Origin of the sequence: Desulfobulbus oralis (assembly GCF_002952055.1) — a bacterium.
GTDB classification, from domain to species: Bacteria; Desulfobacterota; Desulfobulbia; order Desulfobulbales; family Desulfobulbaceae; genus Desulfobulbus; species Desulfobulbus oralis.
Genome location: NZ_CP021255.1, coordinates 2240001 through 2297671 on the forward strand (window position 1 = coordinate 2240001; position 57671 = coordinate 2297671).

General features: G+C 58.5%; 45 protein-coding genes, 2 tRNA genes, 2 rRNA genes and 5 pseudogenes (2 of these 54 cut by a window edge). 22 read left to right on the forward strand and 32 right to left on the reverse strand.

The genetic code is table 11. From position 1 onward, the window contains the following. The 4 genes from CAY53_RS09950 to CAY53_RS09965 form a co-directional block, all read right to left on the reverse strand. Positions 1–428: ribosomal RNA gene (locus CAY53_RS09950) — 23S ribosomal RNA — on the reverse strand; it reaches 2509 nt to the left of the window's first position. A gap of 218 nt (positions 429–646) precedes the next feature. Beyond that, positions 647–722: transfer RNA gene (locus CAY53_RS09955), tRNA-Ala, on the reverse strand. 13 nt (positions 723–735) lie between these two features. Continuing rightward, positions 736–812, reverse strand: a tRNA-Ile gene (locus CAY53_RS09960). Positions 813–891: 79 nt separating this feature from the next. Continuing rightward, positions 892–2449: ribosomal RNA gene (locus tag CAY53_RS09965) — 16S ribosomal RNA — on the reverse strand. The 16S and 23S rRNA genes sit together here with 2 tRNA genes alongside, the layout of an rRNA operon. Before the next feature lie 509 nt (positions 2450–2958). Here CAY53_RS09965 and CAY53_RS09970 point away from each other — a divergent pair. The 3 genes from CAY53_RS09970 to CAY53_RS09980 are packed head-to-tail and all read left to right on the forward strand — an operon-like array spanning position 2959 to position 6508. Then, positions 2959–4575 (forward strand): glycerol-3-phosphate dehydrogenase/oxidase, encoded by a 1617-nt coding sequence (locus tag CAY53_RS09970; RefSeq protein WP_146106488.1) that lies wholly within the window; start codon positions 2959–2961, stop codon positions 4573–4575. 2 nt (positions 4576–4577) lie between these two features. Then, on the forward strand, positions 4578–5318 hold the full coding sequence (locus CAY53_RS09975) for a class I SAM-dependent methyltransferase (RefSeq protein WP_104936972.1): 741 nt from the start codon (positions 4578–4580) through the stop codon (positions 5316–5318). An 8-nt stretch (positions 5319–5326) separates the two neighbouring features. After that, positions 5327–6508 carry a glycosyltransferase family 4 protein gene (locus tag CAY53_RS09980; protein WP_104936973.1) on the forward strand — a complete coding sequence of 394 codons (1182 nt, stop codon included), beginning with the start codon at positions 5327–5329 and terminating at the stop codon, positions 6506–6508. 7 nt (positions 6509–6515) lie between these two features. On the opposite strand, the gene CAY53_RS09985 is transcribed toward CAY53_RS09980, so the two are convergent. The 7 genes from CAY53_RS09985 to CAY53_RS10015 form a co-directional block, all read right to left on the reverse strand. Continuing rightward, complete coding sequence (locus CAY53_RS09985; RefSeq protein ID WP_104936974.1) at positions 6516–7307, reverse strand: hypothetical protein; 792 nt, start codon at positions 7305–7307, stop codon at positions 6516–6518. Next, complete coding sequence (locus CAY53_RS09990; protein WP_104937539.1) at positions 7304–7597, reverse strand: hypothetical protein; 294 nt, start codon at positions 7595–7597, stop codon at positions 7304–7306. Before CAY53_RS09990 ends, CAY53_RS09985 begins: the two co-directional genes overlap by 4 nt. 9 nt (positions 7598–7606) lie before the next feature. Continuing rightward, the gene (locus tag CAY53_RS09995) at positions 7607–11125 is read right to left on the reverse strand and encodes a translocation/assembly module TamB domain-containing protein (RefSeq protein ID WP_104936975.1); all 3519 of its coding nucleotides are present in this window, start codon (positions 11123–11125) and stop codon (positions 7607–7609) included. Continuing rightward, positions 11122–13041, reverse strand: a complete 1920-nt coding sequence (locus tag CAY53_RS10000) for an autotransporter assembly complex protein TamA (RefSeq protein ID WP_146106489.1) — start codon at positions 13039–13041, stop codon at positions 11122–11124. The genes CAY53_RS09995 and CAY53_RS10000 overlap by 4 nt, the downstream gene beginning before the upstream one ends. A gap of 31 nt (positions 13042–13072) precedes the next feature. Beyond that, on the reverse strand, positions 13073–13567 hold the full coding sequence (locus tag CAY53_RS10005) for a peptidase associated/transthyretin-like domain-containing protein (protein ID WP_146106490.1): 495 nt from the start codon (positions 13565–13567) through the stop codon (positions 13073–13075). A gap of 75 nt (positions 13568–13642) precedes the next feature. Continuing rightward, positions 13643–14707: a hypothetical protein gene (locus tag CAY53_RS10010; RefSeq protein ID WP_104936977.1), complete on the reverse strand. Its 1065-nt coding sequence runs from the start codon at positions 14705–14707 to the stop codon at positions 13643–13645. A 301-nt stretch (positions 14708–15008) separates the two neighbouring features. Further along, positions 15009–16022, reverse strand: coding sequence for a bifunctional UDP-N-acetylglucosamine diphosphorylase/glucosamine-1-phosphate N-acetyltransferase GlmU (locus tag CAY53_RS10015; protein ID WP_104937540.1), 1014 nt, complete (start codon positions 16020–16022; stop codon positions 15009–15011). A gap of 121 nt (positions 16023–16143) precedes the next feature. On the opposite strand from CAY53_RS10015, the gene CAY53_RS10020 reads away from it, so the two are divergent. Together CAY53_RS10020 and CAY53_RS10025 are read left to right on the forward strand one after the other, a co-directional pair. Then, positions 16144–17067 carry a homocysteine S-methyltransferase family protein gene (locus tag CAY53_RS10020; protein ID WP_104937541.1) on the forward strand — a complete coding sequence of 308 codons (924 nt, stop codon included), beginning with the start codon at positions 16144–16146 and terminating at the stop codon, positions 17065–17067. After that, positions 17064–19469, forward strand: a complete 2406-nt coding sequence (locus CAY53_RS10025; protein ID WP_104936978.1) for a methionine synthase — start codon at positions 17064–17066, stop codon at positions 19467–19469. Before CAY53_RS10020 ends, CAY53_RS10025 begins: the two co-directional genes overlap by 4 nt. 1116 nt (positions 19470–20585) lie before the next feature. Here CAY53_RS10025 and CAY53_RS12760 read toward each other — a convergent pair. Continuing rightward, entirely contained in the window at positions 20586–20864 is a 279-nt protein-coding gene (locus CAY53_RS12760; protein WP_181040268.1) for a hypothetical protein, read from the reverse strand. Between CAY53_RS12760 and CAY53_RS12990 the strand changes: the two genes are divergently transcribed. Both CAY53_RS12990 and CAY53_RS10030 read left to right on the forward strand, forming a co-directional pair. Then, positions 20850–22523, forward strand: a complete 1674-nt coding sequence (locus CAY53_RS12990; RefSeq protein ID WP_181040269.1) for a spermidine synthase family protein — start codon at positions 20850–20852, stop codon at positions 22521–22523. The two genes, CAY53_RS12760 and CAY53_RS12990, sit on opposite strands and share 15 nt — an antisense overlap. Before the next feature lie 83 nt (positions 22524–22606). Further along, positions 22607–24364 carry a formylglycine-generating enzyme family protein gene (locus CAY53_RS10030; protein WP_181040270.1) on the forward strand — a complete coding sequence of 586 codons (1758 nt, stop codon included), beginning with the start codon at positions 22607–22609 and terminating at the stop codon, positions 24362–24364. Positions 24365–24384: 20 nt separating this feature from the next. On the opposite strand, the gene CAY53_RS10035 is transcribed toward CAY53_RS10030, so the two are convergent. Both CAY53_RS10035 and CAY53_RS10040 read right to left on the reverse strand, forming a co-directional pair. Then, entirely contained in the window at positions 24385–27660 is a 3276-nt protein-coding gene (locus tag CAY53_RS10035; RefSeq protein ID WP_104936980.1) for an AAA family ATPase, read from the reverse strand. Positions 27661–27669: 9 nt separating this feature from the next. Then, positions 27670–28899: an exonuclease SbcCD subunit D C-terminal domain-containing protein gene (locus tag CAY53_RS10040; RefSeq protein WP_104936981.1), complete on the reverse strand. Its 1230-nt coding sequence runs from the start codon at positions 28897–28899 to the stop codon at positions 27670–27672. A 93-nt stretch (positions 28900–28992) separates the two neighbouring features. Here CAY53_RS10040 and CAY53_RS10045 point away from each other — a divergent pair, with 93 nt between their 5' ends. Beyond that, on the forward strand, positions 28993–29100 hold the full coding sequence (locus tag CAY53_RS10045) for a helix-turn-helix domain-containing protein (protein WP_104936982.1): 108 nt from the start codon (positions 28993–28995) through the stop codon (positions 29098–29100). A 68-nt stretch (positions 29101–29168) separates the two neighbouring features. Here CAY53_RS10045 and CAY53_RS10050 read toward each other — a convergent pair whose 3' ends face one another. After that, positions 29169–29417: a hypothetical protein gene (locus CAY53_RS10050; RefSeq protein ID WP_104936983.1), complete on the reverse strand. Its 249-nt coding sequence runs from the start codon at positions 29415–29417 to the stop codon at positions 29169–29171. 443 nt (positions 29418–29860) lie between these two features. Between CAY53_RS10050 and CAY53_RS10055 the strand changes: the two genes are divergently transcribed. Further along, complete coding sequence (locus tag CAY53_RS10055) at positions 29861–31174, forward strand: hypothetical protein (protein ID WP_104936984.1); 1314 nt, start codon at positions 29861–29863, stop codon at positions 31172–31174. Here CAY53_RS10055 and CAY53_RS12995 read toward each other — a convergent pair. Continuing rightward, positions 31149–31292, reverse strand: coding sequence for an RHS repeat-associated core domain-containing protein (locus tag CAY53_RS12995; protein WP_181040271.1), 144 nt, complete (start codon positions 31290–31292; stop codon positions 31149–31151). The two genes, CAY53_RS10055 and CAY53_RS12995, sit on opposite strands and share 26 nt — an antisense overlap. Before the next feature lie 200 nt (positions 31293–31492). Here CAY53_RS12995 and CAY53_RS10060 point away from each other — a divergent pair, with 200 nt between their 5' ends. Further along, positions 31493–32749: an ISL3 family transposase gene (locus tag CAY53_RS10060; RefSeq protein ID WP_104935672.1), complete on the forward strand. Its 1257-nt coding sequence runs from the start codon at positions 31493–31495 to the stop codon at positions 32747–32749. 452 nt (positions 32750–33201) lie between these two features. Here CAY53_RS10060 and CAY53_RS10065 read toward each other — a convergent pair whose 3' ends face one another. The 4 genes and pseudogenes from CAY53_RS10065 to CAY53_RS12765 form a co-directional block, all read right to left on the reverse strand. After that, positions 33202–33591 carry a hypothetical protein gene (locus tag CAY53_RS10065; protein ID WP_245874802.1) on the reverse strand — a complete coding sequence of 130 codons (390 nt, stop codon included), beginning with the start codon at positions 33589–33591 and terminating at the stop codon, positions 33202–33204. Continuing rightward, positions 33589–33768 (reverse strand): annotated as a pseudogene (locus tag CAY53_RS13800) (RHS repeat-associated core domain-containing protein); the annotation flags it as partial. The gene CAY53_RS10065 and the pseudogene CAY53_RS13800, both read right to left, overlap by 3 nt. Beyond that, entirely contained in the window at positions 33743–33955 is a 213-nt protein-coding gene (locus CAY53_RS14145) for a helix-turn-helix domain-containing protein (protein ID WP_181040272.1), read from the reverse strand. The pseudogene CAY53_RS13800 and the gene CAY53_RS14145, both read right to left, overlap by 26 nt. A gap of 85 nt (positions 33956–34040) precedes the next feature. Then, the gene (locus CAY53_RS12765) at positions 34041–34400 is read right to left on the reverse strand and encodes a hypothetical protein (protein ID WP_146106494.1); all 360 of its coding nucleotides are present in this window, start codon (positions 34398–34400) and stop codon (positions 34041–34043) included. Positions 34401–34450: 50 nt separating this feature from the next. On the opposite strand from CAY53_RS12765, the gene CAY53_RS10075 reads away from it, so the two are divergent. Further along, a protein-coding gene (locus CAY53_RS10075; protein WP_245874803.1) for an IS5 family transposase occupies positions 34451–35217 on the forward strand; the annotation gives its coding sequence in 2 pieces (ribosomal slippage) (positions 34451–34784 and positions 34784–35217; 768 coding nt in all). A gap of 32 nt (positions 35218–35249) precedes the next feature. Here the strand turns inward: CAY53_RS10075 and CAY53_RS13585 are convergent. The 7 genes and pseudogenes from CAY53_RS13585 to tnpA form a co-directional block, all read right to left on the reverse strand. Then, positions 35250–35567, reverse strand: a complete 318-nt coding sequence (locus CAY53_RS13585; RefSeq protein WP_245874929.1) for a hypothetical protein — start codon at positions 35565–35567, stop codon at positions 35250–35252. 150 nt (positions 35568–35717) lie between these two features. After that, positions 35718–36486 (reverse strand): annotated as a pseudogene (locus CAY53_RS13805) (RHS repeat-associated core domain-containing protein); the annotation flags it as partial. 148 nt (positions 36487–36634) lie between these two features. Beyond that, positions 36635–37060, reverse strand: coding sequence for a DUF4288 domain-containing protein (locus CAY53_RS10085; RefSeq protein WP_104936988.1), 426 nt, complete (start codon positions 37058–37060; stop codon positions 36635–36637). Positions 37061–37072: 12 nt separating this feature from the next. Continuing rightward, positions 37073–38281 (reverse strand): RHS repeat domain-containing protein, encoded by a 1209-nt coding sequence (locus tag CAY53_RS10090; RefSeq protein ID WP_483863839.1) that lies wholly within the window; start codon positions 38279–38281, stop codon positions 37073–37075. A gap of 75 nt (positions 38282–38356) precedes the next feature. Next, a pseudogene (locus tag CAY53_RS14175) lies at positions 38357–38557 on the reverse strand (RHS repeat domain-containing protein); the annotation flags it as partial. 12 nt (positions 38558–38569) lie between these two features. Beyond that, complete coding sequence (locus CAY53_RS10095; protein WP_146106497.1) at positions 38570–39358, reverse strand: RHS repeat protein; 789 nt, start codon at positions 39356–39358, stop codon at positions 38570–38572. A 346-nt stretch (positions 39359–39704) separates the two neighbouring features. After that, positions 39705–40148, reverse strand: a complete 444-nt coding sequence (tnpA, locus tag CAY53_RS10100) for an IS200/IS605 family transposase (protein ID WP_104936991.1) — start codon at positions 40146–40148, stop codon at positions 39705–39707. A gap of 391 nt (positions 40149–40539) precedes the next feature. Between tnpA and CAY53_RS10105 the strand changes: the two genes are divergently transcribed. Then, positions 40540–41306, forward strand: a protein-coding gene (locus CAY53_RS10105) for an IS5 family transposase (RefSeq protein ID WP_245874804.1) whose coding sequence is annotated in 2 segments (ribosomal slippage) — positions 40540–40873 and positions 40873–41306 — 768 coding nt in all. Because the reading frame shifts where the segments join, the coding sequence is not laid out codon by codon here. Positions 41307–41335: 29 nt separating this feature from the next. Here the strand turns inward: CAY53_RS10105 and CAY53_RS12775 are convergent. The 5 genes and pseudogenes from CAY53_RS12775 to CAY53_RS10125 all read right to left on the reverse strand — a co-directional run bounded on the left by CAY53_RS12775 (position 41336) and on the right by CAY53_RS10125 (position 47022). Further along, complete coding sequence (locus CAY53_RS12775; RefSeq protein WP_146106498.1) at positions 41336–41590, reverse strand: hypothetical protein; 255 nt, start codon at positions 41588–41590, stop codon at positions 41336–41338. Positions 41591–42042: 452 nt separating this feature from the next. Further along, a pseudogene (locus CAY53_RS14150) lies at positions 42043–42226 on the reverse strand (RHS repeat-associated core domain-containing protein); the annotation flags it as partial. After that, positions 42207–42746, reverse strand: coding sequence for a hypothetical protein (locus CAY53_RS10115; RefSeq protein ID WP_146106499.1), 540 nt, complete (start codon positions 42744–42746; stop codon positions 42207–42209). The gene CAY53_RS10115 and the pseudogene CAY53_RS14150, both read right to left, overlap by 20 nt. 114 nt (positions 42747–42860) lie before the next feature. After that, on the reverse strand, positions 42861–45194 hold the full coding sequence (locus tag CAY53_RS10120) for an RHS repeat domain-containing protein (protein WP_104936994.1): 2334 nt from the start codon (positions 45192–45194) through the stop codon (positions 42861–42863). A 301-nt stretch (positions 45195–45495) separates the two neighbouring features. Continuing rightward, positions 45496–47022: an RHS repeat domain-containing protein gene (locus CAY53_RS10125; protein ID WP_146106500.1), complete on the reverse strand. Its 1527-nt coding sequence runs from the start codon at positions 47020–47022 to the stop codon at positions 45496–45498. 1077 nt (positions 47023–48099) lie between these two features. Between CAY53_RS10125 and CAY53_RS10130 the strand changes: the two are divergent. The 10 genes and pseudogenes from CAY53_RS10130 to pbpC all read left to right on the forward strand — a co-directional run. Continuing rightward, positions 48100–48357, forward strand: a pseudogene (locus CAY53_RS10130) (IS5/IS1182 family transposase); the annotation flags it as partial. Positions 48358–48456: 99 nt separating this feature from the next. Continuing rightward, complete coding sequence (tsaE, locus tag CAY53_RS10135) at positions 48457–48954, forward strand: tRNA (adenosine(37)-N6)-threonylcarbamoyltransferase complex ATPase subunit type 1 TsaE (protein WP_104936997.1); 498 nt, start codon at positions 48457–48459, stop codon at positions 48952–48954. A 4-nt stretch (positions 48955–48958) separates the two neighbouring features. Then, complete coding sequence (locus CAY53_RS10140; RefSeq protein ID WP_104936998.1) at positions 48959–50707, forward strand: YcaO-like family protein; 1749 nt, start codon at positions 48959–48961, stop codon at positions 50705–50707. 1 nt (position 50708) lies between these two features. Beyond that, positions 50709–51761, forward strand: coding sequence for a lipopolysaccharide heptosyltransferase II (waaF, locus tag CAY53_RS10145; RefSeq protein WP_104936999.1), 1053 nt, complete (start codon positions 50709–50711; stop codon positions 51759–51761). Positions 51762–51763: 2 nt separating this feature from the next. Further along, on the forward strand, positions 51764–52366 hold the full coding sequence (locus CAY53_RS10150) for a D-glycero-alpha-D-manno-heptose-1,7-bisphosphate 7-phosphatase (protein ID WP_104937000.1): 603 nt from the start codon (positions 51764–51766) through the stop codon (positions 52364–52366). Positions 52367–52377: 11 nt separating this feature from the next. Then, positions 52378–52959: a LemA family protein gene (locus CAY53_RS10155; RefSeq protein WP_104937001.1), complete on the forward strand. Its 582-nt coding sequence runs from the start codon at positions 52378–52380 to the stop codon at positions 52957–52959. A 107-nt stretch (positions 52960–53066) separates the two neighbouring features. After that, complete coding sequence (locus CAY53_RS10160; RefSeq protein ID WP_104937002.1) at positions 53067–53543, forward strand: hypothetical protein; 477 nt, start codon at positions 53067–53069, stop codon at positions 53541–53543. Beyond that, a complete protein-coding gene (locus CAY53_RS10165; protein ID WP_104937003.1) occupies positions 53540–54466 on the forward strand; it encodes a TPM domain-containing protein in 927 nt (308 codons plus the stop codon). Before CAY53_RS10160 ends, CAY53_RS10165 begins: the two co-directional genes overlap by 4 nt. Positions 54467–54638: 172 nt before the next feature. Continuing rightward, a complete protein-coding gene (locus CAY53_RS10175) occupies positions 54639–55460 on the forward strand; it encodes a glycerophosphodiester phosphodiesterase (protein WP_104937005.1) in 822 nt (273 codons plus the stop codon). A gap of 51 nt (positions 55461–55511) precedes the next feature. Beyond that, on the forward strand, positions 55512–57671 hold the 5' portion of the coding sequence (gene pbpC, locus CAY53_RS10180) for a penicillin-binding protein 1C (RefSeq protein ID WP_104937006.1). The gene runs 171 nt beyond the window's last position; 2160 of the gene's 2331 nt are visible here — the first part of the coding sequence; its start codon is at positions 55512–55514; the stop codon falls past the right edge of the window.

Sequence of the window (57671 nt, forward strand, 5' to 3'; positions counted from 1 at the left end):
TCACGTGCCTCGTGGTACTCGGGGACTCCCTAGGGGGCAAAGGTATTTCGAATACCGGGCTATCACCGTCTCTGGCCGGCCTTTCCATACCGTTCTTCTATACTTTTGCCATCCCATATCGGGGCCCCACAACCCCCATGAGCATGCCCATGGGTTTGGGCTCTTCCGCGTTCGCTCGCCGCTACTTGCGGAATCACATTTGTTTTCTTTTCCTGAGGGTACTGAGATGTTTCACTTCCCCTCGTTCGCCTTCTACAACCTATGTATTCAGTTGTGAATGACAGAGTTTGAACTCCGCCGGGTTCCCCCATTCGGACACCTCCGGATCACAGCCTGTTAGCGGCTCCCCGAAGCTTTTCGCAGCTTGCCACGTCCTTCTTCGCCTCCTGGTGCCAAGGCATCCGCCATCAGCCCTTAGTAGCTTAACCATAAGTCTTTTGTAAACTAAGCTAAACTCTAAACGCTTGTGTAGTACACCAATGCCGCATGCTGCAAAGTCATTCGACTCCACCATGCCGCACCGGTTCTACGATTTAGATACCCTGCTATTCAATTGTCAAAGAACAAAACTTTCTCTTACTGCCGTGAAAGCTTAAAGTTGCATGGCGTTCTCTTCCAATCGCCACGCAGCCTTACTCCTTCAACCTGGTGGAGGTGAACGGGTTCGAACCGATGACCTCCTGCGTGCAAGGCAGGCGCTCTCCCAGCTGAGCTACACCCCCAATCCGCTCCGCCTGGTGGGCCTAGGTGGACTTGAACCACCGACCTCACGCTTATCAGGCGTGCGCTCTAACCAGCTGAGCTATAGGCCCGCGTCCTTGATCTCTCAAAACCAAACAGGAAAAGCAGGGTTGATCCCACGCGGAAACTTGCGCTCCGCTGCTTCCTTAAAAAGGAGGTGATCCAGCCCCAGGTTCCCCTAGGGCTACCTTGTTACGACTTCACCCCAGTTACCAGCCGTACCTTGGCAGCCTGCCCCCTTGCGGTTAGCTCAACTGCTTCTGGTACAACCGACTCCCGTGGTGTGACGGGCGGTGTGTACAAGGCCCGGGAACGTATTCACCGTGGCATGCTGATCCACGATTACTAGCGATTCCAACTTCATGGAGTCGAGTTGCAGACTCCAATCCGGACTGAGACCGGCTTTCCGGGATTGGCTCCATTTCGCAATGTCGCTCCCCTTTGTACCGGCCATTGTAGTACGTGTGTAGCCCTGGTCATAAGGGCCATGAGGACTTGACGTCATCCCCGCCTTCCTCCGGTTTGACACCGGCAGTCCCTTCAGAGTGCCCGGCCGAACCGCTGGCAACTGAAGGCAAGGGTTGCGCTCGTTGCGGGACTTAACCCAACATCTCACGACACGAGCTGACGACAGCCATGCAGCACCTGTCTCCGGATTCCTTCAAAGAAGGCACCACCCACTTTCATGGGCGTCTCCGGGATGTCAAGACCAGGTAAGGTTCTTCGCGTTGCATCGAATTAAACCACATACTCCACCGCTTGTGCGGGCCCCCGTCAATTCCTTTGAGTTTTAATCTTGCGACCGTACTCCCCAGGCGGTGAACTTAATGCGTTAGCTGCGACACAGAGGGGATCAACACCCCCTGCATCTAGTTCACATCGTTTACGGCGTGGACTACCAGGGTATCTAATCCTGTTTGCTCCCCACGCTTTCGCGCCTCAGCGTCAGTATCCAGCCAGAATGTCGCCTTCGCCACCGGTATTCCTCCCGATATCTACGAATTTCACCTCTACACCGGGAATTCCACATTCCCCTCTGGTACTCAAGACTGCCAGTTTCAAATGCACGTCCACAGTTAAGCCGTGGGATTTCACATCTGACTTGACAGCCCGCCTGCGCGCCCTTTACGCCCAGTGATTCCGAACAACGCTCGCACCCTCCGTATTACCGCGGCTGCTGGCACGGAGTTAGCCGGTGCTTCCTTTAGAGGTACCGTCAAACAAAACAGTTATTCGCTGCCTTGCACTTCTTCCCTCTTGACAGAGCTTTACGATCCGAAGACCTTCCTCACTCACGCGGCGTCGCTGCGTCAGGGTTGCCCCCATTGCGCAATATTCCTCACTGCTGCCTCCCGTAGGAGTCTGGCCCGTATTCCAGTGCCAGTGTGGCGGATCATCCTCTCAGACCCGCTAACCATCGTCGCCTAGGTAGGCCATTACCCCACCTACTAGCTAATGGTACGCAGACCCCTCTTCATACAGTAGCTTGAATCAGAGGCCACCTTTCCTTGCCTTACCTGTGAAATGCAAGAATATCCGGTATTAGTACCCCTTTCGGCGTGTTATTCCGGATATGAAGACAGGTTATCTACGCGTTACTCACCCGTGCGCCACTCTACTAGGAACCGAAGTCCCGTTCGCGTTCGACTTGCATGTGTTAAGCACGCCGCCAGCGTTCGTTCTGAGCCAGGATCAAACTCTCCAGTTCAATGCCTAGCAAATCACTTCGACCAGACTCTCGTCCGATCACTCAAAACCAATTTCTTGGCCCGCTCTTCCTGTTCAGTTTTCAAAGATCAAGCGCCAGGATCATCTCCCAGCCAGAGCCCGCCTTTCTACCCTATCACGAAAGACTTGTCAAACCCTTTTCCACTGCCCCAGAAACTTTTTCCCAAGACCCGAGACCCTCGCCTCACACCCGGTCCAAGCCCCGCAGCAGCAGAGCCGCCCTTATACCCCATCCCTCAAACACTTGTCAAAAGATTTCTGGTCAAAAAATTACAGCCCCGCTCCATCCCCACAATCTTATTGCAAAAATCAAACAAGAGCCGACTAGGTGGCCAACTGGCCGGCGGCATTGACCACCCTCCCGCATCCTGCCGCCGCAAATGAAAGCTTTACATTTGAGGCCTGAAGAATAGAATCAGCGCACATTCCGTTTATCTCCATCAAGAAAACGGGCGCTGTTTGTGCCCCGAATTTCAGGTCCATACCACCATGCGTGATCTTTCCCCGTTTCAGGCCGGTCATTTTGATGTTTGTGTCATCGGCGCCGGCGTGTACGGCGCGGCGTGCGCCCATAGCCTTGCGGCAGCCGGTCTGAAGACCGCTGTCATCGACAAGGGCGACTTCTGCTCGGCCACCTCGGCCAACAGCCTCAAAATTCTGCACGGCGGCCTGCGCTACCTGCAACACGGCAACCTGGTGCGGATGCGTGAAACCATCCGTGCCCGCAGGGAGTTCATGCGTTTTGCGCCCCACCTGAGCAAAGCGCTTGCCTGCGCCATTCCCACCTTTGGCAGCGGCCTGCGTTCGCCGCTGGCTGCCCGATGCGCCACGTTGTTGAACAACGCCATCGGCTCCGACCGCAACCTTGGGATAGCCGGGGACCTGGCTCTGCCGCCCGGACGCACCATCTCCCGGGAAAGCTTTCTGCAGCAGTTTCCGGGCACCACTGTCCCGGGGCTCAGCGGGGGACTTGTCTGGTATGACACCCTGGCCGGCAACACCGAGCGCCTGGTTCTGGAATACCTGTGGGCGGCCCGGGACCTGGGCGCCCTGCCCTGCAACTACCTGCGCGCCGAGCGCATTCTCACCCAAAACGGCAGGGTCGAGGGCGTTCTCGTGACCGATGTGCCCAGCGGGCAACCCTTTGCGATCAACGCATCCTGGGTCGTCAATGCCGCAGGCCCCTGGTTTGACGAGCTGCTCGAAGCCTCCGGCATTCCACCGGTGCCAACGCGCTGGACCAAGGCAGTCAACATAGTGGTGCGCAGGGAGCTGAACCCCGACTGCGCCGTGGGCATCGAAAGCAATGAGGAGTACAGCGATCAGGACGCCGTACTCAAGCGCAACAAGCGCTTTTACTTCTTTGTCCCCTGGCGCGGCGGCACCCTCATCGGCACGAGCTACAAGGAGTGGCGGGGCAGCAGGGAAGATCTGCTGCCCACCCGTGCCGATACGGAGGAAATCGTCAGAGAGGTGCAGGCCATTCATCCCAGTTGGGGCCTCGAGCCCAAAGATGTTTCCTTTGCCCATGCCGGACTTCTGCCCATGAGCGGGATCGACGCCTCCGGCGCGGTTCAACTGGCCAAGCACTCGCTCATTGTCGACCACGGCAAGACGGGCGGGCCGCAGGGCCTGCTTTCCCTTCGTTCCATCAAATACACGACTGCGCCTGTTGAGGCGGACAAAGTCACGGCCATCATTCTGCGCGACACCGGCCGCCGCCCCGCCCGCCAACCGGCGCCCGCCCAGGGCCAGGGCCGAGTGCCGGCCGAACTGGCTCCGCTTCTGCACAGCCGATACGGCAGCCGCGCCCCGCGCGTGGCCGGCCATCTCGCCGCGGCCGACAGCGATACCTGGTGGCTGAGTCGGGAGCCGCCGCTGCTCAGGGCCGAACTGCGTTACTTCATTCAGGAAGAAATGGCGCTGCATCTGACGGATGTCCTGTTCCGCCGCACCGGCCTGGGCAGCCTGCGCTGTCCGCCGGCCGGGCTGCTGACCACGCTCGCCGAAGCCATGGCCGCCGAACTCGGCTGGGACGGGGCCCGGCAGCAACTGGAAATCGAGCAGGTTATGCGGCGCTTTGCCATGTTGCCCCAGGAAAACTGAAGATGACTGCGAGCTTCCCAGAGACGGCCGATATCGAAACCTCGTCCGCAGACTATGCCAGCCGCTTTGCCGGTGCTGCCGGGCGATTCTTTCTGGAAACCCAAACCGGGATGGTTCTCTCCTGTCTCGACCCCATCCCGGATAAAAGGGTGCTGGACGTGGGCGGCGGCCATTGCCAACTGGCTGCGCCCCTGACGGCACAAGGCTACCGGGTCACCATGACCGGCAGCGCCGACATCTGCGGAGAGCGGGCGGCCGCCAGGCTCCCGGCCGACTCCTTCACCTATCGGACCTGCGACTCCCTGGCCCTGCCCTTTGCCGACCGCTCCTTTCCGGTCGCCCTGTCCTTCCGCCTGCTGCCCCATGTGGAAAGCCCGGAACACCAGAACCGGCTCGTGGGCGAACTGTGCCGGGTGGCTGAGCGCATGGTGATCCTGGACTATCCCGATATCCGGAGCTTCAACATGCTCTACTCTCTGCTGTTCCGGCTCAAGAAGCGGGTGGAGGGCAACACCCGAAGCTATATCCTTTTCAACCGCCGGCAGATTGCAACAGCCTTCGCCGCCCATGGTTTTGGTCAGATCCGCTTTCTGCCCCAGTTTTTCTGGCCCATGGTACTGCACAGAAAATTGCAAAGCGCGGCGCTCTCCCGGCTCATTGAAAAGCCCTGTCGCCTGAGCGGCCTGACCGGCCTGTTCGGCTCGCCGGTCATTGTCTGCGCAACCAGAAATTCCGACATCTGAACCTGTATATGTCCACACCCGCACAAATCCCGCGTGACGTTCTGGTCCTCGCGCCACAGCCGTTTTTTCAGGAACGCGGCACGCCCATTGCCGTGCGTCTTCTGGTGGAAGAGCTGGCTGATGCCGGTTACACGGTGGATCTCCTCACCTTCCATGAGGGCGAGCCCTTTGCCTATCCGGGCGTCGAGCTGCTGCGCACACCGGCGCTGCCGGGACTGGTCGGGCTGAAGCCCGGCTTTTCCCTGAAAAAGCTCGTCTGCGACCTGCTGATGCTGTGCAGCGCGGTGCCGCTGTTGAAAAAACGGCGTTACTGCGTGGTGCACGCGGTGGAGGAAAGCGTGTTTATCGCCCAACTGCTTGCCTCGCTGTTCCGCGTCCCCTTCCTGTACGACATGGATTCCCTGCTCTCCCAGCAGTTGGGCAACAAATTTCCCGTGCTGCAACGGGGCATGGGCCTGCTCCGCTGGTTTGAAAAGCAGGCAATGCGTCAAAGCAGCGGGGTACTGGCGGTCTGCGCCAGTCTGCAGGAAAGGGCACGGCAGGAAGCGCCGGCGGTACCAGCGGCGGTGCTGGAAGACATCAATCTGGCCGACGTGCCGGCAACCGTGCCCACGGAGATCCGCGACCGTTGCGGCATACAGGGCTGCCTGCTCATGTACGTGGGCAATCTGGAGAGCTACCAGGGAATCGACCTGTTGCTGAGCGCCTTTGCCGGGCTGCCGCAGGACAACAGCGGGCTCGTCATCATTGGCGGCCGGAAGGAAGACATCGCCGCCTACAGCCAAAAGAGCCGGGCCCTCGGCATCGGGGAGCGCGTACATTTTCTAGGGCCCCGGCCGGTCGGCGAGCTGGGCCTCTGTCTGGCCCAGGCAGACATTCTGCTCTCACCCCGCATACAGGGCAGCAATACGCCCATGAAAATCTACTCCTATCTGGCCTCCGGCAAGCCGGTCATCGCCACCAGACTGCCCACGCACACGCAGGTGCTGGACAGCAGCATTGCCCTGCTCTGCGCGCCCGAACCAGAGGCCTTTGCCGCGGCCATGCAGGCGCTGATCCAGGATGCAGGGCGCCGGACGCAGCTTGGGCAGGCGGGCAGGGAACGGGCCGAGGCGCGCTATTCCCGCGCCGCCTACCGAAACAAACTCAGGAACTTTTATCTGAAGACCGTCGGCCCGCCACCGGGCTGAGGCGGTGTCAACCTTTCCGGCGCAGGGCCAACTGAGACTGAAAAAAAGGCAGGATGCGCTGGGGCTGGCCATAGGGTATGGGCAGCAGGCTGCCGCCAAGGACCTGTTCCCGAAAGGACTGGAAGGGGCGGTGTGCATCGAGCTCGGCCTGCGCCTGAAAACCGAAGGAGCCGACCCGCTCCGTCTGGCCGGGCAGGGCCAGCGGATCGGTGCCGGGCAGATTGCGGGCCTGCCCCAGGGCCGCAAACAGGCCCGGCAAGGGCCAAAAACACGGCCGGTTGCCGTTGTCACCCAGAAAAAGCCCCTGGCTGCCAAAACGGGCCACAAGTGTGCCGAGCAATCTGCCCCGCCGGCCCAGCCACTTGCCCACGCCCCAGGGCAGGACGACCACGACCGGCTGCCGCAACAGCTCTGCCAGCACCGTTTCCGCAGGCTGGCGCTCGGGGTACTGCTCCGTCAAACCCAGGGCCAGAATCTCCAGGCCCTCGGCCGACACAATTTGCCGGCCCGCGAACAGGAAAAGCGGCGCTTCTTCGGCCCCGAGACACAGCGTATGGGCTTCGGCCCCTGTCCGCAGCGCCAGACCGCAGAGGTCTTCGCCCGCAAGCGCCAGTTCCCGCAGGCGCGTAAAGCAGTCCTGCCCCGCCATTTCGGCCAGGAAAAGACAAAAATTCAGCCGGCCGGCAAGCTGTCCCCTTGCCGCCTGCGCCCGAAAATGCCTCCGGGCGGCCGCCGCCACAGCGGGCAGCTCCGCCGTGGCAAAAAGATGCACATGGGCATCTGCAAGCATCCAGGTCATAGGCCCTCTTCGCCGGTCCAGCGGCTGAGCACCGCCAGCAGCTTTTTCGCCTGGGCAGCGCTCGAGATATTGAATTTGGATTTGGGCAGGTACTGGCCTTCGCGTTTCTGGTAACGCCGCACGCTGTACTTGTCCGGGCCGTATTCGCCCCTGGCCCGGTCCAGTTCCCGATAGCGAAAAATGACCGTGGCCCAGGCACCGCTCGACAGCACTTCCTTGTCAATCTCCTGAACCAGCACCTGACCATCCTCTTCGTAGGCGATGGTCAAATCCTCCACCTTTTCAGCCATGCACATCTCCTAGTGTTCGAATTCGTATTTGATGTCTCCGGAACTCTGGGTCTCGCCGCTCTCCGTTTCCACCACAAAACCGCTGCCCAATGTGTAACGGGTTTTGAACAGCGAGCCGTCGCCGGAAAGGCTTTTGCCGTAACTCACATAAAAATCCGGGGTAATCCAACTGCCAAAGACCAAAGCCTGACTGTCCTTGTCAGTATCCAGCTTGATGTCGTCAATCATGGAAAAGCGCTTGATGTCCTTCAGATAGGGCACCAGTCCGCCCATGCCGAGCTTTTCCGCCGTGTCGCCGATCAGGCCGATATCCCCGCGGCCCTCGCCGGCAAAGGAGCCGGTGTCGCTGATCAGGTGCGAGACAATGTCGCCCTGCTCCATGAAGGGTCTGGAGTAAAGCTCGATCCGGGGTTTCTGCAAAAAGCCGCTCACCCGCACGCCGGCGGTGACGTTACGCTCCTTGTTTTCGCTCCTGATGTCCAGGCCGGGATTGGTGAGCGGGCCGCCGCTGAACAGCAGACGGCCGCGGTTGATTCGCACCCGTTCGCCGTAAATGGCAAAGGAGCCCTGCTCGATGTTCAACTGCCCGTTGCCCACCGGCTGCCGGCCCGGACGCTGCTGCACCTGCAGCCCCCCGGCGATGCGGGCACGCAGGCCAAAGGTGTTGAGCCGCACATCGTCGCCCAGGATCAGCCCGATATCGGCGTACAGGGGCAGCGCGCCGTGGCTTGCCGGCGCCGGGGTGGGATCGTCCACCACCACCACGTCCTGTGAAGGGGTCACTGCGCTGTCAAAGGTCACGCTTTCCACCAGGGCATGGGGCACCAGCACCCGGCCCTGCACCTCGATGCGCCCCTCCGTGAAATTCGCCTGGATATCCGGGCTGATGGTCACCCGCAGACCGGGCTGGTCGAGGATGCCAAAATTCTCGCCCTGCAGCCTCAGGGGCAGAATGGCCAGGCTGTTCCCGCCCAGATCGACCCCGCCTTCAAGTCGCATCCGCCCTTCCCGGGCCTGAGCCTCCACCTCGGCGCTCAGCCGGCCCTCGCTGCCGCGGATGAGCGCCTTGAGCGGCGCCAGATGCAGACCCAGAGCCGGCACCAGCACCTCGCCGCGCTCCAGCTCCAAATGCCCCTGAAATTGCGGCATATCCACGGTGCCGGCCAACTGCAGCTCGCCGTTCAGGGCCCCGCTCCACCGGCTCTGCTGCGCGGTCAGGGCGTCCAGAAAGTCGAGTTTTTTGATATTCAGCAGCACCTGACCCTCCAGAGGGGCCTGCCGGATGGCCACTGCATCAAGCGGCAGTTTGGGCGAGGCCAGCCTGAGCGTCATTGTGCTGCCCTCGTCCAGTTCATGCCGCCAGTCCAGTTGCAGCCCGCCGTCCGCATATGCAGCCTCGAGCAGATGCGCCTTCCAGACCAGATCCCCGGCCGCAGCCTTTCCCTGGAGAAAATGCAGCCGCTGGTCTGTCGCAGAGGCCTTCAGCCGGGCATGCTGCAGCGCGCTGCCCTGCCCGTCCGCGCTGGTCTCGGCGTCAAGACGGCCGGTGAGTTCCATATCCGGCGGCAGGAGAGGCTGAAACCGGGCCAACGGCAGCCCGGCGAGCCGCGCCCTGCCCTGCCAGCGCCCATCCCCGGCCTGCCAGCCGCCTTCCAGGCAGAACGAGGCCCCGTCCACCGGGCCCCTGCCGTGCAGACAGAACAAGGCCAGGTTGGCCGCCTCGGCCGAAACCTGCAGACCGGCCGCCTCGTCCTGCCGCCACAGGCCCAGTTGGGGCGACTGCAGAAAGGCCTGCCGCAATGTACCACGCCAGACGCTGTCCTGCACTCTGCCTGTCAACTCCAGCCCGGCCCGGCCATCCTTGGTGGCCAGACCATCGGCCTGGACGCTCAGGCTGTGGCCGGCGAGCCCGCCCTGCAAACGGATATCGGTGTGGTCGATATGCAGGTCGCCGGCCATGAACCCTCCTGCCCGTACCTGGGCCTGCACCGTGCCCGCAGCGCTCAGCTCGCCCCTGGCCGTGGCTTCCAGCCTCTCCAGCCGCCTGCCGCCAAAGTCCAGAGCGCCGCCCGCCAGTTCCAGCTCCAGGAGCGGACTGTCGGCAGGCCCGTGCAGCTTCAGCAGGGCCTCGAGACTGCCCGCCAGTTCGGGCAGGACAGCCCGCAGATCGGGGGCATGCAGCCGGGCCTCCAGGGCGCAGGTGCCGGCGCAGGAGCCGTGGGCCACCAGCTCGCTGCCGCCAAGCGCAGCCCTCAGATTCTGCAGGGCAAGGCGGCCCTCCCGATACGCGGCCTGCCCTTCCGCCTTCAGCGGATAGCCATGCAGCCGACCATGCAGATTGTCCAGCCGGAGCTCGGCCGTCACCTTGCCGTCCCTGTAGACGCCTTTGGCCGCCAGGCCGCCGCTCAGCCCGCCATCCAGCTGTTCCAGCACAATATCCGGATTCAGATCCGCAGCCGTAAAGGCCGCGTTCCAGGCCAGATGCGGGCTCCAATCCAGGGTGCCGCTCAACTGCAGGCGGCCTTTGGCGTCGGCAAGCTCGAGCCTCCGGACACTGAGCCCGTCCAGGCCGATCTCCAGGGTGCTGTGCAGGGCCAGGGGCCGCCGGAACATGGCCGAGACCACCTGGCCGCCCACCTTGAGTTCATAGCGCTCGAGACTGCCCTGGCCATGAATCTCTACCGCGCTGAAACGCTGTTCCGGCCAGTCCTCGCCGATTTTGTCCAGTGCCAGACCGGGGCTGCTTGCCAAGGCCTCCCAGTGCAGGTCGTGCAGCAGCTCCCGCAGCTCGCCCTTCAGGCTGAGCCGCTGCGGCTGCCGCAGCTCGGTTTGCACCGCCAGTCTGGCCAGATCGCCCCTGAATTCTCCCCGGCCCCGAATGGGGGCAAAGCCAGTGAAGGTGAAGGCGTAGTCGCAGTCCAGCCCAAGCGGCCAGTTGCCGCTCATCTCGACCTGGCCCCTGGCCTGCAGGTCCAGCCATGCATCCTTTGCGGAGAAGGCCGCAAAGCTCAGGCGCCTTTCCCGGCCCTGCAGGTCCTGCAAGCCGGCCGTCTTCAGAGCAAAAACTTCGTTTTGGCCTGAATAGATGTGCAGGTCCTCCACCAGCACCCGGTCGGCCAGCAGGGCAAAGGGCAGTCTGAACTCCGGCAACTGCACCGGGTCAGCCCCCTCTTCCCCGGCTCCGGCCGGATCCTCCGCCAGATGCAGCGTCAGGCCCCGCACCTCAAGGGAGCGGATCGGCAATTCCCAGCGCAACAGCGCACCCGGCTGCCAGGACAGCCGCAGCTCGCCCAGCTCGAGCTCTGTGCCCTCGGCCATAATGCGCAGCCTTTTCAGGGTAAAGTCCGAAGCGAGCCGGCCCTGTCCGCTTTCAAGCGCAAGCGTTCCGCCGCCCAGCTTCTGCGCCAGCCAGACCAAAGTCGCCAGCCCGGGCCCGGTCGCCGCGAAAAAGAGCAGCACAAGCGTCAGCCCCAGCAGCAGGCCGGCCGGGATGCCGGCAAAGAGCAGCATTTTCCGCTTTCTGGTCACAGATCGGTTCCCAGGGTAAAGTGCAGGCGCAGGCTGTGCGGCTCGATCGAATCCGTTGGCACGGCCAGATCCAGCCTGAGCTGGCCAAACGGCGCGTTCCAGTGCAGGCCGACACCCACGCCCGAATCCATGGCGTACTCGTCGAAGCTGTCCACGACCGCGGCCGAATCGTAAAAGGCGGCCAGAGCCAGGCCGCCGCTCAGACTCCGTTCCAGCTCCACACTGTAAAAGAACAGGTGCTTGCCGCCGATCAGCCCGCCCGCCGCATCCCGGGGCGAAATCTTCTTGTAGCCGTAGCCGCGCACGCTCTGATCACCGCCCGCAAAGAAGCGCAGCGACGGCGGCAGATCGTCCAGATCGTCCATCATGCTGACACCGACCTGGCCTTTGCCGATGAGTCGCCACTTGGGCAGAAAGGTCGTGATCGCCTTGCCGCCGGCCTTGAGCTGCAGAAAGGTGGTGGAAGACATGACGTTGCTGTCGCTGCCCTCCGCCGAGGCCCAGAGTTTGAGGCCGTTTGTGGTGTTGACGCGGTCATCGGCCAGAATCCAGGTGGCGCTCAGGCCGGGAATGAGCAGGCCGGCCCGGCCGCTGTGCAGCCCGGTATCGTAGTCTTCGTTCAGGTATTGCAGATACGCGGCGAGCTGCCACGGGCCCTCATTGTGTTCCCGGCTGATCTTGGACAGCCAGGTCGTGGTGTCGATGTTGGCAAAGGACTCGGTCTGGTAATTGGTGCCCAGACCGAGCTTGTCCTTCCTGGGCTCGCCCACCGGGATGCTGTACTGGGCTGCATAACTGCTGAGCTGTTCCGAAGGCCGGAGGCGGACGTCCAGTTGATGGCCCCGGCGGTTGCAATAGCGGTTGCTGTACTCCAGCGTGGCCCGGATGCCGGTGTCGGTGCCATAGCCGAGGCCGAGACCATAACGGTGGCGGGGCGCGGCCGTGGTCGCCACCGTAACCGGCACCTTGCCGTTCTCCGCCCGGTCCAGATCGTAGAGGATGTCCACGGTGTCGAAGTAGCCGGTATCATAGAGGCTTTGCCGGAGACCCGTCAGGGCGTGGGGCGAAAAGGGATCGCCCGCCTGCACCGAAGCGATCCGGGCCAGCAGGTCTTTGTCCAGAATATCGGAGACAAAGTCCAGATCGGAGACCGTATAGCGAATGCCGGTATCCAGGCGCAGAGCGATGTCGGCCCGGTTTGCCGAGCGCCTGACCTCGACCCGGCTGCTGGCATAATGGGCGTGCGGATAGCCGAGTTCGGTGGCGAGTTCCAGCAGGGCGTTCTTGTGCTGCTCGTAGACACTGTGGTTGAAGATCTGGCCCTTTGCCCGGGCGAATCGCTCCCTGGCCTCGAGCAGCGCCGCCTCCTGCGCACCCTCGCCGGCATATTCCAAATCAATGGAGCCGATGCGCGTGGCCGGGCCGGGCACGACCTGCAGGACCACATCCCAGCCGCCCTGCCGCCGTTTGTCTGAAACCCGGATATCGGCATTGTAATAGCCAAAGGGTTCGAGCGCCTGGGCCGCCTCCCTGTCGGCCCTGTCCAGATAGTAGGCGAACATGCCCTCGCTGGGCTCGGTCTCCGGGGCCAGTCTGCTGAGCGAGAGAAAATTTCTGACATTGCTGCGTTCGGCATCGCTCAGCCTGCCCTCTATCCTGACCATGACCGCCGGCCGGGCTGCCTGTTTGGGCGCTGCCTTTTTGTGGCCGCCAGCCCGGTCTTTCCCGGCCGCTTCCCGCTCTGCCCGTGCCTCTGCCGCAGCGCCCGAACCAGGGGCAGCCCTGTCGCCGGCCTCAGCGGCCTTTGCCGTCTGAGCAGGGGCCCCGGCCCTGCCGCCGCCGACCGTGCAGGCTGCAAAACAGAACGGCAGCAGCAGGAAAAAGCACATGCCGATATGGCGGGACAGCAGGATCACGCCCGGGCCGCGGCAACAAAAAGCGCGCAATTCAGTTCAATTTGACCAAGTTTGATCGTAAGGCCTCAGGGACGTCATCCAGTTTGATGATATGAACGCCTTCTTTTATCATATGAGATGACTGAGGCTCCAAATCCATATTCAAATCTGATAGAGTCCACATGGCGCCTGTAATGGGATCGACAATGAGCCAACCGATCAGACCTCCAAAAAGGAAATTGCCTCCGATGTACCAACCACTGATTTTCCGCTGAATCTGAGCTTCCTTGGGGGCATACCCTTCCTTCTTAAAAATAACCTTGTAATCTTCTCCTTTAAAATACCCGGCACCTGATTTTAAGGTAACGGTTGCTGGGGTTGTCCCCTTGTGTATTACCTCCCCTTTTTTATTTATAATGGATATTTCTGCTCCATCTGGATTACTATTAATTGCAATAGGGTTCTTAGACCCATTTATAATGGTGGCACAACCCGAAACAAAGAAAAAACAAACCATAGCAATACAAAAAGATCTTGTAATTTTCATACGAGTTGCCTCATTAGTTACTCAATTAATCATTTTATCCTATTAACATTCTTTAATTATAAACAGTATATTAGTTCATCTCGAACCTCCTTTTTTGTTTTCTGCGTTTGCTTCTTCAAACGGTCTGAAAACCGCACAGATTTCCTGTGACATATAAAAAAGATCCTCAGGAAACTCATCATCCCTTTTTACACGGTATATCGTTCCTCCTGCTCCACTTTTGAATACCAAAAATGCCTGTTGATTGTGCAAAAATAATTTTACTGCCGTACCTCGAAAAAGTGGTACTATTTTGTCAAGCCAATCTCTTTCTTCCGGACGGTACACAACTACATGATCACCTCGAGAAAGACGCGTCGAAAAGATACCGCTTTGTTTTTCACGTACTTCCTTCGCGCACTGAAGAATGTTTTCCATCTTTTCCCGTGGCAGAAATTGGAAATGGCCGAAAAGATAGTAGCATCTTGCAAACTCCAGGTATCTTTCTGTATTGTCAGCGGTCAAAGAATAAGCGAGGACTGTCTCCACCGGGTCATTCTGGGAAAAACGAACCTGCGCTCTGCGCAGACGAGGAACAAAGGCAAAACATTTCCCTTTCTCGGACTCTGCGACGCCAAATCCAAAGGCTTCATAGCAGCCGCTTTGCCAGTCCTGCTTATAGCGAACAATCCATTCTTCAAAAGGCAGCTTTGAACGGACTAGGTTGTCAGAAAGTATCTCTCGCTCAATGTTGTAGACCAGCTCCCAGTTGTCTTTGATCTTCAGCTCTTCCCATTCCGGCTCGCTGAACTGGGTCATACTCGGGTGAAATTTCAGCTCGCAACTGAACGAGGCATCGCTCTGCTGCAGTAAATCCAGGTTCTTCACCATGTCCCGGCATACGTTCCAGCCCCTATCGTGTATCAGTTTGTGTGCCACGCGCCGGGTGATTTTGGCCTGCTTCTCCCCGGCCTGCACCATGACCGGCAGAGCCAGAGCGCAACACAGCGCCAGCAGCAGCAAGGGGAAGACCAGACTCAGGACTCCCCGCGCAGGCGGCCTGAGCACCGGCAGATGCAGGGCAGGCGCTGTGCCCCGGCCATTCCGGAAAAAGGACGGAGAAAAAGGAAGGTACAAACCGGTAGAAACACAGAGCGACATGGCATCCCTCACAAAGCATGTCAGCAGCCCGTTGAAAAACTATATTTCAGGCTCCATGTTACAGGAATCTCACATTTCAGGGAACGCAGAATCAGTGCGTCACCCCTCTGCCTTACGAAGTTTTTGACTCGCAATGCGTATTGCTGCGAATGTTTCAACGGGTTGATAAACTCTGGAGCCAGACCCTCTTGTAAATCGTGGCGCCCCTTGCCGGAACCAGCCCGAAGGCGGGCAACAGTGAGACCCCAAGCCTCCTGGCATGCCGATATGTATTCAGAGCAGGAAGCCCAAAATCCTGCCCTCACGGCCTCCGCGTCAGTGGCGGCACCTCGAGCCCGCGCTCCAGGCGGCAGCCCTCGAGCACGCTGTGAGCGCCCACGCGCACCCTTTCTCCCAGCACGCAGCGCCTGAGCACCACGCCCTGCTCCACCACGCAGCCCTGGCCCAGGCTGCTGCCCCTCTCTATGCTGACCTGTCCGTGCAGAATACAGTCCCGACCCAGCTCACAACCCGGCTCCACCCGGGTCGTTGCCGGATGCAGCATGGTCACGCCCGCACGCATCAGCTCCATATTCCGCCGCTCCTGCAGGATCGCCTCGGCCTGGGCCAGCTCGACCCGGGAATTCACGCCCAGAACATCCTGCGGCTGGTCGTGGAAAAAGGGCTGCACCTGCTGCCCGCTGCGCCGAGCAATAGCCACGATGTCGGTCAGATACATCTCCGCCTGACTGTTGTTCGTGTCCACCCGGGCCAGGGCGGAAAAAAGAAAAGCGGCCTCCGCCAGATACACGCCCGCATTGATTTCCGTAATGAGGCGCTCCACCTTGGTGGCGTCCTTTTCCTCCACAATGGCCGCAACCCCATCGTCCTCGGCGCGCAGGATACGGCCATAGCCATAGGGCCTTGCCACTTTCGTGGTCATGAGCGTCAGCGCGGGCCGATGCTGCCGGTGTTGGGCCAGCATGGCGGAGAGCGTCTCCGGCCGCAGCAGCGGGGTATCGCCGCAAAGAATCAGAATCTCCGTCAGCCCCGCGCAGGCGGCCTGCGCGCAGAGCACCGCATGGCCCGTGCCCTTCTGCTCGGCCTGCACCGCGGTGCCGACCGGCAGCCCGGCCAGCGCGGCCTGCACCGCCTCCTTCTGATGGCCAATCACGCAGACCACGCGCGTCACGCCGGCCTGCAGCACGGTCCCCGCCACATGGGCTATCATGGGCCGGTAAAAAACCTCGTGCAGCACCTTGGCCCGCTCCGATTTCATGCGCGTCCCCAGGCCCGCCGCCAGGATGATCGCCCCCCTGTCCGCTCTCTCTGTCATGATCGCCCCCCGGAAAAAATACCCCATGGCCACCTTACGGAAAGAAGAAAGAGTTGACAAGAACTTCATGAATGGGCATTGCTGGCCTCTCCCCCCAGAAAAAAAGCTGCACTACACGGCAATGCGACCCGAAGACCATAACATCCTGATCATAGACGGCGCCTGCGGCACCAACCTGCAACAGATGGCGATTCCGGCCTCTGCCTGGGACGGCCGCGAAGGCTGCAACGAAATTCTGAATCTGAACGCACCCGAGGTCATCATCAGCCTGCACCGGGGCTTTGTCGAGGCCGGGGCCATGGTGCTGGAAACCGATACCTTTGGCGCCAACCGCGTGGTTCTGGCCGAATACGGGCTGGCCGACAAGGTGGGCGAAATCAACCGGGCCGCGGTCAGAAACGCCCGCACTGCCGCAGGCGGCAAGGCGGATGTCTATGTGGCGGCCTCCATCGGGCCGGGGACCAAGCTGCCCAGTCTGGGCCACATCGAAGTGGCGGAGCTGGCAGCGGCCTACACCGAACAGATGACAGCACTCATCGAAGCCCAGGTCGACCTTTTCATCATCGAAACCTGCCAGGACATGCTCCAGACCAAAACCGCGCTCGTCACCTGTCTGGCCACGCAGGAGCGCATGGCCGCGCACATCCCGGTCATGGTGTCCATTACCATGGAAAAAAGCGGCACCATGCTGGTGGGCACGGACATAGCCGCCGCCTGCGCCACCTTCGCCCCCTTTCCGGTCCTCTCCCTTGGCCTCAACTGCGCCACCGGCCCGGCAGACATGGAATCCCATATCCGCTACCTAAGCCGGCACTGGCCGGGCCGCATCTCCTGCGTGCCCAACCAGGGCCTGCCGGAAGTGGTCAACGGCAGGACCTGCTATCCGCTCAGGCCGGACGAATACGCGCAGGCCATGCGGCGCTTTGTCACGGAGTATGGGGTCAGCATCGTGGGCGGCTGCTGCGGCACCACGCCGGCACACACCCGGGCGCTCGTGGCCGCTCTGCAGGGAGTCGCCCCGAAAAAACGGGAGGCAGCGGCATGAAGGCGCAGGTCGCAAGTCTCTATCAGGCGGTGGATCTGCAGCAGGAAATTCCGCCGCTCATCATTGGCGAGCGGGCCAACTCCAACGGCTCAAAAAAATTCCGCGAACTTTTGCTGGCCGACGATTTCCAGGCCTGCCTGCGCATCGCAGCCGACCAGGAAAGCAGGGGCGCGCAGGTGATCGACCTCTGCACCGCCTATGCCGGCCGGGACGAAAGCGCCGACATGACGACCATGGTGCGGCTCTGCGCCCGCGCGCTCAAGGCGCCGCTCATGCTGGATTCCACCACGCCGGCCTGCATCGAGGCCTGTCTCCAGCTCTATCCGGGCCGGCCCATCATCAACTCGGTCAATCTGGAAGACGGCGGGCACACGCTCCGGCAGGTATGCCGCCTGGCAAAACGCTACGGCGCGGCTGTGGTGGCGCTCACCATTGACGAGTCCGGCATGGCCATGCAGACAGCGGACAAGCTCCGCGTGGCCCGCCGGATTTACGGGATGGCGGTCAGCGACTGCGGGCTTTCGCCACAGGATCTGCTCTTCGACTGTCTGACCTTCACGGTTGGTTCCGGCGATCCCAAGCTGAACGACGCCGCCATCCAGACCCTGGAAGCCATCCGGCGGGTGAAGAGCGAGCTGCCCGGCTGTCTCGCCGTGCTGGGCCTCAGCAATATCTCCTTTGGTCTGAAGCCTGCGGCGCGCCAGGTGCTGAACTCGGTCTTTCTGCACGAGGCCGTGGCGGCAGGACTGGACGCTGCCATTGTGGATGCCGCCAAGATCGTGCCCCTGGCCAGTATTGCCGCAGATGAACGGGAGCTGTCGCTGGACCTGCTCTACAACCGGCAGCGGGGCGAAGAGAGCCCGCTCATGCTCTTTATCAAGCACTTTGCCGGCAGGGAGCAGCAGGCGGAAGCAGCGCCGGAGGAACAGGACTCGGGCCCGGAGGAGCAGCTCTTCCGGAAGGTGATGCAGGGCGACAAGGAGGGGCTGGACGACCTGCTGGCCATTCTGCGGGGCCGGATGCCACCGCTTGCCATCATCAATCAGTTGCTGGTGCCCGCCATGCGCCGCGTGGGCGAACTTTTCGGCAAGGGTGAAATTCTTCTGCCCTTTGTGCTCCAGTCCGCCGAGGTGATGAAAAACGCGGTCACGCTGCTGGAGCCCTTCATGGACAAAAACGCGGCCAGCGGCGGGCCGGTGATTCTGCTGGCCACGGTGCAGGGCGATGTCCACGACATCGGCAAGAATCTGGCGGACATTATCCTGAGCAACAACGGCTACACCGTACACAATATCGGCATCAAAATTCCGGCCGAAACCATTATCCAGAAGGCCAGGGAGACAAAGGCCGACATCATCGGTCTGAGCGGGCTGCTGGTCAAATCTGCCATTGTCATGCAGGAGTCGCTCGCGCAATTCGGCGCTGCCGGCCTGCGTGTTCCGGTGCTGCTGGGCGGCGCCGCCCTGACCACCAGATTTGTGGCGGAAAACTGCGTGCCGGCCTACCCGGCGCCGGTGGTTTACTGCGGCGACGCCTTTGCCGGACTGAAGGCGGTGCAGGACTTCGAGGCGGGCAAGCTGGTGGCCACCAGTTGGAGCGGCGTGCGCTCGCCAAAGGATGAACGCGGCGAAGCCGAGGAGCTGGAGCACGGCAATCCGGTGCCCAAAGCGCCGTTCTGGGGCGCCCGCTATGTAAACGACATTGACCCGGAGGCCCTGTTTGCCCGCCTCAACAGGGCAGCACTCTTCCGGGGCCGCTGGGGCTACCGGCGGGCCAAAATGACTGAGGCGGAATACAGGGATCTGCTGGATCACACCGTGGAGCCGCTCTACGAACGGCTGCGGCAGGAGACCCTGGACTCGGGCTGGATCAGGGCCAGAATCGCCTACGGCTATTTCCACTGCCATGCCGAGGGCGAAACGCTGACGGTCGAGGACCGGGAACAGCGCTACCTACTGGATTTTCCCCGGCAAAAGGGCGCGCCCCATCGCTGCATTGCAGACTATTTCAAGGGCTCCAGCGCAGGAGGCGATGTGGCCGCCTTCTTCGTGGCGACCATAGGGCCGCGCTTTGCCACGGAGATCACCCGGCTCTACCGAGACAACGCCTACCATGACTATCTCATGCTGCACGGTCTCAGCGTGGAGCTGACCGACGCGCTCGCCGAGTACTGGCACGACGTGGTCAAGACAGAGCTGGGCCTGCCTGCCGGGCATCAGGGCGGCCGTTTTGGCTTTGGCTATACATCCTGCCCGAATCTGGAGCTGCAGCAGCCGGTCTTTGCCCTGCTGAAACCGGAAAACATAGGGGTCAGCCTGAGCGAAAACATGCAGATGATCCCGGAGCAGAGCACCTCGGCCATTGTGGTGCACCATCCCCAGGCCCGGTATTTTGCCGTGTAAAAAACGCCCCGAAAGCCTGGGGCGACAGGCGTTCTGAAAAAAATCCGCCCGGCTGTACCTGCTTTGCCGCCTGCGTGTCCAGGATGCCGGGGCGCCTGGGCCGTGCAGGCTGTTGCCCCCTTTGTGCTTGTGCGAGAGCAAATCACTGGAGAAAATCCGTAACCTTGCAGGAGCATTGATGTGCTCTGAACGCAGTGCCACAGGATCCTGCCAAATAAATCATATTTTTGAAGATTGAATTCGGGAGTTGAATATATGAAGAGACAAAAAATCGGCATTGGTATCATTGCTTTTTCGACACTGCTGCTGGAGCTTGCAATGATCCGTGCATTTGATGTGATTCTCGACCCATCTATGGGCTACATGATTGTCACTATTGCCATGTTCGCCTTGGGGCTTGGCGGTATTTTTGTGTACATTTTCAAGATAGATCGTTTTCATGCAAAAACAATATTGCCCATTCTGACCTTATGCTATGCACTGTCCATAGTACTTATGCTCTATATTCTCGATGCCTTGCCCTTTAATCTGCAATTTTCCGGGAACCTGCTGGTGCAGATATGTGCTTGGTCAGGCATGTATTTAACCGTTGTTTTTCCTTTTTTCCTGTCGGGCGTTATCTTCTCGATCCTGTTTTCCGTCTATGCCACTGAAATCAGCAGCCTGTACTTTGCCGATCTGTGCGGCGCGGGTCTGGGCTGTCTGCTCCTGATGTTTATTATTCCGATATTCGGGCCGGGCGGCATTCTTTTTCTGCTGGCTGGCCTGCTCTGCCTTGCGGCCTTCTGTGTATCCTCTTTTGCGAATAAAACCCTGATTGTGTTTGTTCCCATTTCCTTAATATTGATCTGTTATCCATTTCTCCATGGCCAGTATATTGAATTTTCGGATCATGCCAACAAACGTGACACCAACGTCTTGAAAGAAATGGGTAAACGTGAATACGTGAAATGGGATCAGATTTCAAAGTTAGAGGTGTATGATAATATCGGCTCAAAATATTTTTCTCTCGATGGTGGACAGCAGGCATCAAATATGATGCAGTATGATGGGAATTTATCCAGGTTTACAGATCTCATCAACCAGCAGCCCCAGGCATACTATTTTGGCCTTTCTTCACTGGTCCATTACCTGAAACGTACAATCCCGGCAGAAACCCTGATATTGGGTGCGGCTGTTGGCGGAGAATCTAAGACTGCCTTGATCTTTGGAGCTCGCAATATTGATGCCATTGAGATGGTCGGGGCCATGGTGGATGCCGCGAAAGATCGATACAGAACTTTTTCCGGCGATATTTTCAATCATCCTCAGATCAGATATATGAAGGGAGAGGCGCGAACCTTTCTTCGCGGCACCAACAAGCAATACGACATCATCCAGATGTTCAGCAACCATTCCAGCTCCAGCATCACCCAAGGCAACGGAGCGCTGGAATCCGTCTACCTGCAGACCGTGGAGGCCTATGAGGAGTATTTCACCCATCTGAAGCCCGACGGCATTCTTTCCATGAACCGGCATTACTATCCGCGCATGCTGACCACTGCGGCACAGGCCTGGCACCGTTTGGGCAGGAGCGATTTTCACAAACACGTCCTGGTGTTTGAACGGTATGCGCCGGACACCCTGCCGACTGTTCTGATCAAAATGACGCCATGGACTGCGGAGGAGGTGGAGGAGGCCAGGTCCTACCTGAACCGGGAAATCATCGGGAGGGAGCGTGAACAGCGCGCGAGCTTCCCCTCTCCGCTCATCCTGCGCCAGAGTCCATTCCAGAGTGCCGTTATTTGCGGGCAAAACCAGGTAGATGCCCTGTCCCTACTCATAGGCACCTATGGCCAGAAGGCGCTGCCGTATCCGGTGAGGGTGCGCTTTTCGGTCGACGGGAGCGGGCAAAGTGCGGAATTCCACTTGGACGGCCAGCAGATTCACGACAACCAAAAGGTCATTTTCCCCCTGAATCCGCCCTGGGAAAATGTCCGGGGGAGGCTGATCAGCGTCCAGGTGAGTTCGGAGAACACGCAGCCGGACCAGGCCTTTTCTCTCTGGCTGGATTCCGCGAAGCAGCCCTTGGTGCAGAACATCAAAATTGGGCAGGGAACAGCCTACAAAATCGCTTTCAATCCGGTGGATCCGGCTGGGAACCTCCTTCCGGCAGCCCTGCTTGCACAGCCCTTCCCCCGGGAACTGGCGGCCCGGGCCGATTACCGGCTCGACCCGGTGGACGATAATCGCCCCTTTTTCAACATGATTCGGAAAACCACGCGGGAACTTTCGCCCAGGACATCCAGCTTTCTGGATGGCGGCACGGCCAATATCCTGAATCAGCAGCGACTGCCCGTGCTTTCGCGGCGACTGCCTGCCCTTTCGCGGGATGTGCTCTGCTTTGTCGTGGTTGGCAGCATGTCGGTGCTTTTCGCCGCGCTCTTTATTTTTCTCCCGCTGCGCTGGACCAAAAAGGGCAGCGGCATCTGGCCGGCAATGCCGTGGTTTCTGGTCTATTTTTCCTGCCTGGGAGCCGGCTTCATCGTGATTGAGCTGACGCTTATCCAACTGTGCACCAAGCTGATCGGCTATCCCACCTATACCTATGCGGCCGTGCTGTTTGCCCTGCTGGTGTCCGCGGCCTTTGGCTCGTTTTTCTCCAGGCGCTTGCTGGCAGGGCATCCCGGCCGCTGGCCCTGGATCTTCTTGGCCCTGGTGGCCTACGGCGGCGCTTTCCTGGCCTTCTGCCAGCCGCTCTTCGCCCACCTGCTGCAGTATGCCCTGCCATGGCGCTGGATAGCCGCCACAGTGCTGATCTTTCCCCTGGGCTTTTTCATGGGCATGCCCTTCCCCCTGGGCATTGCCGCTCTGGACCGCTGCTATCCCGCAGGCATTGCCTGGGCCTGGGGCATGAACGGCTTTTTCACCGTGCTGGGCGGATTTCTGAGCCTGGTCAGCGCCTTCTTCCTGGGTTTCAGGATGACGCTTCTGATTGCGTTGGGCATCTACTGTGTGGCCCTGCTGGCCTACGCCATGATCAGCAAAGCCAGGGCCGGATTGGCCCGAGCCTGATGCGTGCGAAAAATGTCGCCAGGAAGGGGCAACAAAGCCGGGTGGGAGCAGGCACCGGCCACACAAGCATGGAGGAACGCCGCATGCAAGGCATCCGCATTTTTCTGAGCGCCCTGACGCTCGCGCTGCTGGCGCTGGCCATGAGCGCAGCTTCGGCCGCAGCAGCCATCGCCCGGAAGGACGCGCCGGTCTCGCCCGAGCAGGCCAGCAATCCCAAGGCCGATCCGCAGGACATCATCCTGCCCATGCCCTGCGGGCTTTCCATGGCGCTGCGCGCCGTGGCCGTGCCCGGCGGGCTGATGCACGACCGCCGCATCGTCATGGGGCTGGGCAACACCGATCCGGAACGCCAACTCTACGAGCGCCGCTTCGAAAGCCACATCGCAGCGCCCTTCACCACGGCCGACCTGCCCGCGGCCTGGCAGTCCAGGCTGGATCCGAACCAGCAGCAGGGCTTCACCTTCTATTTTCTGGGCAAATACGAGGTCAGCCAGTATCAGTGGGACGCGGTGATGCAGGAAAGCTGCCCGGCCGGGCCGCCTGCAGAGGGCGATCTGCCCAGACGGGAAATCTCCTGGTTCGACGTGCAGCGCTTTCTGCAGAAATACAACGCCTGGCTGGTTGCGAATCACCCGGACAAGCTGCCCCGCTTTGCCGGCAACGAAAACAACATCGGCTTCCTGCGCCTGCCGACCGAGGAGGAATGGGAGTTCGCGGCCCGGGGCGGCAGCAGGGTGCCCGGCGAAGACCGGGACAACAACGACATCTTCCCCCTGGGGCAGGACAGGCTGGAGGATTTCGGCGTGTTCTCGGGCCAGTCGGCACTGACGGCGCCCTCAGCCATCGGCAGCCGCAAAGCGGGCCCTTTGCAGATCTACGACACCGTGGGCAATGTGAAGGAAATGGTGGACGGCCTCTTTCACTTCTCCGTGGCCGATATGCGGGAAAACGGCGAGGTCTTTCAGCGCCTGCACGGCGCGGCCGGCGGCATGCTCTGCAAGGGCGGCAGCTTCCGGAGCACGCAGCAGGGCGTGCTGCCGGGCTGGCGCGACGAGGTGCCGCTCTATACGGCCAAAGGCGAAACCCGGCCCGATGACATGGGCTTTCGGGTGGCGCTCTCCGGCCTGAACGTGGGCAGCGGCCAAAGACTGGCAACGCTCAAAAGGGAAAATGCCGGCAGGGAAGCGGCGCAGACTGCTGCCGCGACGGCCGCAGCCCAGGCCGGAACAGGGCAGCATATGGCCCAGACCGCGCCTGCAGCCACACCGCTTGCCGAACTGGACCGCATTGCCGGGACGGCCCCTCCGGAAATGCAGCCTGCACTGGCCCGGCTGCGCAACCTGCTGAGCGACCGCCAGAGCGCACAGGAGCGGCAGCGTGCCGAAGTGCTGGAAAATACGGCCCGCGCCCTGCTCTATCAGGCGGAAACCATCCGCGGCTTTGCCTTCCGCTACTTCACTCTGCATGCCAACTGGCTGGAATATCTGGAAAAACACCAGGGCACAGACACGAATGCCGCCAAACAAAAGATCGATCAGCGGCTGGACGAATACTACCAGTTGCTGCTCACCGCAGCCAATTACTACAAGAGCACCCTGGCGCGGGTCAGCGAGGCGGAGCCAGCCGAGGTGGCAGACATCATCGGCCGCTTCCGGCAGGAGTACAGCGCCGACGATTCCCTGAGCCGGCACATGCGCGAAAACATCGCAAGCGTGGACAAACATCTGAAAGCCGCAAGAAGCCAGGGCATCGCCGCTCTGGACCAGAAGCAGATCTGCCGGGACATCATCCCGGACGTGCACCTGAAGGCCCTGCCCCTGAAAAAAAGGGAGGGGCGATAAGGCGGGCCACCTCGGGCAGGTCAATCGGCTGCAAGGGGCCCTGCCCCAGCGTCCGGGTGGCTGCATCCGGGCCCGGAAATCCGGCTTCTGCCGCCGCTTTGGGGTCTGACCTGAATCTGCGTGCCGATCCGCTCATTCAGGGCAGAGACGTGTGAAATGACGCCGATCAGCTTGCCGTCCTGCCGCAGGCCCGCAAGGGTTTCCAGGGCGGTGTCGAGGGTCTCCTCGTCCAGCGTGCCGAAGCCCTCGTCCAGAAACAGGGAATCCACCCGGACATTCCGGCTGGCCATCTGGGACAGGCCCAGTGCCAGGGCCAGACTGACAATAAAACACTCGCCGCCGGAGAGGTTCTTTGTAGAGCGGATTTCTCCTGCCTGGTAGTTGTCGATCACGTTGAGTTCCAGGGGCTGCACGCTGTCACGAACCAGCAGGTAGCGCTCGCTCATTTTCCGCAACTGCCGGTTGGCATGTCCAACCATCATGGCAAAGGTCAGTCCCTGGGCAAAATTGCGGTACTTCTTGCCGTCCGCGGAGCCGATCAGCTCGTGCAGGTTTTTCCACCTGAGGCACTCCTTTTTCTGGGCCTCGATGGCCGCCTGCTTTTCCCTGATCCGCTCCTTTGCAGCCGCATGCTCGCTGAGCTGGTGCCTGAGAGCGGCAATGCGGTCCCGCAGGGCCTTCAGAACCTCCTCGCCTTCCCTGAAGCGGGGTTCGAGTTCTTCCAGCGATTTGTCCGTGATCTGGCGGGCCATTTCCTGCGCCAGGCGGGCTTCCCTGTCCTGCTGCCTCGCTTTCAGGGCTGTTTGGCGCTCATCCAGGGTCCTGGCCCTGGCCATCAATGCATCCCGCTCTGCAGAGGGCGATATGGCCGCCAAAAACTGCGCTTCATCTGCAAAGCCCCTGGTCGCAAGCGCTGCGGAGAATGCTGTTTCCAGCCCTTCCAGCTCCGGTTCCCGCTGCTCGATGCGTTTTTTCAGAGATTCGACGTGGGCCTTTGCGGCAGTCCAGTTTTGTTGAAGTTCATTGTGCCGTTCTCTGGCCTGCTTTTCCGCACCTTCGGCATCGTCAAGCGCCTTGTTTAAACGGCGTTCCTCATCGTCCGGATTCCTGTCGCCGTACAGCGCCTTGCGCTCCGCCCTTCCGGTGGCGAGTTCCTCTTTCAGGGCCTCCAGTCGCTGGGCTTTCCCGGCCAGGGCGGCGCCTTGCGTTTCGATGAGCGCATCCAGCCGCTTCAGCTCGCTGTCGATGTCGGCAATCTGTTTCTCGATCTCCGCCTTGTTCCTGACCTGATCCTGCCAGGCCTTCAGCCGCGCTCTGAGGCTTTCGATCAGGGATGCAATGTCCCCTTCAGGGATGGCCGCAAGACCAAGCGGCTGGAGTTTCGTAGTAACGGCCTGCCTGCGCGCGGCAAAATCGGCACGCAGTTTCAAAAGGCCGTCCTGCAGCTCGGCCAGGGCTTTGCCGGCAGCCAGCCTGTCATGAGCCGCTGCGGTCTCCCGCTTGTCCGCCTCCGTCAAGGTGTTGCGGGCCAGGCTTGCAGCCGCTTCGAGTTGCTTGATGGCGGTTTCCTGATCCTCGGCTGTACCGATGAGCCTGCTCAGGGATGCGATCTTTTCTTCGGTTGCATCGGGAACAGGGACGTTCCCCGCCGCAAAGGGGTGCCCGGTTGCGCCGCAGAGGGGACAGGGTTTGCCGTCCTCCAGCCTGGCCCGATGCTCTTCAAGCTCCGCAATTTTTCTCAGGAAGGCCAGTTCCCGCAGCAGGGCTTCCTGCTCGGCGCGGTACTCCCGCAGCAAGCGCCCCCCCAGGAGCCGGCTCAAGGCCTCTTTGCCCTGCTGCAGCCCTTTTGCCGCCGCCTCCAGTTCCTGCTGCCGAATGTCGGATTGCTTCCGACACTCCTCAAGCGCCTTTGCCGCCAGGGCCAGGGCCGCCGCGGCCCTTTCCTGAGCCGCCTCCTTTTGCAGGATTTCCTTTTGCCTGACAAGCAGGTCGCCGAGTTGTTCCTCAACACCAGCCAGTCCGCCGATCAGCCATTCATCCCGGGCATGATCCCTGAGGTGAGCGTCCACGAGATTCAGCCTTTCCTGAGCCCTGGAGCGCTTTTCCAGCTCCTGGTGCCGGGTTTTCCGGTCAGCCTCGATCCTGGCCTGCTCCTGCTGACAATCCGCCTCCCCTGCCAACAGCGCCTTTTTCTGATCAAACAGCCGCTGATCGAGGGAACGCAGCCGCTGCAGGACAGGCATGCCCGCCTGCAATGCCGCCTTGGCCTGGGCGCTTCGCCCCTCGGCCGTTTGCAGTCTTGCAGCCTGCTCCCCGGCGGCGGATGCCAGTCCAGGCAGCCTATCGAGTTCGCCTTGCAATGCGGCGCGGTCATCCGCCTGCTGTTTGCGGGTGCTGGCGAGCGTCGCGTAGGCGCCGTCCAGCGAGGCGGCGCTCAAAGCCCGGTCCAGCTTTTCACGATCCGCCTTGAAGGCCTCGATATCGCCCTGCAGCCTGCCCGCTTCATCGGCCAGATTGCCGATTTCCTTCTTCAGTCCATCGATAACGGTGAGCCAGGCAATGGCCTTGCCGGTGTCGGCGAGTTGGGCGGCGAGAGCGCGCTCCTCCTGCTGCCTGGCATCGAGCTCCTGCAGGCTCTCCTGTTCCTGCTCCGGCGCAAGCACCACGATGCCAGCCGTTTCCGCCTGGAGCAGATGCAGCTTTTCGTGCTCCTCGCGCTGGCGCTCGTGGACGCGGATGGATATCCGGCTGTAAATCGCTGTGCCCGTTATCTGCTCCAGAATCGGGGCCCGATCATCCGGCGTTGCCTGCAGAAAGGCGGCAAAGCCGCCCTGGGCCAGCAGCATGGAGCGGGTGAAACGGTCGAAATCCATGCCAGTGGCTGCCTCGATCTGCGCGGCAACCCCCCTGATGCTGGCCTCGAAAATCTCGCCGGAATCCGCATTGGCAATCTCATGTTTCGGGGCCTGGAGTTCGCCATCCGGCCTCTTGCGGGCCCGGCGCTGGCTCCAGTGACAGCGGTAACGGCCGGACTGGGTTTGGAAGGTCACCTCGGCAAAGCACTCGCCGGTCTGGCGGGACATGATTTCGTTGCCATGCCTGCCGACCCTGTTCAGGCGGGGCGTGCGGCCATAGAGGGCAAGGCAGATGGCGTCGAGGATGGTGCTCTTCCCCGCGCCGGTCGGGCCGGTGATGGCGAAGATGCCGTCAGAGACAAAGGCCGGATGCGTCAGGTCGATTTGCCATTCGCCGGCCAGTGAATTCAGATTCCTGAAGCGGATCTGCACTATTCTCATCGCAGCCCTCTACTCCGCCTGCACGTCGTCCGCAAGGAGGGACGAGACCGTTTCCTGGTAGGCCCGAAGCAGTTCCGGCTGCTGCTCTGCAGGCACATCATGAGCGGCAAGGCATCGCGCAAACACCTCGTTTGCGTCCAGATCATCCAGGCCTTCCTCTTCATGGCTCTGCTCCAGCACGCGGTCGATGATGCGCTTGTTCTTGATCCGGAGGATGGCCATCTGGCTGCCGGCAATCGCTGTCTCCAGACGCTCGCGCAGGTCGCCGACGAGTTCGGCCCCGTCGTAAACGATTTCGAGCCAGGCCCGGGAAGCCCCTGCCGAGAGTGCGAGGAGGCGGCTTTGGATATGCTCCCAGTCCCCCTGGATGCGCTCGAGTTTTTGAAAAAGCGGCACGTCGATCAGCTGCACGGACGCCGCTGCGCTGCGACATTCAACCAGGCAAAGGCTTTTCCGCTGCCTGGCTTCCCCAAACCCCATGGGCAAGGGCGAGCCGCTGTAGCGTATGATTTCGGAGCCGTTTACCCTTTGCGGGACGTGCAGATGCCCAAGCGCCACATAGGCGAAATGCTCCGAAAAAATTCCGGACGGCACCTGGGCCAGGGCGCCGACGTAGAGTTCGCGCACGCCATCGCCATCGACGCTTTGCCCGCCCGCCGTGAACAGATGGCCCATGGCGACCATGGGGATATCAGCCCCAAGGCTCCTGCGCTTGTGCTCGGCCAGGGCGGCAACCGCCGCGTAATGCGCGCGGATGCCCTCTACCAGCTTCTGCTCCTTGGTCTCCACACTTTCGCCGGCCCCCGCCTCCCGGATATCCCGGTCGCGGAGGTAAGGCACGGCGCAGACAATCAGCTCCGGATTGTTCTGCGCATTGCGGAGCACCAGCACTTCGTCTTCCGGGTCGGCGCTGGCGCTGCCGACCACATGAATATCGAGTGCCCGGAGCAGGTCTCTGGTCGCATCGAGAAAGGAAGGCGAATCGTGATTGCCTGCGATGACGACAACATGCCGGCAGGACGAGGCGGCCACCCGGCACAGGAAGCGGTAATAGAGCTCCTGGGCCCGGTTGCTGGGCGTACTGCTGTCAAAGACATCCCCTGCCACCAGGAGGACATCGATTGCATGCTGCCGAATCGTCTCCGCCAGCCAGCCCAGAAAGGCCTCGAACTCCTCGTAGCGCTTTTTGCCATACAGGCTGCGGCCGATATGCCAATCGGAGGTGTGAAGAAGTTTCATGGTGTTGCTGGCAGCGTGTCGGCGCGCTTTGCGTATGCTGCACGCCCGTTTTTCAATGGAGTTTGAATTTAATCGGCGAAGGAGACTGACACTATGGTTTGCCCTCATCTTACAGCAACAGAACGGGAAAGTATACTGTGCCTTCGTGCTCAGGGCTGCGGAATACGCAAGATTGCCCGAGCCCTGAACCGAAGCCCATAGACGATCAGCAGAGAGCTTCGGCGTAACCTCATCAGGGGAACCTGCAGTGCCCACGAGGCAGAGAAGCTCTATCGTCTGCGCCGCAAGCGCTGCCGGCAGTCTTTCAGGCTGGAGGACAAAGCACTGCAATCCCTGGTCCAGGCCCGGCTTGTGGAGGGCTGGTCGCCGGAACAGATCAGGGGCAGGGAATCCCCTGCAGTATCCGTCACCACCATCTGCCGGGCCGTGCAGTCCGGCAGGTTGCCCTGATCCGTCTGCCTGATGGGCTGGAGTGCCGCAGCCTGATGGTGGATAATGACAAGGAGTTTGCCAGGCACAGGGAAGTATCCGCTGCCCTGGGCTTCCCGTGTACTTTGCCTATCCCCACAGCCCCTGGGAGCGGGGTACAAACGAGAATACGAACGGACTCATTCGCGAATATCTGCCCAGGGGACTCGATTTCCGGGGTGTGCGAAACGATGATGTTCTGCGGATTGTAGAACGCCTGAACAAGCGTCCCGGAAAGTGTCTCGGCTTTCGTACCCCTCGGGAGGCCTTTTTCAAGTTCCCTGTTGCTTTTGGATTGAGAATCTAGAATTTGAAAGTTGACATGCCCTGGCCGGGCAGCGGGCGAATGGCTGGAGTGGCCGCATGTTTCGGTCTCGGGCCGGCTGATGGCTGCTGTCTGACGCTTCGTTTGCACGGTGAACTGAAAAAACCGGGATCGGGTGTGGCCAAAACACCCGCCGCGCCACTTGCACCAAATCGAATTCAAAAAACCATGAACCCAAGCAACCCGTTTTTCCTTTTGGCGATATTCTCGGTTCCGCTGCTGCTCTTTGGGCTGGCCTTCTGGAACTGGCGCATGGTCGCCCCTCTGACTGTTATCATCCTGTCCTTTGCCTGCCAAATCGCGCTGCATATGCTCATATCGTCTGGTCTCCCCATCCCAGAGCCGGCCGTGTTCGCTCTGATGGCACTGTGCCCGGTGGTTGCGCTGGATTTTCTCCTGTGCCGGCTCACCCAGATAAGCCGCGCCAACATCCATCTGGTACTGGGCATACTGGGTCTGGGACTGGGACTGGCCGCCTCAATGAGCAGTCAAATGCCCGGCGGCCGGGAACTTTTGTATGCCCAAGGCTTCCCATGGGAAGACATTGTGTTCTTCATTGCGGTCTGCTTTCTGTGTGAAAGCAAAAACGACTATGTCTGGAACAACCGAGGCCAGTTTGAGGAAAAAGAGCGCCGGGCCGCCGCCATCAATGTGCAGGCGGAACGCTATGCCCGGCGCAGGCCGCTGGCGGACGTCCTGTCCTCCGGCCTCGGCATCTTCTGCACCATGCTGGCCCTGCTGGCGCTCGTGGCCTGGCTTTTTGGGCTTTTGGGCTGGCCGCGTCTCGCGCCCAGTTTCCTCGCCATGGCCGGCCCGCTCTGGCTGGGCCTGCATCTGGGTTGGCACCGCCACGCGCCGGAACAGGTCTCGGACGTGGTGTCCATTCTCTATCCCCAAGCCTGGTACCCCGCTGACGTTGATGTCGTCGTCAAGCGGATGGGCAATCTGGGCCACCATCCCTTTGCCTCGGCCACCAGCGAGGTCTGGCTGGCGCGGATACTGGTCCGGGGCCTGGTCATCCTGTCCATCTTCGTCGTGGCTTTCGTCACGGGCTCACCGGCACTGGGCCTGCATGAGCTGGGCCTGCTGGACAATGTCCCGATGCTCGCCGTCCAGGGTACCGGCTTTTGCGGCGTGGCGCTGCTCTGGCCGCTGGGCCTTCTCACGGGCGCGCTTTTGGAGGCGCTCTGCGGCAATCCCTATCCACTGGCGGCGGATTTGCCACGGGAAAGCGCGCCCACGCCCCGGACAAGCCTGAAGGAGCTGCCACAGCCGAAAGAGCGCGATCTTTTGGACAATCTGGTCAAGTATCCGTTGCTTTTCCTCCTGCTGGCTGGCCTGCTGTTGGCGGTGTCGGTCGTCGCGTTTGGGATGGCGCTAGGCGCAGCGGGTGGCGAGTGTACGCTCAGTGTGGCGGTGCTGGCCCTTTACCTCTGGATGATAATGGGCCAGTGGGTCAGGTCCCGGCGGGAGCGGCAATAGGTGGAAGCAGCCCGGTTTCGGCGTAAAAGTACTGGCCGGGGAAGCGCAGGTTGTTCTGCACCGTGCCGAGTTGGACCTGGGTCCTGCCAAAGGGTAGGGCAGCCGCTTGCCAGACCACTGTGCCCTCTCCTGTAATCAGCCGCTGCGGGGGCTATTTTCGGCTCCTCAGCAGAATCTGTGGGTTCCCGTCAGGGCCGATGAGGCTGTTGGGTGGCTGAAAATATTCCCTGACGGAACCTGAAAAGAGAGCATCCCGTTTCCCTTTTTGGCATTGTGGAGATCGACGAATATTCCCAAAGCCAAGGGAGGAGAAACGGGATGCAAATCAAAACTATACTGAATCGGATCCAGGTCCACAAAGGTTTTGTGTATGGCCCTGCCAGCTTGCATGAGCTGGCAGGGCGGCTGATGCTGGAATTGGAGATCCGGCCACGCAAAGGGAGCCGGCCAGTCTGCTCCGGCTGTGGCAAAGTTTGTCCTGGCTACGATACCCAGGCCCAGCGCCGGTTTGAGTTTGTCCCCCTGTGGGGAATCGCGGTCTTCTTCCTCTATGCCATGAGACGAGTCAACTGCCCCGATTGCGGCGTCAAGATCGAGCGGGTTCCCTGGGCAAAGGGGAAAAGCCACCTGACCACCACCTATGCGTGGTTCCTCGCCGGATGGGCGAAGCGTCTTTCCTGGCTGGAGCTTGCAAGGGCCTTCCACACCTCGTGGGAGAATGTTTTCCGCTCGGTCAGGATGGCCGTGGAGTGGGGGCTGGCGCATCGCGATTTGACGAATGTCCTGGCCATCGGCGCCGACGAGATCTGCTGGCGCCGACGCAAGGATAAGTTTGTCACCCTGGTCTATCAGCTTGACCAGGGGAAAAGGCGGCTGCTCTGGATCGGCCGCGACCGTACCACCAAGACCTTCCGGGGATTTTTCGACTGGTTCGGGCCACAGAGCTGTCAACACTTGCGGTTTATTTGCAGCGATATGTGGAAGCCCTACCTGCGGGTCATTGCGGAGAAAGCTCCTGATGCGCTCAACGTTCTTGACCGTTTCCATATCATGTCCCACCTGAGCAAGGCCATTGACGAGATCAGGGCGCATGAGGCCAACGAGTTGAAAAGCCAAGGAAAAGAACCGCTCCTGGCCAAAAGCCGCTGGTGTCTGTTGAAACGGCCTGAAAACCTGACCGACACCCAGGTGGACAAACTCGGAGAACTGCTTGCCTGCAACCTCAGAACCGTCCGCGCTTACCTGCTTAAGGAAGATTTTCAGCGATTCTGGGCGTACAGTTCCCCGGCCTGGGCCGGCAAATTTCTTGATGCCTGGTGCACAAGAACCATGCGCTCCAGGCTCAACTCTATGAAGAAGGTCGCCAAAATGTTGAGGGTTCATCGCCCTCTTTTGCTCAACTGGTTTCAAGCACAAGGCGAGATCGCTCTCGGGTGTGTGGAGGGTTTGAACAACAAGGCCAAAGTGATCACAAAACAATCCTATGGTTTTCGGACGTATGATGGCTTAGAAATAGCATTGTATCACGGAATTGGTGACTTACCTGTCCCAAAAGCTACCCACAGATTCTGCTGAGGAGCCGGAAAACAGTTAGCAAAACCCAGAAAATCATGAGTTGCGGCATAGAAATGCTCCCTCAGGCTGGGGTAGAAAATGTACATTTGCTCTTGTCTGCCATAATACCGTCTCAGGATCATAAAATCTGTTCCAGTTGTAGTGCAGGCCAGTCTCGGCGTCAAAGTACTGGTTCTGCTTTTTTGGCAATTAATGAGGCCTGAGCCTAGTCTAAACTGAAAAAGCAAAGAAGCCCGACAATTACAAAAATGAAACCCAAGAGTCTAACCCAAATTGGTTTAACCGTTAGCTGCTTCAATCCAGCATATCGGATAATTGGGTATTGGCTGTAAAAATCTCTTAATCTTTCGGCAACAGAAGATGAGCGAGCGTATGCATATATACCAATCGCTAAAATCGTAATACTGAACAAACGTAAGGCGTTATCCTCAATCACTCTTCCTCCATCTATGTCAATGTGACCAGTGTGTGATGTTATGAAATACGCCTATATCAAATCCTTCACAATCCCACCAAAGTACTGAATTAGGAACAAATGGATCATTTGGGATCTTGATACCGCCACCAATCTTAGCACCTGTACCTATTTCGACAGACACACCTCCGATGTATCCTAATCCATCAAAACTATCATACTTCTTGCAGTCATCTTCGTTGAAGATTACAGGCCTTGAACTACCTCGGAACGAAGGTAAACCGATACCAATACCAACTACCATCATTATATAAATAGTCAATTCTCCAGATTCAAAATCATTAATCGTTACATCATAGACACCAACACCAATAATTGCATGCCCAAGTGCTCCTCCAACCCATATGATCATTTCAAATTTCTTCAACCCCTCTGGATCCCTCCAGTTAATCGGGTCATTGCCCACATAGACATAGAGGTTGAGTCCGCCATCGAGGCCAATGGGGTCTGGTGAGAGGTAGCGGCCGGTATCCGGGTCGTAATAGCGGTGCCAGTTGTAGTGCAGCCCGGTTTCGGCGTCATAGTACTGGCCCGGGAAGCGCAGGGCTTCGGTTCAGGGCTCCGGCGATCTTGCGAATTCCGTATCCTTGAACACGAAGACACAGTATACTTTCTCGCTCTGTTGCTGTAAGGTGGTTGTTGCCTATGGGTGTCGGTCTCCTTCGCTGATTGTGCTCGTGAACCTTCTTCTGGCGAATAACTGCCTCTATATGGGCTTTTTCTTCTCTCAATATCCCCTGTTGTGTTTAGATTGTAAATCCAAGCAATATTAAGATTTGTTGTATGTTTTTAACATTACTTTTTTAGAAATACATTCTATTTTTGTTTCACTTGTAAAAAAATTACTAAATGTACCGCCTTATCTTGGGAGCTATATTTCTTTAACTCAGGAGTATTATACTTGAAATCGATGAAATCTATAGAGTCCCTTTGTATCCTATTGCAAAACGTTTCAACGTTAATCCAATCACACCCAATAAACGCAAGAGTTGTATAGCCTTCTGTAGAAATAAAATTTGAATAATTGGATATTTCTTCAAACTCATCCTTACAAAATATAATATCTAAATATAAATCTGTTACACCACAGTCGTTTTGTGATATGTGTATTCCTAAAAAATCAGAATCATGAATTGGTAAATCATAAATAGTTTCTTTATTAGGCTCAGACCTCATTAATTGCCAAAAAGCAGAAAATCTGGTTAGTTGTGCTCAAGGAGGACGCCATGAGCCAACTTTTCTACCTTTCTGCCGAGCAACTCGAACGTATCAAGCCCTTCTTTCCACGTTCACATGGTATTCCGCGGGTCGATGACCGGAAAGTCATCAGCGGCATCATTTATGTCATCAAACATGGCTTGCAGTGGAAGGACGCGCCGCGCGAGTATGGCCCTTATAAAACGCTCTACAATCGTTTTTTGCGTTGGAGCCAGATGGGCATCTTCAACAACATTTTTACCGAATTGGCAAAAACAGCGGGACAGGATGGCCAGGTGATGATCGATGCGACCCACCTCAAGGCGCATCGTACCGCCGCCAGTTTGCTCAAAAAAGGGCTCTTTCCCGCTGCATTGGACGCACAAAGGGCGGGCTGAACTCCAAACTCCATGCCCTTTGCGACGCTCACGGCAGGCCCCTGGCCATGAAGCTCACGGCAGGCCAGGTAAGCGACTACAAAGGAGCCGCCCTGCTTATGGATGCCATAGATGCTTTGCCTGAGACCAGGGCGCTGCTGGCGGACCGTGGTTATGACGCCGACTGGTTCCGTGATGCCCTGCGTACCAGAGGCATTACGCCCTGCATCCCGCCCAGAAGGAGCCGAAAGAGACCCTGCTCGTACGATCAAAATCTGTATAAACAGCGGCACAAGATCGAGATCATGTTTGGCAGGATCAAGGACTGGCGGAGAATAGCCATGCGTTATGACCGCTGCGCACATACCTTCTTTTCAGCTCTGTGCCTCGCGGCTTCCGTCATATTCTATCTCGATTAATGAGGCCTGAGCCTAATCTCTTTCATAACTAATTACTTCTTCTTTATAGGATACCATCTACCATTTACATGAATATGGTCTTGTGAGCCATAGCCTCTCTTTATTTCTGGGCGGCCTTTATCTCGCCTCCATTTCTCCTCAAACTTTCCATCTGGGCCAATTTCACCCCAACTACCTGGCCTATGGGGATTTTCTACTAAACCATCATGAGGGCTTGTTGGAACTTCGCATTCCTCTCCACTTTCATCGCTTTCATTCATCATCAAATTTTTACGATTTATCTGGGGAGATGTTAGAGCCCTATCTACTGGAGTATTGCTCGGTATGGTAGCAACAGCTGCCAGCAACATTACTGTACCAGCTGCAGTGGTAGAGGGTTCTGGAATGACAATCAATATCGTTCCGATAAGGCCTGCTCCCCAGGTTGTGGCACCTGCATAAAGCCCCTCCGGGTCACTCCAATTCGCCGGATCATTCTCGACATAGGCATAGAGGTTGAGTCCACCCTCAAGGCCAATGGGGTGGTGAGAGATATCTTCCGATGTCCGGATCGTAGTATCTGTTCCAGTTGTAGTGCAGCCCGGTTTCGGCGTCAAAGTACTGGCCCGGGAAGCGCAGGTTGTTCTGCACCGTGCCGAGTTGAACCTGGGTCCTGCCAAAGGGCAGATAGGCCGCCTGCCAGACCACTGTGCCCTCTCCTGTAATCAGCCGCTGCGGCGTGCCCAGGTGATCGTTGATGTAGTAGTACAGGCCAGGCCGGAGTTCGTATTCCCGAAGCGCCACAGGCTCCTGCCCCAGCCAGACGTATTCCCTCAGTACCCTGCCGTTCCCGGCAATCTCCGCTATCAGACGGCTCTCCAGATCATACAGATAGTACGTGGTCTTCGCACCCACGGTCTTGCGAACACGGCGGTTCTGGCTGTCATAGCCGTAGCCGGCTAGCTCCTGCCCGTTCCGCCGGACTGTTTTCAGACGACCAAGAGCATCCCAGCCGAAGCTCCGGATGCCGTCCGACAGCAGGCGGCCGGCTGCATCATAGCTATAGCTCGTTCCGCCGCGTACCGCCAGCTGATTGTTGGTGGCATCGATGGTGGAGCTCTCGCTGCCCGATTCCACAGCAGGCACGGCCAGTCCTTTGCTCTCTGTCACCTGGCCGGCCGCGTTCCGCGTATAGACATAGTCCAGACTCAGCACCCTGCCGTTTGGAGTAGTTGATCGCACAAAAGCCACATGCTGCTCTATTGCCCCCTGCCTCCGGCCAAGACTCATGAATGCCCCCCTCGACAAAACTTGATCACCTGCACACCATTATGTCTTACCTGGAGAATTCTTCAACGAGCTGTTGACTTTTTCTCACCCTAACCGTGGGGTGCATTTGCAATGAGAATTTATCAATTTAGCATTTACGGAATTATCATTATTTTTCACCCCAATCATCTGCGGCATCAATATACTTTATAACAACAGCATCACCATTAGCAAGTTTCATCAGTTCTTGCTCACTATTAACCTCCATGTAGGAGTAGCTAACCTCAACTCCATTGTGCGGTAAATCAACATCGAGTTCATCAGATAAATGATCTCTTATTTCAATAATTTTACGTATTCCTTCAAATTTCCAATATGCAGGCTTCCCATTTAACCGGAGATTGTCGTCAATGGCTACATATTCTTCAGCATATTTTTTTGCTTTTTCATATGCCTGTTTGCTCGAATCAGCTTCGAATAAAGTGAAATTCTCATAAACAGGAAATACTCCTTGGTCATAACCTTTTAAACGGCAAGAAATTATTATACTCACTGTATACCAACTCATTTTATTCAAACCTGTTTTTATGGTCACAATTATAGCGCTTCATAGCTTGTTTAATTTTTTCCTTTCTTGTGCATCGCACGTTTGATTATATAATTCTCGTAAATAAAAACATGGGTCTACAGGTCTAGTCATTTGAACTTTTCTTACATATTCATTGTCAATATTTTGTTTGCCACCTTTGGCCATTTCCATTGGATCTGATAATAAATCACTTATCTTATCTCCCACCCATGCTCCTGCTATTGCCCCTCCAGTAGCGCCAATAGATCCACCTACTTGCGCCCCAGTAATACCGCCTGCAATCGTTCCCCCACCAGGCAAAGCAAAGGTGCCGCCAGCCCCTCCAGCGATCCCACCGAGAACAGAACCGCCCCATCCTCCAAGAGCACCGCCAACAGCTCCTCCAATAAGGGTACCCGCTGGAGTCAACCCCCAAGGATCCACCCAGTTCACCGGATCATTATCGACATAGGCATAGAGGTTGAGTCCGCCTTCCAGACCGATGGGGTCTGGGGAGAGATATCTTCCGGTCTCCGGGTCGTAGTAGCGGTTCCAGTTGTAGTGCAGCCCGGTCTCGGCGTCAAAGTACTGGCCCGGGAAGCGCAGATTGTTCTGCACCGTGCCGAGTTGAACCTGGGTCCTGCCAAAGGGCAGGGCGGCCGCCTGCCAGACCACTGTGCCCTCTCCTGTAATCAGCCGCTGCGGTGTGCCCAGATGATCGTTGATGTAAAAGTACAGGCCAGACCGGACTTCGTATTCCCGAAGCGCCAAGGGCTCCTGCCCCAGCCAGACGTATTCCCTCAGTACCCTGCCGCTCCCGGCAATCTCCGCCAGCAGCCGGCTCTCCAGATCATACAGATAGTACGTGGTCTTCGCACCCACGGTCTTCCGAACACGACGGTTCTGGCTGTCATAGCCGTAGCCGGCTAGCTCCTGACCGTTCCGCCGGACTGTTTTCAGACGACCCAGCGCATCCCAGCCGAAGCTCCGGATGCCGTCCGACAGCAGACGGCCCGCCGCATCGTAGCTGTAGTTCTTTCCGGCACGCACGGTCAGCTGATTGCTGGCCGCATCGATGCTGTAGCTCTCGCTGCCCGATTCCACAGCAGGCACGGCCAGTCCTTTGCTCTCTGTCACCTGGCCGGCCGCGTTCCGCGTATAGACATAGTCCAGATCCCCTGCCTGGATGCGGCTTGCCTGATAGCGCTGGTCATAGCTGCGGCTCAGATTCACCCCGCCCAGCCGCATGCCCGTGACCGGACCAAAGGGCAGATACCGGATATCACGGGCCAGATCGTGCTCTCCAAAACGAAGCCCGCTGATCCGCCCCGCCGCATCATAGCTGTACTGTAACACCGTGCCCGATGGATAGGTGATGCTGCTCAGCTCGCCGGTGGCCTCGTCATAGCCATAGCCCACACTCAGGCTCATACCCGCCCTGCTCACCCGCTCCTGCGTCACCCGGCCCAGACCGTCGTAGCCGAAGCGCCGCTCAAACTCCTCCTCCTGTATCCCCGTCAGACGCCCAGCCGTATCCTAATCCCAGCTGAACGCCACGGCCCGCGCAGCCCCCGGCCACTGCAGACGCACAGGACGGTTCAGCGCGTCCCAGAAGAACTCCGCCCGCTCGCCCAGGGCATTGCTCCGGCTCAGAAGATTCCCGGCTTCGTCATAGACCGATGCATTCGTCCCCGCATCCGGTGAGGCCACCTGCCGCTCACGGCCAAAGTCGTCGTATACGCTCGTGGTCACATGGCTGCGCGCATCCGTCACACCAATGATGTTGTCCTGACTGTCATAGCCATAGCCCGCGATCTGTTCGCCCGCCCGCTTCTCCGTCAGCCGCCGCCGCAGCCCATCATAACCGTATTCGCTGACCACTCCCAGAGGATCCACCGCGCGAACCAGATTGGCCACAGGATCATAGGCAAACTGTTCCTCGCTGTTGTCCCCATACATCCTTTTCGCCAGGTTCCCCGCCTGATCATAGGCAAAACGCAGACTGTAGCGCAGGCGGTTCTCCGGATCGCGCAGCTCCCGGGCGCTCTGCCGACCCAGACCATCGTAGCTGTAAGTGATGGCATTGCCCAGGGCATCGGTGATCGAGGCCAGCCGCCCCCCGCTGTAGCTGTAGCTCAGCCTGCGGCCGCCCGGCAGGCTCAGTCCCTGAAGACGTCCGGCCCCATCGTAGCTGTACGTGGTCACCAGATTGCCGACGCTGCGGCTGAGCACATCGCCCCGGAAGTTGTAGCTCAGGCTCGTCTCGAGCCCGCTGGCATCAATAATCTTCCCGGGTTTGCCCGAAGGCCCGTAGTCGCTGAACACAGTCCTCTGCCCCAGGGTATTTCACATTAAAAAAGCAATCGATAAAAAAATAATAACACAAAAACAAAAGACTATATTTATAGAAAGAAGTAAAAATTTAAGATTATTGTCATTGATCTCTTTTTGTATTTTAGAGCATGAATCTAAAAACTTAAAAACTTCAGGAAAAGGGTGTATTATTTTATATCCCTGACTGTTCGTATATTTAAAAGTTTTGTAAATAAGAAAATAAAAAATAATCGCGGTAATAAAAAACAGTGAGAAAGCAATTTTTTTTAGAATCATAAAGTGAATTCTCTACCGCCTAAAGGCGGTAGCTTCGAACCATTGCCGCCTGCAAGGCGGCTTATGGCGCCAGGGTAAAATCGTCATCGTGGACTCGCTCCTCCAGGTCCTGCTCTGCAATATATTGCATGATGACATCGTCTGTGACATTGCCTGAACTGGCGGCAAAATATCCGCGACCCCACAGATGACGGCCCCAAAATTGCCCGGACAAACGTCGGTTTTCTGCAAGCAGCTTGCGTGAGGTTTTCCCTTTTATGCGGCCAACCAATTTACTCACAGAAATCTGTGGAGAAAGCGAAACAAACAGATGCACATGATCTTTGGAGACGTGCCCTTTCAAAATATCTATATCCATGGATCGGCATATTTCTCGTATCAGATCCCGTAAACGCACGGCCACGTCTCCAAAGAGAACCGGTTTGCGATACTTGGTAATCCATACAATATGGACCTTGAGGGAATAAATTGAATGCGAGCCTTTGCGATACGCATACTTATCCATAGTATCGCAAACCTACTGAAGTCTTCGCCTCAAGGCGAGGGATTTTCTCCCATTCCCAGAAAGAGACATTAAATGGGTACAGTGCAATATCCTGCAATTCATAGTGCTATATTTTGGTGTTTTTATCCAGACATTTTAGGTTTTTATCCAGACATTTTAGTCGGCTGAGAGTCTTCTCATGGACGACTCTTATCTTATCTCCAAGCCATACTCCTGCTATCGCTGATACAGCAGCACCAGCAATACCGCCTGCAATTGTTATCCTACCTGGCAAGGAAATGGTCTTGAGAAAATAGCAGGTATCTTCTGTTTTCGTTATCTTGTCTAGGCTCAGGCCTTATTAATTGCCAAAAAGCAGAAAATCTGGTTAGTTGTGCTCAAGGAGGATGCCATGAGCCAACTTTTCTACCTTTCTGCCGAACAACTCGAACGTATCAAGCCCTTCTTTCCACGGTCACACGGTATTGCGCGGGTCGATGACCGGAAAGTCATCAGCGGCATCATCTATGTCATCAAACATGGCCTGCAGTGGAAAGATGCGCCGCGCGAGTATGGCCCTTATAAAACGCTCTACAATCGTTTTTTGCGTTGGAGCCAGATGGGCATCTTCAACAACATTTTTACCGAATTGGCAAAAACAGCGGGACAGGATGGCCAGGTGATGATCGATGCCACCCACCTCAAGGCGCATCGTACCGCCGCCAGTTTGCTCAAAAAAGGGCTCTTTCCCGCTGCATCGGACGCACAAAGGGCGGGCTGAACTCCAAACTCCATGCCCTTTGCGACGGCCACGGCAGGCCCCTGGCCATGAAGCTCACGGCAGGCCAGGTAAGCGACTACAAGGGAGCCGCCCTGCTTATGGATGCCATAGATGCTTTGCCTGAGACCAGGGAGCTGCTGGCGGACCGTGGTTATGACGCCGACTGGTTCCGTGATGCCCTGCGTACCAGAGGCATTACGCCCTGCATCCCGCCCAGAAGGAGCCGGAAGCGACCCTGCTCGTACGATCAAAATCTGTATAAACAGCGGCACAAGATCGAGATCATGTTTGGCAGGATCAAGGACTGGCGGAGAATAGCCATGCGTTATGACCGCTGCGCACATACCTTCTTTTCAGCTCTATGCCTCGCGGCTTCCGTCATATTCTATCTCGATTAATGAGGCCCGAGCCTAGAGAACGAATTTACTCACCACCACTTAGATTTGTCCTCTAGCACCACGTCTGCAGGTCCTTTTGTTTTCCATATCCAAGCCTCTTCGAGAGATAATTTTCTTACGCCCCCAAGAGCAATGTCGTCACTTCTGGGGTAAGAGCCATCTACCAAAGAAATCCCCCAAACTTCGTAGCCATTTACTTCTAAGCATAAACAAGGATGATAGGCTGAATCTTCATATATATCTCCTGGACTAATTTCTGTATTGTTTGTTATTTCCTTTGGCATCGGCAACTCCTATCTCTTAGGTGGTAATGGCCATCCATTCTTTTTAATTGTATTAACAATGTCGCATCTTCCTCTTAGATCACTCATATAGTCAGCAACAAATCCATGATAATACTTGATACAGTTCTGTTCATCTGTACGAGTTTCATGGAGTATTACAATTTCACCATGTCCAATGTCATATGCCACTCTTCGCCTTGAACCAGTAGGCGCTGAAATTGATAAAGCATAAGCACCATTAGAAGGTCTTCTCGCTATAACACGTCCACCTCCTGTTACTCTTCTGGCAGGTCCATGCTTATCGTTTTCTTCATAAATTCTCTTATAATCAGGGCATTGATTGCATTCTTGATCATTATTTCTAGATAAATCAATACTCTTTTTTCCAGTATCATTTGCTGCATTTGCTGCCAATATTGCAGCTAATGTTCGAAATCCCCATTGAATTGGCAACGCATACGATAGCCCCTCCGGATCCACCCAATTCACCGGATCATTTTCGACATAGGCATAGAGGTTGAGTCCACCCTCAAGGCCGATCGGGTCGGGGCTGAGATAGCGGCCAGTCTCAGGATCATAAAATCTGTTCCAGTTGTAGTGCAGCCCGGTCTCGGCGTCAAAGTACTGGCCAGGGAATAGATAAATCTGATATACTATATTTATGGTTATTTAAGTTTTTCTGCAATAGTGCAAGAGCCATGGCAAAAGTATGTAACTGTTCTAGTAAATCAAATGCTTCTTGATGGTTATTTTTTATTTTGTCGCAGAGGTCACATATAAAAAATACAATCCTACCTAGATGAAAAATAATCGCCTTTTTCCTCTCGGTGGAAATATTTATATTCCATTTATATACAATGTTGTTAATATCAACAGTTTTTAAATAATTAGCAAATTCATCTTGACTGATATATGAATCTCCCTTGCTCCCCCTGGCAAACATTCTAAAAGCAGAGATATAGTATATATTAAATATTGAAATATGATAAATAATATCATCTATAATTGCTAATATATCAGGAATAAATTGCTCTTTAATATCATCATAATTATCATAATCGGAGAGCATCAATTTTATTTCTTCAGCGCCTACACATAATTCATACATGTTTAATGCACCAAACTCAATCCATTGTTGTCCTTCCTGTTCAAGCACTTGAACTCCTTCGGTTTTGATTATATCAATACTGCCAAGAGAATGCTTTATATTCTCACATACGATTTTTAGTAGTATTCTGAAATGATCCATGTCGTTCAACAATAATCCAAATTAGTTATATGGAGGAAATTTTGGTGTATTATTAGGATATTGACCAGACCAATCACGCGAACAAACAGCATTGAAAACACCTTTTGCATAAATAACGCCAGGCTTATTGCCACATCCTGCTGCATTTGCTTTGTTTATTTTATCTGCCAAATTACTACATACGCCAGGGTGCATATGATGACCTTTTGAGGATGTTCCATAGTTGTGTGCTTCAACGGTTTTAGCTGTTCCCACACAGATTTTTTCATGTTGACTGCATGGATCATCACCACATTCTCGCTTGGTGCGATCTAATGCTGCCTTAGCTGCAACTATCGAAGATGCTGATAATCCCATGATTTCTGCAAATTCGAGAGCCTCCTTATACTTGCCGGCAGCCATCAATGCTTCGAATTTTTTCAAGGGGCTAGGAGCATATGGATTAAGCATAGCAGCCAACCCCTCCGGATCGACCAGATTCACCGGATCATTTTCCACATAGGCATAGAGGTTGAGTCCGCCATCGAGGCCGATGGGATCTGGCGAGAGATACCTTCCCGTATCCGGGTCGTAGTACCTGTTCCAGTTGTAGTGCAGTCCGGTTTCGGCGTCATAGTACTGGCCCGGGAAGCGCAGGTTGTTCTGCACCGTGCCGAGTTGAACCTGGGTCCTGCCAAAGGGTAGGGCGGCCGCCTGCCAGACCACTGTGCCCTCTCCTGTAATCAGTCGCTGCGGCGTGCCCAGGTGATCGTTGATGTAGTAGTACAGCCCAGGCCGGAGTTCGTATTCCCGAAGCGCCACAGGCTCCTGTCCCAGCCAGACGTATTCCCTCAGCACCCTGCCGTTCCCGGCAATCTCCGCCAGCAGCCGGCTCTCCAGGTCATACAGATAGTACGTGGTGCTTGCGCCCACGGTCTTGCGAACCCGCCGGTTCTGGCTGTCATAGCCGTAGCCGGCTAGCTCCTGACCGTTCCGCCGGACTGTTTTCAGACGACCCAGCGCATCCCAGCCGAAGCTTTGCAGCCCGTCAGAGAGCAGACGGCCGGCTGCATCGTAGCTGTAGTTCTTTCCGGCACGCACGGTCAGCTGGTTGCTGGCCGCATCGATGCTGTAGCTCTCGCTGCCCGATTCCACAGCAGGCACGGCCAGTCCTTTGCTCTCTGTCACCTGACCGGCCGCGTTCCGCGTATAGACATAGTCCAGACTCCCAGCCTGGATGCGGCTTGCCTGATAGCGCTGGTCATAGCTCCGGCTCAGATTCACCCCGCCCAGCTGCATGCCCTGCACCGGACCAAAGGGCAGATACCGGATATCACGGGCCAGATCGTGCTCTCCAAAACGAAGCCCGCTGATCCGCCCCGCCGCATCATAGCTGTACTGTAACACCGTGCCCGATGGATAGGTGATGCTGCTCAATTCGCCGGTGGCCTCGTCATAGCCATAGCCCACACTCAGGCTCACACCCTCCCTGCTCACCCGCTCCTGCGTCACCCGGCCCAGACCGTCGTAGCCGAAGCGCCGCTCAAACTCCTCCTCCTGTATCCCCGTCAGACGCCCAGCCGTATCCTGATCCCAGATCAGCTCCACCGGCCGCACAGACCCCGGCCACTGGATACGCACAGGACGGTTCAGCGCGTCCCAGAAGAACTCCGCCCGCTCGCCCAGGGCATTGCTCCGGCTCAGAAGGTTTCCCGCTTCGTCATAGACCGATGCATGCGTCCCCGCATCCGGTGAGGCCACCTGCCGCTCACGGCCAAAGTCGTCATACACGCTCGTGGTCACATGGCTGCGCGCATCCGTCACACCAATGATGTTGTCCCGGCCGTCATAAGCCATGGTGGCAATGCTTTCTCCAGCCCGCTTCTCCGTCAGCCGCCGCCGCAGCCCATCATAACCGTATTCGCTGACCACTCCCAGAGGATCCACCGCGCGAACCAGATTGGCCACAGGATCATAGGCAAACTGCTCCTCGCTGTTGTCCCCATACATCCTTTTCGCCAGGTTCCCCGCCTGATCATAGGCAAAACGCAGACTGTAGCGCAGGCGGTTCTCCGGATCGCGCAGCTCCTGGGCGCTCTGCCGACCCAGACCATCGTAGCTGTAGCTGATGGCATTGCCCAGAGCATCGGTGATCGAGGCCAGCCGCCCCCCGCTGTAGCTGTAGCTCAGCCTGCGGCCGCCCGGCAGGCTCAGACTCTGAAGACGTCCGGCCCCATCGTAGCTGTACGTGGTCACCAGATTGCCGACGCTGCGGGTGAGCACATCGCCCCGGAAGTTGTAGCTCAGGCTCGTCTCGAGCCCGCCGGCATCAATAATCTTCCCGGGTTTGCCCGAAGGTCCGTAGTCGCTGAACACGGTCCTCTGCCCCAGCGCATTTCACATTAAAAAAGCAATCGATAAAAAAATAATAACACAAAAACAAACGACTATATTTATAGAAAGAAGTAAAAATTTAAGATTATTGTCATTGATCTCTTTTTGTATTTTAGAGCATGAATCTAAAAACTTAAAAACTTCAGGAAAAGGGTGTATTACTTTATATCCCTGACTGTTCGTATATTTAAAAGTTTTGTAAATAAGAAAATAAAAAATAATCGCGGCAATAAAAAACAGTGAGAAAGCAATTTTTCTTAGAATCATAAATTAATTTATGTGCTCAATCGCATTTGCACTTCTGATCAGATGGTATAGTGTTAATAAGTCTATAATAACAGCTTGTAGCTTTTGCACCAATACCAACTTTACCGCCACTTACACCAAGTCCTCCAGAGCCACTAACACCACCACCACCTGTATCCACAGTCACAGATCCTTCTGCACCTATAACGTAAGATCCTCCAAGTTCACTGCCCAATAAATTTTTTGCAGGATTACTACATGATTTATTATCACTATTAAAAGCTTTTCCACCACCACCACTTACTTCAAATGCTACGCCTAAACATATCTTTCCATATAAGTGTTTTAATCCTTTGCCATCTTCAGTGCAGCATTCAATCTCAAGCAAACCACCACCTAAAATTAAATGACCTTCCACGCTTTTATAAGCAGCCAGTCCCTCCGGATCGACCAGATTCACCGGATCATTTTCCACATAGGCATAGAGGTTGAGTCCTCCTTCCAGGCCAATGGGGTCTGGAGAGAGATACCTTCCGGTCTCCGGGTCGTAGTAGCGGTTCCAGTTGTAGTGCAGCCCGGTCTCGGCGTCAAAGTACTGGCCCGGGAAGCGCAGGTTGTTCTGCACCGTGCCGAGTTGAATCTGGGTCCTGCCAAAGGGCAGATAGGCCGCCTGCCAGACCACTGTGCCATCCGCAGTAATCAGCTGCTGCGGGGTCCCCAGATGATCGTTGATATAGAAATACAGGCCAGGCCGGAGTTCGTATTCCCGAAGCGCCACCGGCTCCTGCCCCAGCCAGACATATTCCCTCAGTACCCTGCCGCTCCCGGCAATCTCCGCAAGCAGCCGATTCTCCAGATCATACAGATAGTACGTGGTCTTCGCACCCACGGTCTTGCGAACCCGCCGGTTCTGGCTGTCATAGCCGTAGCCGGCTAGCTCCTGACCGTTCCGCCGGACTGTTTTCAGACGACCCAGCGCATCCCAGCCGAAGCTTTGCAGCCCGTCAGAGAGCAGACGGCCGGCTGCATCGTAGCTGTAGTTCTTTCCGGCACGCACGGTCAGCTGGTTGCTGGCCGCATCGATGCTGTAGCTCTCGCTGCCCGATTCCACAGCAGGCACGGCCAGTCCTTTGCTCTCTGTCACCTGACCGGCCGCGTTCCGCGTATAGACATAGTCCAGACTCCCAGCCTGGATGCGGCTTGCCTGATAGCGCTGGTCATAGCTCCGGCTCAGATTCACCCCGCCCAGCTGCATGCCCTGCACCGGACCAAAGGGCAGATACCGGATATCACGGGCCAGATCGTGCTCTCCAAAACGAAGCCCGCTGATCCGCCCCGCCGCATCATAGCTGTACTGTAACACCGTGCCCGATGGATAGGTGATGCTGCTCAATTCGCCGGTGGCCTCGTCATAGCCATAGCCCACACTCAGGCTCACACCCTCCCTGCTCACCCGCTCCTGCGTCACCCGGCCCAGACCGTCGTAGCCGAAGCGCCGCTCAAACTCCTCCTCCTGTATCCCCGTCAGACGCCCAGCCGTATCCTGATCCCAGATCAGCTCCACCGGCCGCACAGCCCCCGGCCAAAGTCGTCGTATACGCTTGCGGTCACATGGTTACGCGCATCCGTCACACTGGCAATATTCTCTCCGCTGTATGCCATGGAGATGGTGCGGTTACCGGGCAGGGTAACACCCATATATTCAGACTGCCAGACTCCAGCTGAGGTTTTTAACCAAGTCTTCACTGGTGCATTTGCAATTTGAATTCGCTGGTAGAGAATTCACTTTTCTTTTTCCCTCTATTGATTTAGGCAGCTATAAAAAATTATCTTTCTTATCTTTACACTGAATCCAAACACACCAGTAAAGAACTATTCCTATCATCAAGTGAACAAATATAATCTCAATTTTTTTTAATAAATCATATACAATACTTTCAAAAAAAGAAAAATATAAACCAACTAATATTGAAATATAGATAGGTAATTTCCGTAATTTCAAATATTTTCTCAAAAAAAAACCACTTATGTGCATGCTGACGGCAAATAAAATAATAACAATGATTTGAGTTATTTCGTTTTGAGCATTTATCATAATAATACCTGCGATAGTCGACTTAGAGCAATAGGTGCGATAGTTGATCTTGAACTACATCTGCTCTTAAACTTTGACAATTATCACATGGGTTCTCAAATGGTCTCCAAGATGGAGTAATTTTCTTTGCAGCATAACTATCAGGCAAAGATGTAGCTAAGCAGAGGTATGTATCAGTGAAACAAGTTGCTTCTCCTGGACCGACTTTCCCCTTAACCAAATTTGTCCAGAAGGTGGGGCCAACAGCCCCTATCGCTCCTGAAATCGCCACATCAACATAATCAATACACCGTAAAGCTTTTCCTATATCATCGCTTACCACCCAATTTGAGCCAAGCTGAAGGAGCAAATTAAAGCCAGCTCCTCCAAGAGGCCCCATTATCCCATATTCACTCGATGAATTCAACTTGCAAGTGCACCAGTGAAGGCATAATTAAGAGCCTATGCGTAAATAGTTCTTTGGATTTACAATCCAGGCTCAGGCCTCATGAATTGCCAAAAAGCAGAAAATCTGGTTGGTTGTGCTCAAGGAGGACGCCATGAGCCAAGACACTCTACAATCGTTTTTTGCGCTGGAGCCGGATGAGCGTCTTCAACAATATTTTTACCGAATTGGCAAAAACAGCGGGGATGGCCAGGTGATGATCGATGCAAGCCGCCTCAAGGCGCATCGTACCGCCGCCAGTTTGCCCAAAAAAGGGCTCTTTCCCGCTGCATCGGACGCACAAAGGGCGGGCTGAACTCCAAAACCATGCCCCTTGCGACGCTCACGGCTGGCCCCTGTCCATGACGCTCACAAAAGGCAGCTTCGCGTTCGGTAAACGCAGGCCTGTTTCACCTGGCCCTTGCCCTTGGCGCCAGTCTCCAGTAGTATGGAAACCTTTTTCCGCTGGAGCATTGCCCATGTCCGATGCCGTGTCCGATACAGTCGCGTTGCAGGTAGCGCAGGCCGATCTGCCGACTCTGAGCCGTTTTGCCGAAGCGCTCGCTCCGGTGCTCGAAGCGGGGGACGTGCTGCTTTTGTACGGTGAGCTGGGCGCGGGCAAAACCACCTTCACCCGTTTGCTCGCGGCGGCCCTGGGGGTGCCCGGTGACGAGGCGGCAAGCCCCTCCTTTGCCCTGGTGCACGAATATCGGGGCCGCCTGCCCCTGTATCATATGGATCTGTATCGACTCTCCGGCCCAGATGAGGTGGAAGACGCCGGCCTGCTGGAATACTTTGCGCCCTCTGCCCTGACCCTTGTGGAATGGCCGGAGCGGCTGGGCGCCTGGCTGCCCGCAAGCCATCTGGCCCTGAGGCTGGCCCAGGATCCGCCTGGTCTCGTCAACCTGACTCTGAGCCCACACGGCGCGGCCTGGCTGCGCCGCCGTTCCCTTCTTCGGCACATTGCGCCATCCTGAAACCATGCCTACAGCACCCGATACGCTCATTGTCCTGAAAGCCTGTCCCAAGGGCTACACCAGAGACCAGGACAAGGTCTGCTCGCCGGTCGATACGCTCGCCCGTTTCCGCGGGCGGCTCAAGGCCTGTGGTCTCGATATCCTGCAGGAAATCCGGCGGATCGACAACGGCCGTCTGGACATTCCCGTGTACTTCAGCGTGTGCGGGGCCGAAGCCCGCCGCGTGATTGGCAGCAGGAAGCAGATGGGCAAGGGCGCGAGCCCGGAGCAGTCGCAGGCCAGCGCCTGCATGGAGCTGGTCGAACGTTTCAGCTTCTTCAGCTTTCTGGAGAATCCGGCCAATTTCCTGACCGGCGACTACGCCGCAGTGGAGGCGCAGGGCTACCCGGTGCTGCCCCTGAGCACGCTGCTGGCCTCGGTGCACGATCACAGGCATTCGCCCGCAATGCTTGGCGAACTGCTCGCCGGCCTGCCGCTGCAGTGGGTCTGGGCGCGCAGGCTTTCGGACGAGAGCGCCTGGCTTCTGCCCTTCAGTTGGTTTTACGCCATCAACGAATTCAATGGGCCGGCTGCGGGCAACACGATCGAGGAGGCCACCCTGCAGGGCATCTGCGAGCTGGTGGAGCGCCATGTCTGCGCCCGCATCAGCCGGGAACGGCTGGCTGTGCCGGAGATCGACCCGGCCAGCATCAGCGGCCCGGTATCCCGCGAACTGCTGGCCAAATTCCAGCGCAACGGCATCCGTCTCAGGCTCTACGACTTTTCGCTGGATACCGGCATCCCGACCGTGGCCGCCCTGGCCTGGGATCCCTCCACCTTCCCGGAAAAGAGCGAGCTGGTCTTTACCGCCGGCACCACGCCGGGGGTGGACAAGGCCGTTATCCGCGCGCTCACCGAGGTGGCCCAGCTTGCGGGCGACTTCAACAGCGGCTCGAACTATGTGGCCAGCGCTTTACCCAAGCCGGCCTCCCTGGACGAAGTGGCCTACCTGCACTCGGGCAAAAGGGTGCCGGTCAGCGCCATTGCCGACCTGCACCGGCCTGATTTTCTGGAGGAAGTGCGGGCCTGCGCACAGGTGCTCGCGCGGCAGGGCCTGGAACTGTATGTGGTCAACACCACGCATCCGGGTCTGCAGATTCCGGCGGTCTATGCCATCATGCCGGGCGCGCATTTCAGGGAACGGGCCATGGGCGGCAATGCCGTCCTCTTTGCGGCCAAGCTGGCCGCCACCCTGCTCGAGGGCAGGGCGCTCACGCGGAAACTCCACGCCATGCAGCAACTGGCGCCAGGGGAATACGCCCTGCCCTTTTACCGGGGCCGGCAGCTCCTCGATGCGGGTGAGCCGGAAGCCGCGCTGCCCCTTTTGCAGGAGGCGCTTGCCCTCTCGCCTCTTGCCGAAGACCTGCCCTATATTCATGCCTATCTGGGCTGCTGCCTGCGGGATCTGGGGCGTTACGAAGAGGCCGTGGCCACCCTGGGCCAGGGACTTGCCTGCGACGAAGAACGGCCGGACATGCACAATGCCCTGGGCGTCTGCCTCTACAAACTGGGCCGCTATGCCGAGGCCACAAGGCATTTCGCCCGGGCCGTGGCCCTGAATCCGGCTTCAGCCATTGACTATGCCAATCTGGCCCTGAATCAGGAGAAGTGCGGCAATCTGGAAGAGGCCCGCCGCAACTACGACATTGCCCTGTCGCTGGATGCGAACATCGCCTTTGCCCGCGAGCATCTGAACGTGCTGGAGAGCAGATAGGATGCAGGCCTTTCCCGAAAATCCGGAAAAGATTCTGGTGCGTTCCACCAACTGGATCGGGGATGCGGTGATGAGCACGCCGGCCCTGAAGAGCCTGCGTCTGGCCTGCCCGGACAGCGAAATCGTGCTGTTGGCCTATCCCTGGGTAAGCGATGTTTTTCGTTACAGTCCGCGGGTTGACCGCATCATCGCCTACGAAAAAAAGGAACGCCACCGGGGGCTGTCCGGCCTGTGGCGGCTGGCGCGGGAGCTGAGGCCGGAGCGTTTCGACTGCGCGATTCTGTTGCAAAACGCCTTTGAGGCCGCCTTCCTTACCTGGCTGGCCAGGATTCCGGTGCGGGGCGGCTACACCACGGACTGCCGCAGCCTGCTGTTGACCCACCGCGTGCACAAGGCGCCCAATATCGTGGTCAAGCACGAGGTGTTCTATTACCAGCGCATCCTGCGGGGGCTGGGCATTCCGACCGGGGACAACGAGCTTGAAGTCTTTCTGCCGGGCTTCGAGATCGACGAGGCCAGGGCGCGGCTCCGGCAGCTCACGGGCGAACGCACGTCCGCGGTCAGGATCATTGGCTTCAATCCCGGTGCGGCCTTCGGCCCGGCCAAGCGCTGGCCTGCGGAACGCTATGCCGGGCTGGCGCGGCTGATTGCCAGACGCTACGATGCCCGCATTCTGCTCTTCGGCAGTCAGGCCGATCAGGAGACCACTGCGGAGATCGTGCGGCTGGCCGGGAAAAAGGCGCAGCTGGTCGATCTGGCCGGCAAAACCCGGCTGATCACGGCCATGGCCCTGATCGGCGAATGCGACGCCTTTGTCACCAACGATTCCGGGCTGATGCACGTGGCCGCGGCCCTGCACACCCCACAGGTGGCGCTGTTCGGCTCCACCGACCACGTGGCCACCGGGCCCTATTCGGCCAGTGCCGTGGTCATCAGAAAGGCCCTGCCGTGCAGCCCCTGCAAGCAGAAGAAATGTCCACTGGGCCATTTCCAGTGCATGAAGATGATTACCTGCGACGAGGTCTTCGCCGCGTTGCAGCCAATGCTGGGCTGAATATGACGCTCCTGAAACCCGCAGTTTTTCTCGACCGGGACGGCACTGTCAACGAGCAGATGGGCTATGTCAATCACATCAGCCGCTTCCGGCTCCTGCCCGGTGTGGCCGTGGCCATCCGCGCGCTGAACGAACGGCAGGTGCCGGTCGTGGTGGTCACCAACCAGTCTGGTCTGGCCCGGGGCTGTTTTCCGGAAAGCCTGTTGGCCGAGGTGCATGCCCTCATGCAGCGGCTGCTGGCCGGGGAGGGGGCGCATCTGGACGGCATTTACGTGTGCCCGCATCATCCGGAGGCCAAGGTCGCCCGGTACCGCCTGGACTGCGATTGCAGAAAGCCGAAGCCCGGCCTGCTGCGGCAGGCCGCACAGGATCTGGGCCTGGATCTGGCGCGTTCCTACATGGTGGGCGACCGCTGGATCGATCTGCGCGCCGGGCAGGCGGCAGGCGCCAAAACCATTCTGGTACGCAGCGGCTACGGCCGGGGCGAGGAAGACTATATTGGCCCCCATGAGGCCCTGCAGCCGGACATGCGGGCCGAGGATCTCGCGGAAGCAGTGGCCTGGATTCTGGCCGATCTGACCCGGCAAACCGGGTACAAAGAGTAAAGGAGCGGAGAGTGAAGGTTTGGGGAACTTTGCTGGTGGCACTGGCCCTGTTCGGGGTGGGCCTGTATGTCACCTACGACGGACTGGTGAGCAAGGAAGAGGCGGTATTCAGGGCCTGGGCGGACGTGGAATCCACCCTGCAGCGACGCGCCGATCTGATTCCCAATCTGGTGGCCACCGTGCGGGGCTCTGCCGCGCACGAGCAGGAGACCCTGAAGCTCGTGGTCGAGGCCAGAACCCAGGCCGTGCAGCCGCTTGCGCCCCGGGAGCTGTCCGATCCGGCCCTGATGCAGCGCTTCCAGCAGTCGCAGTCTGCCCTGGGTTCTGCGCTCTCCCGGCTGCTGGTGGTGGCCGAGAGCTATCCGGAACTCAAGGCCAGCCGGAATTTCCAGGACCTGCAGGTCCAGCTCGAAGGGACGGAAAACCGTATCAACGTGGCCCGGGAGCGTTACAATCAGGCGGTCGGGGCCTTTAACGGCGCGATTCGCAGCTTTCTTGGCGCTCGGATCAACGAGCGTTTTCTGCAGCTGGAGCCCAAGGAGTATTTCAAGGCCGGGGAAACCGCCAAAGCAGTGCCCAGTGTCTCGTTCTGATGCGGTGCCGGAGCCTGTCAGGACCCTGTGGTGAGCGACGGCCGGGCTTTGCATCGGGCTGGTTGGGGGCGACATGGGCTCGCATTCCGGGTACAGGGGGGGAGAGCATGAAAAACTGTGTGTTTTTCCAATGGATCATCCAGATTGCCGTGGCCGCGCTGGCTGTGACGCTGCTCTCCGGATTTACGCCGACTCTGCACGGCTCGAAGGAAGACAAGGAACTACTCGGCGGATTCATTCTCATGCTTCTTGCGTGCAGGTACGGTCTGCCCTTTGCCCTGGCTGCCGGCTGCTGGTTCCGCCGTTCTTTTGTCAGGGCCGTGCTGGCGGGCGCTCTTGTGGGCGTGGCAATGGAGTTGTTGCTGTTCCTGTTATCTGAACCTGAATTTTCCCCGTTCCACATGATTCTCCGGGACTTGTTGATCGCGTTTCCGCTCTGTGCCATCCCCTGTGCGCTGGGCGCGGGCATTGTGCCGCTGCAGTATGCCGCTGCTCCGCGATCCGCAGGACACTCTGGCACAGAAAGAAAAGCGGAGATCCCGGCTGTCGACGAAGAGCGGAAGAATCCCGAAGGTAAGCTATGAAAAACACTGTTTCCTGGCAAAACGCGATTGTCCTGTTGCTGGCCGCGCTGGCTGCGGCATTGCTGCCCGGTCCTGCCCTGGCCCTGGATGTGCCGCCCTTGAGCGGCCGGGTAAACGACCTGGCGGGTATTCTCTCGCCGGAAATCGAGGCCCGGCTGGATGCCGATCTGGCCCGGCTCGAGGAGCAGGACGGCACCCAGATCGCAGTGCTGACCATTCAAACTCTTGCCGGGGAAGAGCTGGAGCGCTTCTCCTTGAGGGTGGCGAGCACCTGGGGACTGGGGCAGAAGGGCAAGGACAACGGCGCGCTGCTTCTGGTGGCCGTGAAGGAGCACGATGTCCGCATTGAAGTGGGCTATGGTCTTGAGGACAAATTGACCGACATGACGAGTGGTCAGATCATTCGCCATGCCATTGTGCCGGCCTTTCGGGCGGGCGATTTCAACGCTGGGGTGGAGCGTGGCGTGGCCGCGATGATTCAGGCCGTGCACGGCGAATACCAGCCGCCGGAAAAACTGGCGGACACAGGCGGCCCAGCCCAGCCCGGGTCGAAGAGCGGGGACATCGAGCTGGATGCGCCCCTGGGCGCCCTGCTCGTTCTGGTGCCGCTGGTCGCCACCTGCTGTCGCCGCCGGCCCTGGCTGCCGCCGCTGGCCGGCGCTGTGACCGGTTTTGTGGTATGGCTGGGCTTCCGGGATGCTGTGGCCTCGCCCTGGGGGCTGGTTTTTCTGGGCTCATTCTGCTCCGGGCTGTTGGCCTGGCTCATCTCCTGGGTTGCGGACCTGCCCGAGGGGACAGCAGGCGGGGGCGGCAGTTCCAGGGACCGTGATTCCGATGACAGGAGCTGGCGTTCTTCTTCCAACGACAGATTTTCCGGAGGCGGCGGCAGTTTTGGCGGTGGCGGCGCGTCGGGCAAATGGTGAGGTTTCGCGGCCCCGCTTTTTTCTGGGTCCGGAGTGAAAGCATGCGGTCGATTCTTTTCCCCACCGGGGGGCCGGCGCACGCCGGCGGGCTGGTATCCGCCTCTTTCCCGCCGGCAGCGAAGCCGGACAGACAGCCCCCGGCCTGTATGGACGCAGGCGGGCAGGAGCAGGCATGAACAAGACTTGGGGCCGTCTGGCCCGTTCGTGGCAACGCGGGCCGCTGCGATCCGGAAATGGGCTGCGCATCATTGCCCACCGGGGCTTTCGCGCAGCGTATCCGGAAAATACCAAAAGCGCTTTTTTTGCGAGTCTGGGCCGGAGCCACATGGTGGAACTGGATGTACGCCTGAGCCTGGACAATGCGGTCGTGATTTTCCATGACGACCGGCTTTCCCGCTGCAGCAACGCGGCCGTCATCGGCCCGAAGCTGGGGCTTGCGGACGACCGGGTGGCGAACTGGCGACTTTCTGATCTGCGCCTGCTTGATCTGGGCGGCTGGTTCGGGGCCCCGGGCCTGCCGGCAGGCCCTGAACGGTTGCCGACCCTGGCCGAAGTGCTGGCCTGGGCGCGGCACTGCCGGATGCCGCTCAATGTGGAGCTGAAGGACCAGGGCGAAGTCAGGAAAAACGCGCTGTTGGTGCAAAAAAGCGTGCAGCAGATCGTGGCGGCAGACTGCACGGAACTGGTGCTCTTCTCCTCCTTCTGTCTGGACATGCTGCGCCAGGCCCTGGCCCTGGCGCCCTTTATCTCCCGCGCGCTGCTCTACGGCGGCCCGCCGCCCCCGGATTTGCCGGAGCAGCTCGCGACCCTTGGCTCCTGGGCCTGTCACCCGGAGCAGCACGACGTGGATGCCGCCCTGGTGCAGCGGCTGCATGCGGAGGGCCGGGCCGTGCACGTATGGACGGTCAATGAGCGCAGGGACTGGCAGCGGCTGGCCGCCCTGGGCGCTGACGGCGTGATTACCGATTGCCCGGCCCTGGATGCACGCTGCTAGCGCGCTGCATTTCCCGATTCCCTGAAAGTCAGATCCTTTGGATTCGCTCTCATGTCCGTTCAAGGCCGCCTGTATCGCCTGTCCCGTCTTGCGGCACCCCTCTGCCTGCTCTGCCTCCTGCTCCTGGCTCTGGACCAGCTTTTTCCGCCGCCCCCTCTGACCGCCCGGGCCGCGTCTGGAAAGGCCGCGCCCTTTGCCCAGGTGGTTCTGGCCCGGGACGGCAGCCTGCTCCGCGCCTTTCCGGACGAGCGGCACATCTGGCGTTATCCGGTGAGCCTCTCCGATGTGTCGCCCCTGTACCTGCAGGCGCTCATCACGTACGAAGACCGCTATTTTTACGCCCACCCGGGCGTCAATCCGGCGGCGCTCTGCCGGGCCGCCTGGCAGTGGCTGAGCAGCCATCGCATCGTGTCCGGCGGCTCCACCCTCACCATGCAGGTGGCCAGGCTGCTGGAGCCCCATCCCCGCACCCTTGCCGGCAAGCTCCGGCAGATGCTGCGGGCCCTGCAACTGGAGCGCCGCCATTCCAAGGATGAAATTCTCGGCTACTACCTGAATCACGCGCCCATGGGCGGCGTGCTGGAAGGTGTGGAGGCGGCCAGCCGGGGCTACTTCGGCAAGCCCTCCAGACAACTGAGCCATGCCGAGGCGGCGCTGCTGGCGGTGTTGCCGCAGAGCCCCTCGCGGCTGCGGCCAGACCGATACCGGGAGCGCGCGCAGCGGGCCCGGGACAAGCTCCTGGCCCGCATGGCCGGCTGCTGGCCGGCTGCAAGTATCCGCGAGGCAGAGACCGAACCGGTCTATGCCCTGCAACTGTCCTCGCCCCTGCGGGCGCCCCTGCTGGCCGAGCGCCTGCACCGGGAGAGCGCGGCGGGCCGGATCCGGACCACGATTGACATGCAGATGCAGGCCACGGTGGAGGAGCTGGTGCTGAGCCGGGTGCAGCAGTTGCCGCCCCGGGTGTCCATGGCGGCACTCGTGATGGCGCTGCCCGGCGGGGAGGTGCGGGCCTATGTGGGTTCTGCGGACTTTGCCGACCAGAACCGCTTCAGCCACGTGGACATGGTGCGGGCCAGGCGCTCGCCCGGTTCCACCCTGAAGCCCTTTCTGTACGGCATGGCGCTGGACGATGGCCTGATTCATTCCGAATCCCTGCTTGCCGACGTGCCCCGCAGCTTTGGCGGCTACCAGCCGGGCAATTTCCAGCAGTCCTTCAATGGCCCGGTGAGCGTCTCGGAGGCGCTGACCAGATCCCTGAACGTGCCGGCGGTCGAGGTGCTGGACCGGCTCGGCCCGGCCCGCTTTGCGGCCGGGCTGCGACAGGGCGGCCTGCGCCTGACGCTGCCGGATGGCGCGGAGCCGAATCTTGCCCTGATTCTGGGCGGCGCGGCCACGAGTCTTGAAGAGCTGACAGGCGCGTACAGCGCGCTGGCGCGGGACGGCGTGGCCCTGAAGCCGCGGCTCCTGCCGGATGCGCCCCCTGTCGAGCGCCGCATGCTGTCCGCCGGGGCGGCCTACATCATCCGGGATATTCTGGAATCGGGCGGCGTCATGGACAAGGGACTCGGCACCCGGCCGGGCGCGCGGCAGGGCGTGGCCTGGAAAACCGGCACCAGTTTCGGCTTCCGCGATGCCTGGTCCATCGGCGTGTCGGACAGCTACTGCATCGGCGTGTGGGTGGGCAGGCCGGATGGCACGCCCAATCCCGGCTTTTTCGGGGCCAACGTGGCAGCGCCCCTCTTGCTCGACCTTTTCCACGCCCTCGATCCCGCGCCGCCCGCGCCGCGCCGGCCGCCACCCACGGTGAGCCGGGCGGAAATCTGCTGGCCGCTGGGCCTTGTGGCCGCAGGGCCAAAGGATCCGGCCTGCATCGAGCGCCGGAGCGCCTGGCTCCTGCACAACACCGCACCGCCCACCTTTCCCGATCCCCTCTATCAGGGCCGGCTCCGTTTCAGTTATTATGTGAGTGCTGCGGGCCTTCGTCTGGGGCCGGATTGCGGCGAGGCGGGCATGCGGCTCGTGCAGGCCCTGCGTTGGCCGGCGCTTTTGGAGCCGTGGCTCGCGCCGGAGCGGCGGCACAAGACCATGCCGCCGCCCTGGGACCCGCGCTGCAGCGAAGCGGAAAGCGGCCAGGCCCTGGTGATCTCGGGCCTGCACGACGGCACCGTGCTGCGCCGGGCCGGGGATGGCGCGGCGCCCCTGGTCGAACTC

What these genes read in the sequence shown, in the direction of transcription:
- CAY53_RS09985 (WP_104936974.1), bottom strand. Translation starts at nt 7,307, where the DNA reads ATGACCTGGATGCTTGCAGATGCCCATGTGCATCTTTTTGCCACGGCG.
- CAY53_RS10040 (WP_104936981.1), bottom strand. Translation starts at nt 28,899, where the DNA reads ATGAAACTTCTTCACACCTCCGATTGGCATATCGGCCGCAGCCTGTAT.
- CAY53_RS10090 (WP_483863839.1), bottom strand. Translation starts at nt 38,281, where the DNA reads ATGCGGCTGGGCGGGGTGAATCTGAGCCGCAGCTATGACCAGCGCTAT.
- CAY53_RS10140 (WP_104936998.1), top strand. Translation starts at nt 48,959, where the DNA reads ATGCCTACAGCACCCGATACGCTCATTGTCCTGAAAGCCTGTCCCAAG.
- CAY53_RS10175 (WP_104937005.1), top strand. Translation starts at nt 54,639, where the DNA reads ATGAACAAGACTTGGGGCCGTCTGGCCCGTTCGTGGCAACGCGGGCCG.
- CAY53_RS10030 (WP_181040270.1), top strand. Translation starts at nt 22,607, where the DNA reads ATGCAAGGCATCCGCATTTTTCTGAGCGCCCTGACGCTCGCGCTGCTG.
- tsaE (WP_104936997.1), top strand. Translation starts at nt 48,457, where the DNA reads ATGTCCGATGCCGTGTCCGATACAGTCGCGTTGCAGGTAGCGCAGGCC.
- CAY53_RS12760 (WP_181040268.1), bottom strand. Translation starts at nt 20,864, where the DNA reads ATGGTTGCTGAACATCTGGATGATGTCGTATTGCTTGTTGGTGCCGCG.
- CAY53_RS09990 (WP_104937539.1), bottom strand. Translation starts at nt 7,597, where the DNA reads ATGGCTGAAAAGGTGGAGGATTTGACCATCGCCTACGAAGAGGATGGT.
- CAY53_RS12990 (WP_181040269.1), top strand. Translation starts at nt 20,850, where the DNA reads ATGTTCAGCAACCATTCCAGCTCCAGCATCACCCAAGGCAACGGAGCG.
- CAY53_RS10020 (WP_104937541.1), top strand. Translation starts at nt 16,144, where the DNA reads ATGCGACCCGAAGACCATAACATCCTGATCATAGACGGCGCCTGCGGC.
- CAY53_RS10165 (WP_104937003.1), top strand. Translation starts at nt 53,540, where the DNA reads ATGAAAAACACTGTTTCCTGGCAAAACGCGATTGTCCTGTTGCTGGCC.
- CAY53_RS10015 (WP_104937540.1), bottom strand. Translation starts at nt 16,022, where the DNA reads ATGACAGAGAGAGCGGACAGGGGGGCGATCATCCTGGCGGCGGGCCTG.
- CAY53_RS09975 (WP_104936972.1), top strand. Translation starts at nt 4,578, where the DNA reads ATGACTGCGAGCTTCCCAGAGACGGCCGATATCGAAACCTCGTCCGCA.
- CAY53_RS10055 (WP_104936984.1), top strand. Translation starts at nt 29,861, where the DNA reads ATGAACCCAAGCAACCCGTTTTTCCTTTTGGCGATATTCTCGGTTCCG.
- CAY53_RS09970 (WP_146106488.1), top strand. Translation starts at nt 2,959, where the DNA reads ATGCGTGATCTTTCCCCGTTTCAGGCCGGTCATTTTGATGTTTGTGTC.
- CAY53_RS10010 (WP_104936977.1), bottom strand. Translation starts at nt 14,707, where the DNA reads ATGTCGCTCTGTGTTTCTACCGGTTTGTACCTTCCTTTTTCTCCGTCC.
- CAY53_RS12775 (WP_146106498.1), bottom strand. Translation starts at nt 41,590, where the DNA reads ATGCCAAAGGAAATAACAAACAATACAGAAATTAGTCCAGGAGATATA.
- tnpA (WP_104936991.1), bottom strand. Translation starts at nt 40,148, where the DNA reads ATGGATAAGTATGCGTATCGCAAAGGCTCGCATTCAATTTATTCCCTC.
- CAY53_RS10150 (WP_104937000.1), top strand. Translation starts at nt 51,764, where the DNA reads ATGACGCTCCTGAAACCCGCAGTTTTTCTCGACCGGGACGGCACTGTC.
- waaF (WP_104936999.1), top strand. Translation starts at nt 50,709, where the DNA reads ATGCAGGCCTTTCCCGAAAATCCGGAAAAGATTCTGGTGCGTTCCACC.
- CAY53_RS09980 (WP_104936973.1), top strand. Translation starts at nt 5,327, where the DNA reads ATGTCCACACCCGCACAAATCCCGCGTGACGTTCTGGTCCTCGCGCCA.
- CAY53_RS10035 (WP_104936980.1), bottom strand. Translation starts at nt 27,660, where the DNA reads ATGAGAATAGTGCAGATCCGCTTCAGGAATCTGAATTCACTGGCCGGC.
- CAY53_RS10025 (WP_104936978.1), top strand. Translation starts at nt 17,064, where the DNA reads ATGAAGGCGCAGGTCGCAAGTCTCTATCAGGCGGTGGATCTGCAGCAG.
- CAY53_RS10045 (WP_104936982.1), top strand. Translation starts at nt 28,993, where the DNA reads ATGGTTTGCCCTCATCTTACAGCAACAGAACGGGAAAGTATACTGTGC.
- CAY53_RS10005 (WP_146106490.1), bottom strand. Translation starts at nt 13,567, where the DNA reads ATGAAAATTACAAGATCTTTTTGTATTGCTATGGTTTGTTTTTTCTTT.
- CAY53_RS12765 (WP_146106494.1), bottom strand. Translation starts at nt 34,400, where the DNA reads ATGAGGTCTGAGCCTAATAAAGAAACTATTTATGATTTACCAATTCAT.
- CAY53_RS10160 (WP_104937002.1), top strand. Translation starts at nt 53,067, where the DNA reads ATGAAAAACTGTGTGTTTTTCCAATGGATCATCCAGATTGCCGTGGCC.
- CAY53_RS13585 (WP_245874929.1), bottom strand. Translation starts at nt 35,567, where the DNA reads ATGTTGCTGGCAGCTGTTGCTACCATACCGAGCAATACTCCAGTAGAT.
- CAY53_RS10060 (WP_104935672.1), top strand. Translation starts at nt 31,493, where the DNA reads ATGCAAATCAAAACTATACTGAATCGGATCCAGGTCCACAAAGGTTTT.